Consider the following 55900-nt stretch of genomic DNA (forward strand, 5'->3'; position numbering starts at 1 on the left):
TCGTGGGCGTATGTCGACGAGCGGATTCTCCGGCCGGACAAATCGAGCCAGGGCACCGCTGCGCCCAAAACAATGTTCCGGAATAGGCAATTGAACACGCGGAAATCCTTGCTGACCATTTTGGAAAGGCATCTCTTTTCACATGAAGAAGACGTGGGTTCGTAAGACGCTGAGCGTCGGAATCATGGCTGCCGGAGCCCTCCTGCTGGCCCCGGCGGCTGCCCAGGCCGGGGTCAACCAGGCCTCGTCCACCAGCCTCGACGCCCTGAACGGCCGCCAGTTCGTCGCGCCGGCCACCATGCCGGTGAACATGAAGGGCGACGCCATCGGGCTGGGCGGGGTCTCCTCCGCGAACGGCGAGGCCGCCCAGGCCGCCGAAGCCGGCCTGTGTGGCATCTACTGCGGCAGCACCACCTGGGGCCTCAACGGGTACAACGCCTTGCACAACTTTGCCCACGGGGGTGGCTTCACCGGCGTCGGGTACCTGAACGGGCTGCAGCAGGTCGCTCCGCTCGTCGCCCCGATCAGCTCCTGCGGTAGCTCGCTCACCGGGCTGCTGGGCGTGTCCTGCGCGGGCCACGGTGACACCCTCACCAACGTCGTCGTGGTCCACCAGGCGTCGGTCGGCGTGGACAGCAGCTGCGCCGACGCCTGCGTGGACACCCCCCTTGTCAACCCCGACTGCGTGGACGTCGACTGCGCTGCCTTCCCGCCCGCGGTTCCGGTCGTTCCGCCGGTCGGTGGCGTTCCGGTCGGCGGCGTTCCGATCGGTGGTGCCCCGATCGGTGGTGCTCCGATCGGCGGCGTTCCGATCGGCGGTGCCCCGATCGGTGGTGCTCCGATCGGTGGCGCTCCGATCGGTGGCGCTCCGATCGGTGGCGCTCCGATCGGCGGTGCCCCGATCGGTGGCGCTCCGATCGGTGGTGCTCCGATCGGTGGCGGTGCTCCGATCGGTGGCGTCCGGGGCGACCACGGCGGGCACAAGGGCCACAAGCCCGTCCGCGGTGCCATCAAGGGCGTCAAGGGCTACGGCGGCGTGAAGAACGCCAACCGGGGCCACGTCAAGGGCGTCAAGGGCGGCTACGGCGCCCCGAGCGGCAACGTCAAGGGCGTCAAGGGCTACGGCGGCGTCAAGAACGCCAACCGGGGCCACGTCAAGGGCGTCAAGGGCGGCTACGGCGCCCCGGGCGGCAACGTCAAGGGTGTGCAGGGCAACCAGGGCTACGGCGCCCCGGGCGGCAACGTCAAGGGCGACCGGTACGGCGACGAGACCGGTGGCCGTAACTCGATCGAGAGCATCTCGACCAGCAGCCTGAGCGGCAGCCTGGGCGGTATGGACCTGCTCGGCAGCCTGGGCTGATCCCACGCCGGTGGCGTCGTCCCGGGCGCCGTCGGCGGACCGGCGTTCCTCCACAGCGCCGGCAACGATGAACGGGAGTGCTCGCACACGCGGGTGCTCCCGTTCGTCGTTGCCGCGGATCTTCGTTTGAGATAACCTAACGCTCGTTAAACCCTAACGAGCGTTAAGCTCGATAGAGGGTTGTGGAACCTGAACTAGGGGGAGCGATGGACGGCGACGCGCTGGCGCAGGTCCGCAAGCGTGTGCTGGCCGGCGGCGCGGAGCGGTATCACGCCGCGAACGCGGCGAAAGGCAAGCTCTTCGCCCGGGAGCGGGTCGCGCTCCTGGTGGACGACGGTTCCTTCGTGGAAGACGGCCTCTACGCCAACAGTCTGGCCGAGGGATTGCCGGCCGATGGCGTGATCACCGGAGCCGCCCGGATCGACGGGCGCGACGTGTGCGTGATGGCCAACGACTCCACGGTCAAGGCCGGTTCATGGGGCGCCCGCACGGTGGAGAAGATCGTCCGGATCATCGAGAAGGCCTACCAACTCGGTGTGCCGATGGTCTACCTGGTCGACTCGGCCGGCGCCCGGATCACCGACCAGGTGGACCTGTTCCCCGGCCGGCGCGGAGCCGGAAAGATCTTCCACACCCAGGTCAAGGCGTCCGGCTCCATTCCCCAGGTCTGCGCCCTGTTCGGGCCCTCCGCCGCCGGCGGTGCCTACATTCCGGCCTTCTGCGACGTCGTCGCCATGGTCGAGGGCAACGCCAGCATGTACCTCGGCTCCGACCGCATGGTCGAGATGGTCACCGGCGAGAAGACCACGCTCGAGGCGATGGGCGGCGCCCGGGTGCACTGCGCCGAGTCCGGCGTCGGGCACTTCCTCTGCAAGTCCGAGCGCGAGGCGCTCGACGTCGTCCGCACCTACCTGTCCTATCTGCCCACCAACTGGACAGAGCGTCCGCCTTCGGCGTCCGCGTCCGGTCCGGCCGGCGTCGATCTCGCCGCGCTGGTCCCGGCGAGCGAGCGGCAGGCGTTCGACATGCGGAGGTACGTCAAGGGCCTGGTCGACGAGAACTCCTACTTCGAGATCCAGGCGCTGTGGGCGCGGGAGCTGACGGTCGGCTTCGCCCGCCTGAACGGCGAGGTGGTCGGTGTCCTCGGGAACAACTCGATGTTCAAGGGCGGCGTCCTCTTCGTCGACTCGGCCGACAAGGCGAGCCGGTTCGTGCAGCTCTGCGACGCCTTCAACATCCCGCTGCTGTTCCTGGCCGACGTGCCCGGCTTCATGGTCGGCTCGGCCGTGGAGAAGCAGGGCATCATCCGGCACGGCGCCAAGATGATCACCGCCATCTCCGAGGCCACGGTGCCGAAGATCTGCGTGGTGGTGCGTAAGGCGTACGGTGCCGGCCTCTATGCGATGGCCGGTCCCGGCTTCGAGCCGGACGCCACCATCGCGCTGCCCACCGCGAAGATCGCGGTGATGGGTGCCGAGGCCGCGGTCAACGCGGTCTACGCCAACAAGATCGCGGCGATCGAGGACCCGGACGATCGGGCCGCCTTCATCGCCGAGCGACGCGCCGAGTACGAGCGCGACATCGACATCATGCGCCTGGCCAGCGAGCTCGTCGTGGACGCCGTGGTCGAGCCCGGCGACCTGCGGGCCGAGCTGATCCGGCGCTTCGCCGCGGCGCGCGGCAAGGACCGCACGTTCTCCCGCCGGCGACACGGCGTCAATCCGGTCTGAAGCTTTCGTCCCACGAAAGAAGCGTGTTTCGATCATGGTTGATTTCCGGCTCGGTGACGAGCTCGAGGAGTTGCGCGCGAGCGTCCGGCAGTTTGCCCGCGAGCAGGTGGCGCCGGTGATCGCCGACCACTACGAGAACAAGACCTTCCCGTACGACGTGGTGCGCCAGATGGGGAAGATGGGCCTCTTCGGTCTGCCTTTCCCGGAGGAGAGCGGCGGGATGGGCGGCGACTACTTCGCGCTGTGCATCGCGCTGGAGGAACTGGCCCGGGTGGACAGCTCGGTCGCCGTCACCCTGGAGGCCGCGGTCTCGCTCGGTGCCATGCCGATCTACCGGTACGGCACCCCGGCCCAGCGAGAGCGCTGGCTGCCCGCGTTGCTCAGTGGTGAGGCGCTGGCCGGTTTCGGTCTCACCGAGCCCGGTTCCGGGTCGGACGCGGCCGGGATCACCACCCGCGCGGTGCTCGACGAGGCGACCGGCGAGTGGGTGATCAACGGGAACAAGGCGTTCATCACCAACTCCGGCACCGACATCACCTCCCTGGTCACGGTGATGGCCGCGACCGGTACCAACCCGGACGGCAGCCGCGAGCTCTCCACGATCATCGTTCCGTCGGGCACGCCCGGCTTCACCGTCGCGCCGCAGTACTCCAAGGTCGGCTGGTGTGCGTCGGACACCCACGAGCTCTTCTTCGACGACGTCCGGGTGCCGGCGGAGAACCTGCTCGGTGTGCGGGGCCGCGGTTTCGCCCAGTTCCTGAGGATCCTCGACGAGGGCCGGATCGCGATCGCCGCGCTCTCCGTCGGTCTGGCCCAGGGCTGTGTCGACGAGTCGGTGTCGTACGCGAAGCAGCGCGTCGCGTTCGGCCGCCCGATCGGCGACAACCAGGCCGTGCAGTTCCTGATCGCGGACATGGAGCTGCGTGCCCACCTGGCGCGACTCGGCTACTACGACGCGGCCGCCCGGATGCTCGCCGGCGAGGACTTCAAGCGGTACGCCGCGATCGCCAAGCTGAACGCCAGCAATGCCGCCATGGAGAACAGCCGGTACGCCACCCAGGTGCACGGCGGCTACGGCTTCATGAACGAGTCGGCGGTCGGCCGCTTCTACCGGGACGCCAAGATCCTGGAGGTCGGTGAGGGCACCTCCGAGGTGCAGCGGATGCTGATCGCGCGCGGTCTGGGCCTCTGATACCGGGAGTCCACTTTCCGACAAACCGGGCTTTCGGGTTCACCCCGATCGAATTCGATGCCTAGTTTCGCAGGATGGCGTCCGATCAGGGCTTCGGTGCCCTGCTGCGCAACCATCGGCGGCGCGCCGGCCTGACTCAGGAGGAGTTGGCCGACCGCGCCGCCATCGGCGTTCGTACGGTCCGTGACCTCGAGCGCGGCCGCGCCAACCGCCCACAGCGGATGACCGCCGAGCTGCTGGTCCGCGCCCTCGGCCTGACCGGTTCCGATCGGGACGTGTTCCTGGCCGCCGCCCGGGGCCGGCTCACCCGCGAGACCCCCTTCCAGCGGGCCGCGCCGAACGACGAGCTGATCGGTCGGGACGCCGACGTCGCCGAGCTGGTCGGCCGCCTCTCCACCGCCGGGTCGCGGGGGACGACCCTGGTCGGAGTCCCGGGGTGGGCAAGACGAGCCTCGCCACGGTGGTCGCGCACCGGCTGGCCGGCGCCTATCCGGGCGGGGTGGCCGGCGTCGCGGTGGCCGACGACTCCACCGCGGATGAGCTGCTCGGCAGCGTGGCGGCCGGGTTCGGGGTGACCCGGCCGCAGGACCTGACCGGCCGGCCGGCCCTGCTCTTCGTGGACGGGGTGGACCGGGCACCGGCGGCGGTCGGTGCGGCGATGGCTGAGCTGCTGAAACAGGTGCCGCGGTTGCGCTTCCTGGCCACCGGACGGCAGCCGACCGGGCTGGCCGAGGAGCGGGTCTGGCCGGTCATCCCGCTCGCGACCCCGCCGGTGACGTTGTCGGCCGGCACGGTCGCGGAGCTGGTGCCGTACCCCGCGATCGGTCTGCTGCTGGAACGGCTGGGCCGGGTGCGCCGCACTCGCCTGGCGCCGCAGGAGATCGCGCCGCTCGCGGCGCTGGTCCGGCATCTCGGCGGCCTGCCGCTCGCGATCGAGCTGGCCGCGGCGCGCGGCCGGGTTCTCACCATCCCGGAGATCCTCGGCAGCTATGCCGACCGGTCGCCGCGGGCCGTCGTTCCGTTGCAGGTCGTGGTGGCCGAGAGCTATCGGTTGCTCGCGCCCGCGGAGCAGCGGGCGCTGCGGTTGCTGGCGATGTTCCGGCATCGCTGGTCGCGAGCGTCGGCGGAGGCGCTGCTGGACACGTTGGACGGTGAGCTTGCCGACGTGGTGCACCTGCTGGATCGGCTGGTCGCCCTGGGCCTGCTCAGTGTGAGCGGTGATCATGCCGTCCGGTTCCGGCTGCCGGCCGCCGTGCGGGATTTCGCCGCCGATCAGGCGGCGGCCGAGGGTGAGCTGGAGGACGCCCGGAAGAGGCATGCCCGGCTGGGGCCGGACACCGGTTCCGGCTATGGCGTCGTGCCTTAGCGGCAGGTCCGGGGCCCGGGCGCGGCGTGCGCAACCGGCGTGATTCGTGCCCCCCACGCGCGCCGGTCGCCGCTACGCCGCGCCCTTACACGGCGAGAACGAAGACTCCCCCGTAAGCCCCGTACATCGCCTCGATCGCGCCGCATCCCCCAGGGCCGCAACAGTAGCCCGGCCGCACGTGACGCCCAGGGAATTCGCCCCTTCTGCCGGTGGTTCTGCCGGTCGGTCAGGCCGGCGTGTCCGTTTCTGAGCTTCCGGCGGTGGCGCACGGGTTGACCGCGTCCCGGATCGTCCGGAGCGAGTCGAGCAGATCGTCGAACCGGTCCTGCGGGAGAAGTCCGACATACCACCGCTGGACCAGCTCGAGGTGCCCGGGCAGGACCTGGGCGAGCCGCTCCTGCCCGACCTCGGTGATCACCGCGTAGGAGCTGCGGCGGTCGCTCGCGCACGCCTCGCGGCGGACCAGGCCGTTGCGCTCCATCCGGTCCACGACCCGGGTGACACCGCTGGTGGAGAGCGTGGTCTGCCCGGCCAGGTCGGTCATCCGCAGGCGGTCGCCGGGCGAGCGGGCCAGGCGCATCAGGACTTCGAATTCGACCGGAGAGAGCCGGTGCTCCTCGAACTGTGCGGCGAGGCGGTTCATCAGACCCGTGTAGGCCTCGGCCAGCAGGCCGACCGCGGTGAGGCGAGGGTCGTCCAGATCGGTGTTCACGGAGTCGACTCTAGCAGGCACTTGACAAGAGGAATATTGCGGAGCATATAGTTGCTCCGTCAGACAAGCATCCCGCTAGAGACTTCGAGAGAGGAACCGTCATGACCGTCAGCACTCGTGAGTTCGAAGGTCTGCAGATCCCGGCCGCCGGCACCTACGAGCTGGACGCGGCGCACAAGCGGGTCGGCTTTGTCGTGAAGCACCTCATGGTCAGCAAGGTCCGTGGGCAGTTCGCCGAAGCGTCCGCCACGATCGTCGTCGGGGAGAACCCGCTGGAGTCCTCGGTGACCGCGTCGATCAAGACCGCGAGCGTCGAGACCGGCCAGGTCGACCGCGACAACCACCTGCGCACCGGCGACTTCTTCGAGGCCGAGAAGTACCCGACCATGGAGTTCCGCAGCACCGGCATCAAGTCGCACGCCGGCGCCGAGTTCGTCCTCGACGGTGAGCTCACCATCAAGGGCGTGACCAAGGCGGTCGAGCTCGTCGTCGAGTTCGAGGGTGCCACCACCAGCCCGTATGGTCAGCACCTCTTCGGGTTCAGCGCGCACACCGAGATCGACCGGGAGGACTGGGGCCTGACCTACAACATGGCCCTGGAGACCGGCGGCGTGATGATCGGCAAGAAGGTCAAGATCGAGATCGAGGGCGAAGCGATCCTCCAGGCCTGATCACGGCACCGTCCACAGTCGAGGCGCCATCCGGTTCTCCGGGTGGCGCCTTGATTCGTCTAGCGGTAGCCGCCCGGGGATGGGAAGGTGGACCGACAGTATCCGCTTGTTCACAGCGTGGTGATCGGCGTCCGTTTCGTCTCCGACCGGAACGAGAGGGCACCATGGGCAAAGATCTGGCACACGCGATCGTTCCGCCCGAGGATCGCATCCGTTTTCGGTACAAGGTGCGCCGCTGCCTGGACGTGCTGGGTGAGTTGCTGGACGCCGAGGTCTTCGACACCGGGACCGGCATGACCGGCTTGGAGATCGAGATCAACCTCGTCGACGCGGAGGCCGGCCCGGTGATGCGCAACGCCGAGTTGCTGGCCGACCTCGCCGATCCGCGCTTCCAGGCCGAGTTGGGCCGGTTCAACATCGAATTGAACGTTCCGCCCAGGCCGATCGCCGCGGAGGGCTTCGGCGCGTTCGAAAAAGACATTCTGGATGCTTTGCGTACGGCCGAGGAGCGCGCCGGCAAGGCGGACGGCCGCCTCGCCCTGATCGGGATGCTGCCCACGCTCACGCCGGAACACCTGATCCTGGCGAACCTGTCGGAGAACGAACGGTTCCGGGCGTTGAACGACGAGATCGTCGCCGCCCGGGGCGAGCAGTTCCCGCTGGACATCCGGGGCGTGGAGCGGCTCCGCAGTGCGAGCGGGACGATCGTGCCGGAGTCCGCGTGTACCAGCGCGCAGTTCCATCTGCAGGTGCCGTCGGACGATTTCGCGCGCTACTGGAACGCCTCGCAGGCGATGGCGGCGGCGCAGGTGGCGCTCGGGGCGAACTCGACGTTCCTGCACGGGCGCAGACTCTGGGCGGAGACCCGGATCGCGCTCTTCGAGCAGGCCACGGATACCCGGCCGGACGAGCTCAAGGCGCAGGGGGTGCGGCCGCGGGTCTGGTTCGGCGAGCGCTGGATCACGTCGGTCTTCGACCTCTACGAGGAGAACGTCAAGTTCTTTCCCCCGCTGCTGCCGTTCCTCGGCGAGGAGGATCCGGCCCAGGTGCGGTCGGCCGGCGGGATACCGCGGCTGGCTGAGCTCTGCATGCACAACGGGACGGTCTATCGCTGGAATCGTCCTGTATACGACATCATGGATGGTAAGCCGCATTTGCGGGTGGAGAACCGTGTGCTGCCGTCCGGCCCCACCGTTGTGGACCTGATGGCGAACGCGGCCTTCTACTTCGGGGTGGTGCGCCGGCTCGCCGAGGCGGAGCGGCCGGTCTGGTCCCGCTTCGACTTCGGCACGGCGGAGGCGAACTTCCGCGCCGGTGCACGAGACGGACTGGACGCGACGGTCTACTGGCCGGGGCTCGGCGAGGTGGAGGTCGTGGATCTCGTCCTGAATACGCTGCTACCGATGGCGTACGACGGACTCGATCGGTTCGGGGTGCATCCGGCGGAGCGGGACAGGTTGCTCGGCATCATCGAAGGACGGTGCCTGACCAGGCGGAACGGGGCTTCCTGGCAGACCTCGGCGGTGCGCGCCGCGGAGCGTGGCGGGCTCAGCCGCAAGGACGCCCTGCGCGCGATGACCCGGCGCTATCTCGACCTGCAGCATTCGAACGAGCCCGTGCACACCTGGCCGTCCGACGACTGACCGGGTCAGTCCTTGGGATTGATCCGGGCGACAGGCGGGTTGACCGGCGGCGGGGTGATGGTGGGGCGGGTCGCGGCGTCCTTGCGGGCGGCGGCCCGCTTCGTGGCGTTCTTGCTGGGACGGGCGGCCGCGGCGAGCTCCGGGTCGGCGAGCCCGTCGTCCTCGGCCGGTTTTGCGGGAGCGGGGGTACGCGGCGCCGGCGATTCCGCCGGCTTGGACGCGCGCGGCTTGCGGGTGCGACCTTTCGGCTCCGGGGTGGCCTGTTCGCCCGGGTTCTCCTGACCCGTTCCCGCGGGGCGACGTTCGCCGAAGAGAAGCCAACGGCGCCGACCCGGCTTCTCGGCGGGTGACGCCGGTGCGGGCTCGCCCTTCGCGGCCGGCTCCGCCTTGGTCGCGACCTTCGGGGCCGGCGGCGGCGTCGGTTTGGGGGCGACCCGGGTAGTCGGCTTGGTGCTGCCGGCGGCGACGTCCGGAACCTCCGCGCGGGTGGGGCCCGCCGGGAGCGACAACGGCGGATCGGTGGGACTCGGGCTGGGCCGGCCGGGTCCCCGGGTCAGAGAGACGGTCAGGGCGGAGCCGGCCAGTCCGGCGAGGACGGCGTAGGGAGCGATCAGGTAGGCGGACTGGAGCGGCCCGGCCGGCTCGGTGAACAGTGGCGCCAAGGCGATGAAGGAGATCGCGACCAGGAGCGGGCCCACCGCGCCGGAGGTGGCCGTGCCGAGACCGCGGTCGCCCCGGCGGGCCGCCGGCCAGGCCAGGACCAGGCCGATCACGAACGCCGCGGCCAGCGTCAGGATGGCGCTGGGCCAGTAGATCCCGCCGTGCCGGATCGGGCTCTGGGTCTCGGCGAACTGCCAGCTGGTCAGGTAGGTCTCGAGTTCGCGGCCGCTGGCCAGTTCGGCGGCGACCCCGGCGATGGCGAGAGCCCACAGCCAGGCCGCGGTGCCCAGCAGGTTCGCGGCGACCGGGGCGGAGGAGACCGCCCAGAACGCCACCGCCAGGCCGGTTACCAGGCCGATCAGGGCGTAACCGACGGCGACCAGTTGGGGCGAGTGGCCGGTGACACCGACCGGTAACACCACGGAGCGCGCCGGCAGCGCGACCAGCGCCACGGAGACCAGGGCCCCGAGTGCCGACGCGGCGGAGAGCGCGATGCGCCAGAGGGTTCGCCAGGGGCCGGGCTGGTCGGTACGCATCCGGCCGGCGATCACCGCGCCCAGGACCGTCGCGCTGGCGGTGACCCAGGTGGCCCAGCCCAGGCTGTTCAGCCAGGTGCTGTCCGACGCGGTCGCGACGGCCGGCCACTCGATGACTCCGAGGCCGTAGCCGAGACCCAGTTGTGCGGCGCCCGCGCCGGCGGCGATTCCGGCTGCCGCACCGGCCTGTGTTGTCCAGCCCTTCTCCGCCATGCCGGGCACTGTACTGGCCGTTGCCGATGTCCGCGAAAATACCCAGCCTGGTCACGCCACGGATCGCGTTGCTCACGGATCCCCGGGTACTCCATGATTCGATACCTTGACGCTGCTACGAGATCGAGTGCGCGGAGCGGAGGAGGGGCGATGCCGGACGAGCGCCAGCCGAGCCGGGACGGCGATGCCTCACGCCCGGACGAGACCGTCGCCGACGACGCGACCCAGATACAGCCGAATCAACCGTCCGGCCGTCCCCGATCGGAGGACACCCCGACCGCGGAGACCCGGCCGACGTCTCCGCTCGGTGGGTGGGATCCGGATCCGCGCGGCACGGACGACAACCCGTGGAAGGGCCGGGCCATGGTTCGCCCCCCGTCCACCGACGACGACTGGACGTCGGCCGGGCCCTTGGAGGAGCCGTCCGGTCACTGGTGGATGCCGATCGTGGTCGGCATCGTGAGCCTGCTGTTGCTCGGCCTGCTCGGGTACGGCATCTACCTGATCGTGGGGGGCTCCGGGACCGACCTGAAAACGCCACCGCAGGTCCCGACACAGACCCGCGCCACCGCGACGCCGACGGCCACCACGCCCACCACCGAGCCCACGACCCCGACGTTCAGCACGGTGCCGACGACCGAGCCGACCGTCACCGAGGTGACCGTGCCGGCGCTGCGTGGGCTGCCACTGGCGGATGCGAAAGCGGTGCTCGACAGTGTCGGCCTGGGATACCGGGTCCTCCAACTGCCCAGCGACGCGGAGCCGGGCACGGTCATCGACTGTGACCCGGCCGAGGGCCAGGCTGTCCCGCCGGACAGCAAGATCGCCCTCGTCGTCGCGGCCGCGCGGACGGGCAGCCCGGCCTCGACGACGACGGCACCGACCGGCGGCGCCACCACCGAGCCCGACGAGGACTGACGCGTCCTCGGCGTCGGGTCGGCTCAGCGGGGCGTACGAATCGGCCGGGCCGGGATCACGTTCGGGCGGGTGGCCGGCTGACGGCCGTTCCGGGCCCGCGGGTCCGGGGCCTTACCGACCGGCCGTAAACCGTTGACCTGCACAAAGATGGAGCGCCGTTCCACTGCGTCGCCAGCGGAGTTGAGTTCGTAGCCATCGAGCCAGACCCAACCCTCGTAGGTCGGCCAGTCATGAACCCGGATGACCCGGAAGAGCATCGGTGATGCGAATTGGACGCTGGCCGCCTTCGTCACGTGGATGACATCACCGGACCGAGGAAGAAGCACGTCATCTCCTGCCCTGAGACTCTTTGCCTGATGAGTTTTGCTGGATTGACTTGTGACACAGATGCACCAGTCTGCCCGGCTCATGCACCTTTGCAAGCCTTCGACGATGCCAACCATCGAAGGAGGTTGCAGAACGTCACCATCGCCGATCCTGCCACCCAGGTCTCAGGCGGAAGTCCATGTGGGACCCCCGGTGGCTCGGCACCCCGTGTCGGACGTCATTTTGGTGTGTTTGCGTCGGACTTGGCCGCATCACTCAAGAACGTTACGTGATGCAAGCCATACGGAAAGATTGCACCACCAGTGTCGTCGATGCAAGTTGCATGTCCTTCTTCCGTGATCCTCAGTGATCATGGAACAGCGCTCGGTGATCTTTGAGATTTCGCAGGTGGAGTCGATGTGGGCGGATATTGCCACGTGATCCACAGTGTATGGATCATTTCGGACATAAATTAGTAAAGGCTGACAATCGCGGCTCAAACGCGGCTGAACTGGCTGGATTCAAGTTGTCCGATGGGATTAACCCGAACGGAGAAGCTCGTTCAGGATCGCGCGTCTCGCCGTGCCCGTGGTCGTTACTGGATTCAGAACGGTCCCATCGATCATTCGGCGGCACTCGATGAAGCCGGCCCGCTGAGATCGGTACACCTCTGGACGGAGGAGCCATCGTGGAAATCAAGGTCAAAGGTCTCCGGGTCGACCTGAACCAGGCGCAGTGGTTCAAGAGCACCCGAAGCGGCGCGGACAGCGACAACTGTGTCGAGGTGGCGTTCATTGACGACGCCATCGCGGTCCGGGATTCCAAGAACCCGTCAGGGCCGGCGCTGATCTTCACTGCGGCCGAATGGGACGCCTTCGTGCACGGTGCCAAGGACGGCGAATTCGATCTCTGAGCCGTTCGAATGGTTCTCGCGGCCGGCTCGGTGACCTGCGCCAACGAGTCGGCTGCGGCTATTTGTCCGCTTTTACCGTCGCTGAGTGCGGCACGCCTCGTTGAATGTTCCAAGCGCGGACCGGACCGCGCTGACCGCCGGGACGAACTTTCAACGAGGCAAGGCAGTGAGATGACGATTGGTTCGGACAACCTCAACAACGGCTCGTCGACGGCGCAGGACCGGTTCAGCGGGGGCGTGAGCGCCTACCGGCAGGGGCGGCGCGAGGCGCTGACCGGCGACTACACCGACGGCGAACTGCTGGCGCGGCACAGCTCGGGGCTGCCGACCCGGTCGCCCGGACGGTCCCACAGCCTGGAGCCGACCAGCGCCCTGGACCGGGCGGCGAAGCTGCCCTCACTCGATCTGCAGGGCCTGACCGAACCGGTCTTCGCCGTTTCGGACTGGAGCGACGGCACGCCGGCGAACACGTCGATGGCCGACCACCCGCTGCTGCGGGGCCTGCTCCTCGAGCTGCCCGCCCGCGGCACCCTGCCGAAGTCCGACTGGCTCGACCGCTGGTTCGAGGCGGCCCGCTCCATTCTGGAGCTGCTTTACGTGCAGGAAGCGAAGCTGAAGCAGCACTGACCCGACGTACCCGACCGCGGCCATGGGCCGCATCGCGCGATCGACCCAGCGGGGCCCGGAACCGACCATGCTTCGACAGCCGGTTCCGGGCCCCGCTACATCGACTTCCAGGGGCGTAGCGGTCGTGAGCCGAGGGCGACACCGGTAAGTACAGTGAGGCGACTGTGGCGGAGAGCGGCACGGATGCCGATCGCCGACACCGCGATCGCGACCACGGTGATCGCGATGCCGGCCATGCCGGTGAAGCCGTCGGTGGCCGGGACACCGTGGCCGGGCAGGTGGACCAGGCCGGCCGCGAGCGGCAGGCCGACGATCGCGGCCAGGCCGGTGACCTGTAGCGACGCGGTGATCAAAGGGTGCGCCGCGGCGGCTCGCAGGGCGGGTGGCACGGGAGCCAGCGGGGCGGTCGCGAAGGCGCCCGCACCCCGGCGCACCCGGCTCAGTCTGCGAACGCCCATGGTCAGCACGACCATCGCCGGCGCGGCCGGGAGCAGGGCCGCGGCGGGTGCCGCCGAAGTGCCCGGCAGCAGCCCGGTGACGACCGGCACCGCGACGAACAGCGCCGCCCCCGCACTGATCAGGGCGGTGAGCAGGACGGCCCGGCGACGCATCAGTCGCGCGCTGCCGACCGTCGGCAGCCCCTCGGCCAGCAGCCCGGCGGCGAGCCAGACCCCGGCGAGAGCGCCGATCAGAATCACGTCCACAGCGGTGTTCACATCGACAGCGTTCACCCGTCGAGGGCCCGCCGAAACCGGGATATGCCCCCAAGACGTACCCGTAAGGGTGTGGACGAAGGGCTCGCCGGAGATGTGACCTGTGCCCCATTGTCGCCTGCCGGACGAAAAAGATCATCCGCGTCCGAAGACGCGGATGATCGAAATTCCCGGGGTGTACGACCTCAGACCGCGAAGCCGTGCACCGGCTCACCGGTCGGAGCCGCCGGCGTCGCCTTCCACAGCCCGGTCTTCTGCGCGGCGAGCCGGCTCAGGTAGGCCGGGTTCAGCAGTACATACCGCTTCCACAGCCGCTTCGGCTCCAGCCCGAGCCGCCACAGCCACTCCAGCGCGTACTTCTGCATCCAGGCGGGCGGGTTCTTCAGCAGCCCGGCGTGGTAGTCGAACGCCGCCCCGACGGCCAGCAGCGGCATGTCCAGCAGCGGCCGCATCGCGTACGTGAAGACCTCCTGCCGCGGGCAGCCCAGCCCGACCAGGACGATCCGGGCTCCGGAAGCCTTGATCCGCTCCGCGATCTCGGCCTCCTCGCCCGGCTGGGCGCCACGGAACTTGGACGCCTCCACCCCGGCGATCTTCAGCCCCGGGAACATCCCCAGCAGCGCCGGCACCAGCCGGTCCAGCGTCGGCTGGGTCGACCCGTACAGATAGATCGGAAGACCTTCGGCCGCGGCGCGCTCCACGACCTTGAGGGTCAGCGTGGGCCCGTAGACCCGGTCGGTCAGCCCGGCGCCGTGCAGCAGGTTCAGTGCCCACCGCACCGGCTGCCCGTCCGGCGTGACCAGGTCGAACGAGTTGAGCCGGGCGCCGTGCGCCGGATCCTCGACGCCCGTCATGACACCGTGCACGGCGAGCGCGGTGACCGCGTACGGCCGGCCCTCCCGTGCCGCCGAGATGATCCGCTCGGTGGCCGACGCGTAGTCGGTCGCATCCACGAGCACCCCAAGCACGTTGCGCTTCCCCTGGTCCACCCCAGACGGCACAGCGGTCACGACTACACCCCAACGCTCAGAAGGAACTTCCACCCCAACAGGCGGGCGAGCTTACGCCAGCCCGAACTTCACCCGATCGTTGACACGTGGCGTGCGCCGCCGGGCGTCGTACCGGAGAAGGGTCTTGATCAATCGCGAGGCCCGAAGGGCGAGCCACCCACCGTGAGTAGTGACATGTGGCGTTCACCTCAGCCACCGGGAGGCGGGGAGCAGATATGACGAGGGCGACCCCGGTCCGCGTTTCCGCGGACTTGGATCGCCCATTCGTGCTCGTGGGGATGGGGGGAGTTGAACCCCCACGTCCTTTCGGACACACGGACCTGAACCGTGCGCGTCTGCCATTCCGCCACATCCCCATGTGACTTGGTCGGTGAGGATCGTATAACCAACCTCGGTGACCTTCGAAACCGCCCCCTGCGGGGCTGCTTCGGGTTACTGCGTGCAACAGACTACGCTGTCGCGAGTAGTCATCGAGGTAGTACCAACCTGGCCCAGTATTAGCCGGGCCCAGTGCCAACCGAAACTCGATTACCACCAGAGTTGATATCGCCCCGCGACGGAGGAAACACTAGCACGGCGTCGTGGGGCGTCATACGAGGGTCAGAAGTGCCGGCTGCTCTTGGGCTGCAGATGCGCAAGCGGCGGCCGGATACCATCATGTCCTCGGAACCCGAGGAGGAGCCGGTGAGCGTGCTGCAGCGCTTTGAGAAGCGATTGGAAGGCCTTGTCGAGGGGGCCTTCGCGAAGGTCTTCAAGGGTGTCGTGCACCCTGTGGAGATCCTGAATGCCATGCAGCGGGAGGCCGAGGCGCACAAGGCCATTCTCGCCGGTGGCCGCACCCTCGTGCCCAACCGCTATGTAATCGATCTTTCGCCGTACGACCACTCCCGCCTGGCGCCGTACGCGGCCGCCCTGGCGCAGGAGCTGGCGCAGTCCCAGGCCGAGTTCATCGGTGAGCAGGCCTGGACGGTCTACGGCGACGTGATCGTCGAGATCGAACGTGGCGAGGGCCTGGACACCGGCATGTTCCGGGTGACCGCGGAGGTCTACACCGGTGGCGAGGTCGCCCCGGTGCAGCAGCCGGCCTACGACGCCGGCCCGCAGTACTCGCCGTACGACCAGCACGGTGGCGGCTACCCGCCGCACGGTGGTGGTCACGGCGCCCCGCGCAGTGTCGGTCTGGTCTCCGGTGACGGCCGGACCTACCCGCTCCAGATGGGCTCGACCGTGATCGGCCGGGGCGACCAGGCGAACCTGCGTCTGCCGGACGTCGGCATCTCGCGCCGGCACGCCCGGCTGGACTACGACGGCAACCAGGTCGTGCTGACCGACCTCGGCTCGACCAACGGGACGATGGTGAACGGCCAGCGGGTCTCCGCGGTGGCGCTGAACCCGGGCGACATGATTCAGCTCGGGACCACCACGCTGACCTTCCGAGTGGACGGCTAGCGGCGTTGCCCGAATTCGTCCTCACCGTCGCCCGCTTCGGCTTCCTGATCCTGCTGTGGATCTTCGTGTTCACAGTGGTCGGGGTGATCCGGCGGGACCTCTTCGCGGGGGTCCGGTCGAAGAGCATCGTCGCCAGCCCTCGGGGGGTGGGTGGCGCGATCCTTCAAGGCCGGCCTGCGAAGGCGAAGCGCGGTAAGGCGGCACGGCAGTTGGTGGTGACCGCCGGCCAGTTGGCCGGTACCCGGATCACCCTTGGCGAGGCCCCGATCACGATCGGTCGCGCCGAGGATTCGACCCTGGTCATCACCGACGACTTCGCGTCGGCCCGGCACGCCCGGATCGTGCCCCGGGACGGGCAGTGGTTCGTAGAGGACCTCGGCTCGACCAACGGCACCTACCTCGATCGCGGTAAGGTCTCCGGACCCACCCCTGTCCCCCTTGGCGTCCCGATCCGGATCGGACGCACTTCACTCGAGTTACGGCCATGACCCTGACCCTGCGCTATGCCGCTCAGTGCGACCGCGGTCTGATCCGAGACCTGAACCAGGACTCCGTCTACGCCGGGCCGCGGCTGCTTGCCGTCGCGGACGGCATGGGCGGCATGGCCGCCGGTGATGTCGCCTCCAATATCGTCATCGCCGCGATGGCGCCCCTCGACGACGACGTTCCAGGGGACGCGCTGGTCGACGCCCTGCGGCATGCCGTCGGCACCGCGAACCAGCAGTTGCGGGACACCGTCGACGCCAACCCGCAGATGGAGGGCATGGGCACCACGCTGACCGCGGTGCTCTTCACCGGCAGCAAGTTCGGCATGGTGCACATCGGTGACTCACGTGCGTACCTGCTGCGCAACGGCGAGTTCGCACAGATCACCAAGGACGACACGTACGTCCAGATGCTGGTCGACGAGGGCCGGGTCAGCCCGGAGGAGGCGAGCAGCCACCCGCAGCGGTCGCTGCTCACCCGGGCGCTGGACGGCCGGGACATCGACCCGGAGTACTCGGTTCGCCAGGTTCTCAAGGGTGACCGGTACCTGATCTGCAGCGACGGCCTGTCCGGGGTGGTCAGCGGCGAGACGATCGGCCAGACCATGCGGGAGATCGCCGACCCGAAGGCCTGCGCCGAGCGGCTGGTGCAGCTCGCACTCCGCGGCGGCGGCCCGGACAACATCTCCGTGGTGATCGCCGACCTGACCGACGCGGACATCGTCGAGCAGGCGCCGATCGTCGGGGGTGCGGCCGCGTCCGACCGGGGCAACACCACCATGGCCGACGCCTCGACCCCGGCGTCCCGGGCCGCGGCGCTCAAGCAGCAGCCACCGCGCCCGGCCCAGCCGGAGACCGAGGGGTACGACCGCGACCCCGAGCCGACCGGTCACCCGGTCCGGACCAGCCTGCTGGTCCTGCTGGTGCTCGGCCTGCTGGGCGGCGGTCTCTGGGCCGGCTGGAAGTACACCCAGGACCAGTACTACGTCGGCGCGACCGAGGCCGGCCAGCTCGCCATCTTCCGCGGTGTGCCGGGGCAGATCGCCGGACTCGACCTGTCCGCGGTGAGCGAGACCAGCACGGTTCGCCTCGACGACCTGACCACCGTCGCCCAGGAGCGGGTCAAGCAGGGCATCCACGCCGCCAGCGAGAACGACGCCCGGGGCATGCTCACCGACCTGACCAGCGACCAGCCGTCCAACCCGAACCTGAAGCCGCTCTGTTCCGCGGTCAGCGCCGCGCCGACCGCCTCGAGCTCGCCTCGCCCGGCCGGCACCACCGCTACTTCGGCACCGGTGAAGGCGACTTCGGCGCCGGCCAAGGCGACATCGGCGCCGGCCAAAGCGGCGTCAGCGCCGGCGAAGGCGACTTCGGCGCCGGCCAAAGCGGCGTCAGCGCCGGCGAAGGCGACTTCGGCGCCGGCCGTCGAGCCGAGCGTCCAACCGTCCGCGAGCGCGTCCACTGCCGTCGACACGACCGACTGCCGGACCGCCGACTGAGCACGGCCTTACAACGTCTGGGGATTTTTTTGACCGCGCCCGCTGTACCGGCTTCCTCGCCCGCTTCCACGGGCGAGCTGTCGCGTATCCCGGGATTGAAGACCCGGCGCAACGCCGAACTGGGCCTGCTGGCCTTCGCCATGGCCCTGGTGGCGATGTTCGCCTGGACCGTCGAGGCGAACCAGTTCGGCACCGTCTCGGGCACGTTCTGGGTGCCGCCGGTGCTGCTGAGCATCCTCTTCCTGGGCCTGCACGCGGTGGTGCGGATGACCGCGCCGTACGCGGATCCGGTGCTGATCCCGGCGGTCGCGCTGATCAACGGGATCGGGGTGGCGTTCCTGCGCCGCCTGGACATCGCCCGCGCGATCGCGAACAAGGAGCCGGCTCCAGGCGTCTTCGCCGGCACCGGCGGGCGGCAACTGGCCTGGACGCTGGGCGCGCTGATCCTGGCCGCGGTGCTGCTGCTGGTGGTCCGCGATCACAAGGCGGTCTCCCGGTACGCGTACACGCTGGGCCTGGTCGGCATCGTGCTGGTGATGATCCCGGCGGTGCTGCCCGGCAGCCTCTCCGAGGTGAACGGCGCCAAGCTGTGGATCAAGTTCGGCTCGTTCTCGATCCAGCCCGGTGAGTTCGCCAAGCTGGCGCTGGTCTCGTTCTTCGCGTATTACCTGGTCCGCAAGCGCGAGGTGCTCTCGCTGGCCAGCCACCGCTTCCTCGGGCTGGACTTCCCGCGCGGCCGGGACCTGGGCCCGGTGGTCACTGTCTGGCTGCTCAGCCTCCTGGTCCTGGTCTTCGAGAAGGACCTGGGTACCGCGCTGATGTACTTCGGCCTGTTCGTGGTCACCCTCTACGTGGCCACGGAGCGGTCCAGCTGGCTGATCATCGGCCTGCTGCTCTTCTTCGGCGGCGTCTACGTGGCGTACCTGCTGGGCGAGGCGGTCGGCGGTCCGTTCGCGAACTTCTACGACCGGGCGCAGGTCTGGCTGGACCCGTTCGCCACCGCCAACTACGAGCGGGTCGGCGGCAGCTACCAGCTGGTCCAGGGCCTGTTCGGGCTCGGCACCGGCGGTCTGTTCGGCTCCGGCCCCGGCGGTGGCTCGCCCGGCTTCATCCCCGAGGTGCGTACCGACTTCATCTTCGCCGGGCTGGGTGAGGAGATCGGCCTCTTCGGCCTCTCCGCGCTGCTGGTGATGTATCTGCTGATCGTCGAGCGCGGTCTGCGGGCGGCGCTGGCGGTCCGGGACTCGTTCGGCAAGCTGGTCGCCGGTGGTCTGGCCTTCACGCTCGGCCTCCAGGTCTTCGTGATCCTCGGCGGTATCACCGGCCTGATCCCGCTGACCGGTCAGACCACCCCGTTCCTCTCCGCCGGTGGTTCCTCGCTGATGGCGAACTGGCTGTTGGTGGCGATGCTTTTGCGGATCTCCAACGCGGCGCGCGGACCGGCCGCGAGCGGAGCCGGGCCGGATCGGCCCGGACCCAAGAAAGCCCCCACCCAACTGCACGGCGCCATGACGGAGGTGATCAAGCCGTGAACGCCCCTCTCCGCCGCGCCGGCGTGGTCGTCCTGGTGCTGTTCGGTCTGATCTTCGCGAACCTGAACTGGGTTCAGGCGTACAAGGCCGACGACTACCGCACGGCCTCCCGGAACCCGCGAGTGACCGTGGCCGAGTACAAGCGTCCCCGTGGCGTGATCGAGGCCGACAACGGCGTCGCGCTCGCCAAGAACGCCGAGACCGACGACACCCTTAAGTACCTGCGTCAGTACCCGAAGAGGGAGATCTACGCGCCGGTCCTCGGTTACAAGCCGGTCAGCCTCGGCGCCACCGGTATCGAGGAGACCGAGAACGACTTCCTCTCGGGCGAGAGCGACAAGCTCTTCGCGGATCGGCTCGCCGACATGTTCACCGGTGAGGAGACCGGTGGCGGCAACGTGATCCTGTCGCTGAAGTCCAAGGCGCAAGAGGTCGCCTGGAAGCAGATGACCGACAACGAGCGCGGTGCGACCAAGGGCGCGGCGGTGGCGATCGACCCGCGTACCGGAGCGATCCAGGCGCTGGTGTCGATGCCCAGCTACGACCCGAACAAGCTGGTCACGCACGACAAGGCCGCGGCCGCCAAGGCATATCAGGAGCTGAACGCCGACCCGAGTCAGCCGATGCTGAACCGGGCGCTGGCGCAGACCCTGCCGCCCGGCTCGACCTTCAAGGTGGTCGTCTCGGCGGCGGCCCTGCAGAACGGTTACGACGTCGACACCGAGATCCCGGCCGGCAGCGTCTACCAGGAGGGTGGCGCGACCATCCGCAACGCCGAGGACGAGGTCTGTCCGGGCAGCGAGATCTCCCTCAAGGAGGCGCTGACCGAGAGCTGCAACACCGGCTTCGCCAAGCTCGGCGTGAAGCTCGGCGCGGACAAGGTGAAGGGCGCCGCCAAGGCGTTCGGCTTCGAGGACGACACCCTCAAGGTCGGCGACCTGGAGAGCGGCGACGGCCTGAAGGTGGCGGCGAGCCGCACCGGCGACATCGCCAACCCGGACGGCAGCACCGACAAGGCGGCGCTGGCCCAGTCCTCGATCGGCCAGCGGGACGTGCGGATGACGCCGTTGCAGGGCGCGCTGATCGCGGCCACGGTGGCCAACGGCGGCGAGCAGATGCGGCCCTACCTGGTGCAGAAGCTGCTGAGCCCGGACCGCCGGACGATCTACACCGCCTCGCCGAAGAAGCGGAGCGACCCGGTCAACGGCGAGGTCGCCTCGAAGCTCAAGGAAATGATGGTCAGTGTCGTCGAGAACGGCACCGGCAAGAAGGCGAGAATCGACGGCTACACCGTCGGTGGCAAGACCGGCACCGCGCAGAACGCCGAGGGCAAGGACCCGCACGGCTGGTTCATCGGGTTCGCCTTCAACGACAAGGGCGAACCGGTCTCCGCGGTCTGCGTCATGCTGGAGAACGTCCGCGGTGGTCACGCGAGCGCCGAAGCAGCCCGGATCGCCGGGTTGATCATGAAGGCCGCGGCCGGCGGGGGAGGGAACTGACATGATCCGCCCGGGGGTCACGCTCGGTGGGCGCTACCGCTTGGAGGAGCGGATCGCCGGCGGCGGTATGGGTGACGTGTGGCGCGGCACGGACGACGTGCTGGGCCGGACGGTCGCCGTCAAGATTTTGCTGCCGGCGCTGCTGGACGAGCCCGGCTTCGCCGAGCGGTTCCGCGGTGAGGCGCGCACCATGGCGACCCTCAACCACCCGGGCGTGGTCGACGTCTACGACTACGGCAGCGACCAGCAACTCGCCTTCCTGGTGATGGAGTACGTCGAGGGCGACGCGCTGTCCCGCACGCTGAGCCGGGTCGGCCGGCTCACCCCGGCCCGGACCATGGCGCTGGTCGCCCAGGCCGCCGACGCGCTGCAGGCCGCTCACGGCAACGGCATCGTGCACCGCGACGTGAAGCCCGGCAACCTGCTGGTCCGGCCGAACGGCACGCTGGTCCTGACCGATTTCGGCATCGCCCGGTCCGCCCTGGTCGGGCAGTTGACCGTGGCCGGCGCGGTGCTCGGCACGGCCTCGTACATCTCGCCCGAGCAGGCGGCCGGGGACGTGGCCACTCCGGCTTCCGACGTGTACGCCCTCGGCGTCGTCGCCTACCAGTGCCTCTCCGGGCACCGGCCGTTCGACGGCGCGACCCCGATCGAGATCGCCATGAAGCACGTACGGGAGACTCCCCGCCCGCTGCCCGGCGACATCCCACCCGCGGTCCGCGCCATCGTCGAGCGTGCGCTCGCCAAGGACCCGGCCGCGCGCTGGCCGAGCGCCGCGGCGATGGCGGCGGTGGCCCGGCAGGCTGCGGCCTCGCTGACCACCACGGTGCACCCGCAGACGACCCCACCGGTCCGGGCCACGCCGATCAGCCCAGCCCCGTCGCAGCAGGCCCGGGCCGCGGTGCCCCGGCCGACCTCGGGTGCCCGGGGCGCGGCCTCGGTGCCGTCCGCGCCGCCGGCGCCCTCGTCACCGGTGCCGCCGCCGGCGCCGCCGCACTACCGCCCGCAATCAGGGCCGCCGATGAGTGGGTATCCGCAGCAGGTGCCGATGACCAAACCGGAGGGTGCCTTCGGCCGGCAGGTGCTGATCGTGCTCGCCGTGGTCCTGGCACTTCTGGTTCTGCTCTGTGCCGGGGTTATCTCGTTCCTGTATCGACATGGCAACAGCGCCGCCGCCGCCGAAAACGCGCTGGGTTATCGCAGCAGCTCGACGGCTATTCTCCGCATGGACGTGGCCACCGACCCGGTGTCGGCGGCGTCGTACCGTCTTACGAAGGCCGATGCCCAGCTCGGCTCGATCCGACCGAACGAAGGACGACAGACGCTATGACGGCGCAGGCCCGACTGCTCGGTGGCAGATACCAGGTCGGCGAGCTGCTCGGCTACGGCGGCATGGCAGAGGTGCACCGGGGACGCGACCTCCGCCTCGGCCGTGACGTGGCGATCAAGATGTTGCGTACTGACCTGGCCCGTGACGCCACCTTCCAGGAGCGGTTCCGGCGCGAGGCGCAGAATTCGGCCGCACTGAATCACCCGGCCATCGTGGCGGTGTATGACACCGGCGAGGAGATCTCGGCCACCGGTGAGAAGCTTCCGTTCATCGTCATGGAGTTCGTCAACGGGCAGACCCTCAAAGAGGTCCTGGCCCAGGAGCAGCGGCTGCAGCCGCGCCGCGCTCTGGAGATCATCGCCGACATCTGCGCCGCGCTGGAGTTCAGCCACCGGCACGGGATCATCCACCGGGACATCAAGCCCGGCAACGTGATGATCACGCAGAACGGCCAGGTCAAGGTCATGGACTTCGGTATCGCGCGGGCCCTGGCCAGCGGTGCCACCACGATGACCCAGACCAGCGCGGTGATCGGCACGGCTCAGTACCTCTCCCCCGAGCAGGCGCGCGGCGAGGCCGTGGACGCCCGCTCCGATGTGTACGCGGCCGGCTGCGTCCTCTTCGAGCTGCTGATCGGGCATCCGCCGTTCGTCGGCGACAGCCCGGTGAGCGTGGCCTACCAGCACGTCCGGGAGGACCCGCGGGCGCCGAGCTCGATCAGCCGCGAGATCCCGCCGGACCTCGACGCGATCGTCCTGAAGGCGCTCGCGAAGAACCCGCTGAACCGGTACCAGAGCGCTCAGGAGATGCGTGCCGACGCGCTGCGCGCGGTCTCCGGCCGTCCGGTGATGGCCACCCCGGTGATGAACCAGGCCGAGACCGTCGCGATGAACAACGGCCCGCGTCAGTGGCAGCCGCAGTCGGCCACCACGATGCAGCGGCCGATCCCGGCCGGCTACGCGGGCGGTCGGCCGCCGGACAACCGGCAGTCCTGGGTGTGGGCCACGGTGGCCGGCCTGGGCGTGCTGGTCGTGATCGTGCTCGGGGTCGCGCTGGCGATGAACAAGAACAACCCCGGGAATCAGCAGCAGCCACCCGCCAAGGTGGCGATGCCCGACCTGACGGGCCTCACCGAGCCGAAGGCGCAGGATAAGCTGACCCAGCTCGGGTTCACCAACATCGCGCCGAACCAGCCGGTGGAGGAGAACGACTGCAAGGGCGAGGTGAAGAACCAGACCCCGACCCCGGGTACCACGGTTCCGGTCGACACCCAGGTCACCTACACGATCTGCAACGCGCCGGACAAGGTGACCGTGCCGACCAACCTCGTCGGTGGCACCCGGGCGGCCGCCGAGGCGGCGCTGAAGGACAAGAAGCTGCTTCCGGTCTTCAAGTCGGTCAACAGCACGTTGCCCAAGGGCCAGGTCATCAGCGTGGACAAGGAGGGCGAGCAGGTCGAGCCGGGCACCGAGATCACTGTTCAGATCTCCAACAACAACCTCGTGCTCGTGCCGAACGTGGTGGGCAGGTCCGAGGAGGCCGCCACCGTGTTGCTCCAGAACGCCGGCCTGAACGTCGACGTGATCAACGTGGACAGCGGTGGCGAACCGGGCAAGGTCATCGCGCAGAGCAAGAAGGCGAACTCGAAGGTCGAGTCCGGCACCCAGGTGCAGATCACCGTGGTCAGCGAGGAAGCGACGCCCAACCCGAGTGACTCCACCTCGCCCGGCCCGACGGATACCTCCGGCACCGGTGGCGGCACCGGGTTCGACGAGTAGGTAGCAGCGAAGCGAGAGCCGGCAGCCCGGGTGGGCTGCCGGCTCTCGGCGTATTCGCGGTAGTGCGGGCGAAGCGGTGGTCAGACGGTGGCGAAGGCAGAGCGGCGGCGGGCCTCCACCTCGGCGGCCAGCGGCGGGGCCTTCTCCAGCGCCGACTCCAGGCCGCAGGTGGCCAGCCAGTTCGCCAGCATGGTGTGACCGCCCTCGGTGAGTACCGACTCGGGGTGGAACTGCACACCCTCGATCGGCAGCGTGCGGTGCCGCATCGCCATCACCACCCCGGACTCGGTCCAGCCGGTCACCTCGATCTCGTCCGGCAGCGTCTCGGGCAGCACGGCGAGTGAGTGGTAACGGGTTGCGGTGAACGGGTCCGGCAGGCCGGCCAGGACACCCTCACCCCTGTGGTGCACCGCCGACGTCTTGCCGTGCAGCAACTCCGGCGCCCGGGTCACCGTCGCGCCGAAGGCGGCACCGATCGCCTGATGACCCAGGCAGACACCGAAGAGCGGGAGCTTTCCGCCGTACGCCCGGATCACGTCCAGCATGATCCCGGCGCGGGTCGGCTCACCCGGACCGGGCGACAGCAGGATGCCGTCCGCACCGAGGTCGCCCACCTCGGCGACGCTGATCTCGTCGTTGCGCCGCACCTCGCACTCGGCGCCGAGCTGGCCCAGGTACTGAACCAGGTTGAAGACGAACGAGTCGTAGTTGTCGATGACGAGAATGCGCACGTCAGTCGCCATCGGCGAGGTCTCCTGGGTGGGGTTGGTTGGAGGTCGTGCTGTAGGGGATCGCGTCGGGCGCCGAGGCGTCCGGGTCGGGCGACGCGCCCGCGCCGTCCGGGGTCACCGAGTTCGGGTCGATCTGCGAAGTGTCGCCGACCTGCACGTCGTCGAAGGGCAGCAGCGGCGTCGCCCACGGGAACACCACGTACCACAGCAGCGAGCCGACCGCGGCGAGCAGCACGACCGACATAGTCAGCCTGCTCCAGAGAGGTCCCGGGAGCTTGCGCCAGATCCAGGCGTACATCCGTTAAGCCTTCGTCTTCATCTCGGCCGGCTTGCCGGCGTCCGGCTTGGTCTGATCCCGCGGCACCGTCTTGACCAGTTCCGCGTGCACGATCAGCCGCTGGTAGTTGTTGAACTTCGGGTTGCAGGTGGTCAGCGTGAGCAGCTTCTTCGTCGGGGTGGCGTCCGGCTCGTTCGGCACGGCGGCGACCACCTCGACCTGGTTCGGCCGTACGACCTGCTGACCGTAGACGTGGTAGATGTACCAGTTGTCCCGGGTCTCGACGCCGATCACGTCACCGGGCTTCAACTCGTCGATCCGCCAGAAGATCTTCTTGATCCGGTGGCCGGCCACCGAGAAGTTGCCGACCTGGCCGGGCAGGGCGGTCTCCGGATAGTGGCCCGGTGCGAACTCGATGTCCTGCTTGCGGACACCGTTGACGACCACCCACTCCTTGTCCAGCTTCGGGATGTAGAGGCGGCCCACCAGGTTCTCGCCGGGGGCGGCCGGGCCCTTGACCGTGGTCGCGCTGGGTGAGACGGCCGGATCGGCCCAGGACTGGGCCAGCTGGTCGTCCAGGCTGTCCTGCTTGTTCTGGACCGCGGCCGAGTTGCCGAAGACCTCGTAACCGGCGAAGAGCAGCACGATCAGACCGAAGGTGATCAGCAGCTCGCCGGCGCCGCGGACACCGCTGCGGATCCGGGAAGCGGTGGTCGGGCGGGTCAGCTCCGAGTAGACGCTCTTGTAGCCCTCGTCGGTCTGTTCCGGGCGGAGCTTGACCACCTTCTCGCCGCGCTTGGGCGGCTCGGCGGGCTGCTCCGGCTCGTCGGCGGGCTCACCGGGTGTGGCCGGGTTGGCCTCGACCGAGGCGGCGCCGAGCGCGGCCTCCGGTCCGGCGGCGTCGCGTGCCGCCTGGGCCGCCCCGCCGGGCGGCAGGGCGGTCAGCTTGCCGGGCAGCGGTGCGCCCTGCGTGAGAGCGGGGAGGACGCCGGTGGGGGCGTCGATCGTACGAATGATCCGGGTGACGGACGAGTCCGAGTTGAGGCTGGACGGGCTCAGGCCGGTCTCCGCGGGCTCGTTGCTCATCCAGCGGGTGTTCGCCGTTCCCATGGTCGGCACGCGCGGTGCCACCGGGCTGCTCGGGGCCGCCACCGGGCTGCTCGGGACCGTCGGCGGGCCGCCGGCTCTCGCCAGACCGGTTGAGGCGGCCTCCGGGCCCGGTGTGCCACCGGAGGGTGCCCAGGTGGCCGGGGCGGCCGGTTGCGTCGCCTGCGCGGCGTTCCAGGGGCTTTCCGGGGCGGTCACAGCACCGTTGATGTTGCCGTTCGGCGCCCAGGCGCCGGGTGTCTCGCTGCGGCCGGTCGTCTCCGGGCCCCAGGGGGTGCCACCGCTCGGCGCGGAGGGCTCCACGTCGTGGCGGCCGGAGACCGGAGCGGTCTGGCGCGTCGGTTCCGCGTTCCAACCGGCGGTCGTCGCGGCGCCGGCCGCGTTCCACGCGCCCGTCGCCGGTCCGGTGGGCCAGCCGGTCGTGGCCGGGCTGGCGGGCTGGGCGGACTCCGCCGTCCAGGTGGCCGGCGCCGGTGAGCCGGGCCCGGAGGACTCCGGGGTCCAGGCGGCCGGGGCCGGTGTGGCGGGCCGGGCGGATTCCGGGGTCCAGGCGGCCGGGGCCGGGGCCGGGGCCGGGCTCTGCGGGCGGGTGGGTTCGTTGTTCCAGCTCGGGCCGCCGGACGGAGTGGCTTGGGCGGCCGGGGAGACGGGCGGAGCGGCGGTCGGCGGGGCGGCGGGCACCGTGGCCGGGAACGCCGTACCGACGCTGGGAATCTGCTGGGTGTCGGCGACCCCCGGGCCGGCTTCCGGTCGTACCGGAATCGGATTCGCGGCTCGCGGCTCGCTGTTCGCGGCGGCGACGAAGCTCGGTGAGGCGGGCGGGGTGTCCGGTGGCATCGCCGCCCGGCGGCGCGCGGCGGCAGCGGCCGCGGTCACCTCGTCGAGACCCACTTCGGCCTGCGCGGTCTGGATCCGCCGCTGGGCGGCCTCGTCGACCTGGAGGATGGCCGTGTCCGCGTTCGGCGAGCCCGTGGTCGCCCCCGTGCCGGTGTCCGGCCGGGCGGCCACGGCGCCGGGCTGAGCCACGCCGGTGTCCGGGCCGGCGGCCGAGGTGGGCTGGGCCGCGCCGGGCACCGGTGAGTTCGGGGTGTCGGATTCACCGGGGCGGTTCGTGCCGATGCCGGGTATCCGCGCGGCACGTGGCGAACCGGCCGGGCTCGGGCTCACGTTCGTCCCCAGGCCCACCGGCGGCGTCAGTGGCCCACCGGGCACGCCGTCCGGTGACGCGTCGCTCATCCTCGGGATGTAGGCGGTCTGGGCCTCGGCGTCTGGCGCTCGGTGCCGTCCCCGGCCTGCTGTGGTTCCCGGAAACTCCGCCGGCGTGCTGGTCACTGGGCCGCCTGCGCGGATCGGAGGTCGGTCGACCCGTCGTACGCCCGCACTGTCACGTCCTTTTCCATTTTCTCCGCGTAACCGAGACCGAAGTCGGTGACGGCCTCTCGGAACTGCTTGACTCCTTCTGCGGACTCCAACGCACGATGCATCGCTATGGGTTCGCCGATTGCTGTGATCTTGAATGGTGGAGAGAAAACTTGGCCATGAAGGAGCAGCGTGTTGCCGACACAGCGTACCGCGCTGGTGCTGATCACGCGGACGCCCATGATCGTCATTGCCTCGGCCCCACCAGCCCACATGGCGTTCACGACGGCCTGGACATCGCCTTGATGAACGACGAGATCGTCGTTGTCGGGGGCGTTGTCGCCGAAGTCGGAACCGCGCCGGGGTGAGTCGTTCAGGGTGACCGTGAGGCCGGGCCCGTGCAGGGCGGTGAACCCGGCCGGCGCACGGACCGCGTCGGCGCGCTCACGCGCGGTCTTGACCGGGGCGTCCACCTCGGCCAGGCGGGCCGCCTCCTGATCGACCTCGGCCCGGAGCGCCGCCTCACGTTTTTCGCCGGCGGCCAGACGCCGCTGCTTGTCCGAGATCAACTGAGCCAGCTGTGGCCGTCGGTCATCGCGCAGTGACGTTCCGTCGGCGGTTGTCGCGGATGTGGTGAAGAGCAGGCCCGCGGCCAGCGCGATCAGCGGGACCCCGACGGACCAGATGGTCTGCTTGCCGTCACGGCGCGGCCGGAGGCCACGGGTCGCACGCCGCGCCCCGAGCCGCAGGAAGGCCGCGCCGCGTCCACCTCGAAGAGCCACCCAGCCTCCTCCTTCAACCGCGCCAGGTATTTTTCTCGCCCCGGCGGGTGCCTGTGTGCGCGTCGTCTTGATTACGCTAGCTGGCGAACAGTATTCGCCACGGGCAGCATTCGGAGTCCCCGGAGCCGCTCACCGGTGGTTGTTCACCACTTGTTGCCCACAGGAGAGCACCGTGCCCAAGTCGCAGGTTCGCAAGAAGAAGGTCTACACTCCGCCGTCCGACATCCGCCCGGCGGCTGCTGCGGACTCGAAGAAGCCGAGTCCGGTCTGGCTGCCCGCCACCGCGGTGATCCTGATCGTGGTGGGGATCGCCTGGCTGGTCGTCTACTACCTGTCCTCGCAACAGTGGCCGGTGGAGAGCTGGCAGTACTGGAACCTGGCGGTCGGATTCGGCTGCATGGTGGCCTCGCTGGGTATTCTCTCGCGCTGGCGCTGATGCAACCGGTGTCCATCTGAGGTGGACACGCATGAAATTCATCTAAACCAGGCGCACCCCCGCTCGGCGTGGGGTGCGCTTTCGGCTGAGGGACCGCAAGTCCTTGACCTGCGGCCCGCACCGGCCTATTACTCATGGGTAACATAGGCTGGCCCCAGCCGACCGAGGAGGCACAACGCAGATGGGCATCGCGCAGATCATCGCCACCGTCTTAGCGGGGGCGGTCACGGTGGTGGCCGTCGCTCTTGCGGTGCGCGCCGTACTCACGATCACCAAGGTGATCCGATCGGGCCAGCCGGCCCCGGAACGGTTCGCCGACAAGGGCACCCGGACCAAGACCCTGCTCAAGGAGTCGGTCGGGCACACCCGGATGCTCAAATGGTCCGCCATCGGCGCGGCCCACTGGTTCGTGATGTTCTCCTTCATCATCCTGTCGTCGCTCGTGCTCGAGGCGTACTTCGAGACGGTCGACGCGGAGGGTGAGCTGCCGATCATCGGCCACTGGGCGATCTTCGGGTTCGTCACCGAGTGGTTCGGGATCCTCGGCACGATCGGCATCCTCTACCTGATCTTCGTGCGCCAGCGGCAGAAGCCGGGCGCTGTGAAGCGCAGCCGGTTCCTGGGCTCCACGATGTGGCAGGCGTACTTCGTCGAGGCGATCATCGTCGGCGTGCTGGTCTGCGGGTTCCTGATCCGCGGCCTCAAGGTCGCCAACGACGCCTTCCCGTACCCGGTCTGGGCCGCCCCGCTGTCGCACGCCATCGGCAACGCGCTGCCGGCCTGGGAGGACGGCCCCACCTGGGTCGCGCTGGTCAAGCTGCTCATCTCGATGGGCTGGCTGATCACCATCTCGCTGAACCCGACGATGGGTGTGGCCTGGCACCGCTTCCTGGCGTTCTTCAACATCTACTTCAAGCGCAGCCCGGAGAAGCCGGCCGGTTCCGGCCTCGGCGCGCTGAAGCCGATGATGAGCGAGGGCAAGCCGCTCGACTTCGAAGAGGCCGACCCGGAGAAGGACCTGTTCGGCGTCGCCCAGGTCGAGCAGTTCACCTGGAAGGGCCTGCTCGACTTCTCCACCTGCACCGAGTGTGGCCGCTGCCAGTCGCAGTGCCCGGCGTGGAACACCGCCAAGCCGCTCTCGCCGAAGCTGCTGGTCCTCTCGCTGCGTGACCACGCGTACGCCAAGGCGCCGTACCTGCTGGCCGGTGGTGGCAAGGACCTGACCGGTGAGGAGAAGGCCACCGAGGCCCAGCTCGCGCACATGGACGTCCTCGCGCTCGCCGAGGGCAACCGGCCGCTGATCGGCGGCGTCGACGAGAACGGCGTCATCGACCCGGACGTGCTCTGGTCCTGCACCACCTGTGGCGCCTGCGTCGAGCAGTGCCCGGTCGACATCGAGCACATCGACCACATCGTCGACATGCGGCGTTACCAGGTGCTGATCGAGTCGTCGTTCCCGTCCGAGGCCGGCGTCATGCTCCGCAACCTGGAGAACAAGGGCAACCCGTGGGGCGCCCCGCAGAACACCCGTGAGGACTGGACCAAGGGTCTGGACTTCGAGGTGCCGCGGGTCGGCGAGACCGAGGACTTCGAGTACCTGTTCTGGGTCGGCTGTGCCGGCGCGTTCGAGGACCGGGCCAAGAAGACCACCCGCGCGGTGGCCACGCTGCTGCACGAGGCCGGCGTCAACTACGCGATCCTGGGCGAGGGCGAGACCTGCACCGGTGACCCCGCGCGGCGGATCGGCAACGAGTTCATCTTCCAGATGCTGGCCCAGCAGAACGTGGAGACGCTGCAGGAAGCCAACGTGAAGAAGATCGTGGCGACCTGCCCGCACTGCTTCAACACGCTGGGCAACGAGTACGAGCAGCTCGGCCTCAAGGTCGAGGTCGTGCACCACACCCAGCTGCTCGCCCACCTGGTCAAGGAGGGCAAGCTCACCCCGGTCCAGCCGATCGAGGGCGACGTGACCTACCACGACCCCTGCTACCTGGGCCGGCACAACCGGGTCTTCGACGCGCCTCGCGAGGTCCTGGGTGAGGCCGCCAACGTCGTGGAGATGCCGCGTAACCAGGAACGTTCCTTCTGCTGCGGTGCCGGTGGCGCCCGGATGTGGATGGAGGAGCGGATCGGCAAGCGGATCAACGTGGAGCGCACCGAGGAGGCCCTGGCCACCGGTGCGAAGACGATCGCGGTGGGCTGCCCGTTCTGCTACACGATGATCGGCGACGGGGTGACCGGCAAGGGCAAGCAGGAGGAGGTCGAGGTCGTCGACGTCGCCACGGTGCTGCTGCGCTCGCTCAAGCAGGACGTCTGACGGCTCGACGCGGACGACTCGCGTTCGAGATTCGCGTTCACGATTCACGTGAAACGGCCGGCCCCCTCCGGGGCCGGCCGTTTCCGTTCAGGAGCTGATCACAGCCGCCGTGCTCGCGGCGACGGCGCCCGCCATGATCGCCGCTTGGACGTCCTGGATCGCCTTCCGGACGGCGGCCGCGGCCCAGTCGCCCTGGTCGATCTCCTTGAGCCGCCTCCGGACCAGCTTCCGGTCGATGTCGCCGAAGATCTTCTTGTCCAGCTCGGTAGCGGAGACCAGGGCACAGAGCGCGGCGGTACGCGGCATGACCGGCCCGGCTCCCAGAATCGCCGCGCGAAGCCGCTCCTGCGCCTCGGTCCGGGCCATCGGCTCGGTTCCGAAGGCCGCGGGATACCTCGTACGCGGGAAGATGCCGAGAACCGTGCTCCGCTCGATCCGCAGCACGCCGTCGGCGGCCAGCCGCTCGACGACTCGGCGCTGGGTGCCCTTGGTGAATCTCTTCACCCAGTCCACCGGCTTGCGGGCCCGCCGGTCGGCGGCGATCCGGTTCAGCGCCTCGTCCAGCAGAGGATCGCCGATCGGGCCGGTGCCACGGGCCACCACTCGCCGGTCCAGCACGTCGATCCGCTCCGACAGCACCAGCTCCAGCAGCAGCGCGCCGCCCAGCCCATGATCCACACGCGTGTTGTCGATGACGCGCCGACCGAGTCGGTCGTGGGCGAGAAGCGTGAACTCTTCGAGGAGGTTCATATCGCGACGGTAATGGTGCTTGTCACCACCACGGTTGGTACCGGACGCCGTCGGTCCGGCAGAATGAGGGCCGAGGTGAAGCGATCATGGACGGCCTGCTCCTGACCGCGCTGCTCCCGCTGGTGGCTTTCGCGCTGCTGACGGTGGGCAACGCGTTTTTCGTGGCCGCCGAATTCGGGCTGGTCACCGTCGACCGGGCGGAGATCGATCAGCGTGCCGCCGCGGGTGATCGCAAGGCCCGCACGGTCCACAGCGCGTTGCTCGAGCTCTCCTTTCAGCTCTCCGGCGCCCAGCTCGGCATCACCCTGACCGCGCTGCTCACCGGTTATCTGGCCGAGCCGGCCCTGTCCCGGCTGATCATGCCGCTGGTCGAGCCGATCGCCGGGTCCGCCGCCGGGACCATCACGCACGTGCTCGCGCTGGTCGTGGCGACCCTGGTGTCGATGCTCTTCGGCGAGCTGGTGCCGAAGAACGCGGCGCTCGCCCGGCCGATGGGGATCGCGCTGGCCACCGCCGCGCCCCTACGAGGCTTCTCCACCCTCTTCAAGTGGATGATCGCGGCGCTGAACGGAACGGCCAACTGGCTGGTCCGCCGACTCGGCATCGAGCCGCAGGAGGAGCTGGCCAGCGCCCGCTCGCCGGAGGAGCTGGGCCTGCTCGCCGCGATCAGCGCCCGGGCCGGTGCGCTGCCGGCCGAGACGGCGACGCTGATGCGCCGCACCATCCGATTCGGTGAGAAGCGTGCGGCCAAGGCGATGACACCGCGGGTCGACGTGGTCGGCCTGAAGACCACGGCCAGCGTCGCCGATCTGATCACGGTGGCCCGCCGGACCGGGCACACCCGCTTTCCGGTGTACGAGAACACTCTGGACGCGGTGACCGGCGTGGCCGGGGTGAACGACGCGCTCGGGGTGCCGCCCGAGCGCCGGGCCGCGACCAAGGTCTCCGCGGTGGCGCGCGAGCCGGTGTACGTACCGGAGAGCCTTGGGCTGGACAAGGTGCTGGCCGCACTCCGGGCCGCCGACGCCGACCTGGCAATCGTGGTGGACGAGTACGGCGGCACCGACGGCGTGGTCACCGTCGAGGACCTGATCGAGGAACTGGTCGGGGAGATCGCCGACGAGTACGACACCGAGCTCGGCGAGACCGGCACGGCCGAGTTGACCGCCCCGGGAGGGGAGAAGACGTTTCTGGTCGACGGCCTCCTGCGGGAGGACGAGATGCTGGAGCAGACCGGGTTCAGGCTGCCCGAGGGGCCGTACGAGACGCTCGCGGGATTCCTGCTCGCCCGGCTCGGCCACATCCCGGTGGTCGGCGAGTCCCTGGAGGAGAGCGGGTGGGAGTTCACCGTGATGGAGGTGGACCGGCACCGGATCGAGCAGGTCAGGGTCGTCGTCCCGCTCGTGGAGCCGGCCGATGACTAACGTGATCATCACGGTGCTGCTGCTGCTCGGCAACGGCATCTTCGTCGGCGGTGAGTTCGCGCTGATCGCATCCCGGCGGACCGCGCTGGAGCCGCTCGCCGCCACCTCCAAGGCGGCGCGCTGGGCACTCTCCGCGATGAACCAGATCCCGCTGATGATCGCCGGTGCCCAGCTCGGCATCACGATCTGCTCGCTGGCGCTCGGCGCGATCGCCGAGCCGGCCCTGGCCCATCTGCTGGTGGGCCCGTTCCACGCGGTCGGCCTGCCGGAGCGGGCGGTGCATCCGGTCGCCTTCGTGCTGGCCCTGATGGTCGTGGTCTTCCTGCACACCGTCGTCGGCGAGATGGTGCCGAAGAACATCACCCTGGCCGGGCCGGAACGTTCCGCGCTCATCCTCGGCCCGTTCATGCTGGCCTTCTGCACCGCCACCAAGCCGCTGCTGATCGCGATGCGGTGGGCGTCCCGGATGGTGCTGCGGCTGTGGAACATCGAGGCGACCGACGCGGTGAAGACCGTTTTCACGGCCGAGGAGCTGGCCGGCATGGTCACCCAGGCGCGCAGCGAGGGCCTGCTCGGCTCGGAGCAGTACGCCCGGATCCACGCGGCGCTCGGGCTGAACAGCCGGACCGCGGCGGACACCCTGCTGCCCTGGTCGCGAGTGACCACGGTGGCCGCCGACGTGTCCCCGGCGACCCTGGAGGGGGTGGCCACCCGCACTGGACGGTCCCGTTTTCCGGTGGTGCAGCGGGACACCCGGCGGGTGCTCGGGTTCGTACACGTCAAGGATGTTCTGGGGTATTCCGGCGCGCAGCGCAGGTTGCCGATCCCGGCGGAGGTGATCCGGCCGCTCGCGGTGGTGTCGCCGGAACGCAGCCTGGCGGATCTCCTGCTCACGATGCGCCGGGACCGGCTGCACATCGTGCTGGTCAGCGACGGTCGGCGGCCGCTCGGGGTGATCACGCTGGATGATGTGCTGCACGCGGTGATCGGTGAGCCGGCGGGTGCGGCGTAGGCCGCTTCCGGGGGCTTTGAGCACTGCCGGTCGGCTGTTACCGGGATCATTCGTGAGTGGATACGGCCTGACCCTTCAGATTCGGTGTTTTGGGTGAACACGTACGAGTGATACCCGGTATGTCCGGAGTTTTGCTTCGGGGCGTGAAGCGACAATGCGGACAATAGCCCCATGTTTGACACCCGGCGGCGCGCCCTCCCGATCGGTGCCCTGTCAGTGACCCTCATTCTGGTCAGCTCACTTCTTCTGACTTCCCGGTCCGTCGGCACACCCCCGGACGGCCGGCTCGCCTATCAACTCCTCCCACCACCCACCGCGGGAGTGCTGCCCAACGCCGACCGCTTTCCTCTCCCGGCCGACCTGAACCGGGTGCAGACCGCCACCGCTCCGGTGGAACTGCACTACGACTTCGACGGCGGCATCGGCGAGCCGATCCAGGACGCGAGCGGCGGGCACGAGCTGCGGCCGCTCGGAATCAACGGTGGGGAGCTTCGCCTCGTACCGGAAGGAACCGGTCTTGCCGTCGCCTACCCGGACCGGTGCACCCTCGTCTCGGACCGGGACTGCCCCCGGGCGATCCTCGAAGGCGAACGTGACGACAGCCTCAACCCGGGTCGCTTGCCGCTGCGCTATGGCGCGTCGGTGTTGATGACCCACGGGGATCTGGCAGATGGCGCGAATGTGGTCCAGAAGGGCTATTCGGTCGGCGGGGTCAGTCAGTTCAAACTGCAGGTCGATCATCGGCAGGGGCACCCGAGTTGCGTGATCGCGGGTAGCCGGGACCGCATCTACCGTGCGGAGCCGCGGATCGATGTGGCTGACGGGCGGTGGCACACCCTTGAGTGCAACCGCGCCGCGAACAGTTTGACCATGCTGGTCGATGGGACGCCGTACGCGTCGGTGGTGGTGCCGCCGAGCCTGTCCATCGCCAACGCGGAGCCGTTGCGGGTGGGCGGCAAGGGCCCGGGACGCCGTAACGACCAGTTCGCCGGCGAGATCGACAACGTGTTCCTGACAATCGGCTCATAGGCGCTGGGGTTGCCGGTCCGCGCCAGGACGACTGGGCCGGCGCCCACAGTGGTCAAAATGGCCGCGACATCACTGCCGGACCCAGCCCAGCCTCGACGACCGCTCTGTAGTGGCGTCCCCGGCCCGGACACGCCATGCGAACCAGCCCGCCGTGATTCGAGTCGCGCCCTGACACCAAGGCGTCGGAACGGCCTAAACCACGGAAGCCCTGGCGGACCATCGGTCCTGACCAGGGCTTCCGTACGTGGAGCGGGTGACGGGAATCGAACCCGCGCTGTCAGCTTGGGAAGCTGATGTTCTGCCATTGAACTACACCCGCAAGCGGCCTCACTGTACCTGATTATCCGGCTCTGTGGCGGAGGCACCCCGCATTGTGGTCATCCGACGCCCCTCCGGGTGGAAGCGAAACCCGAAAGGCCGCCAGGCGGCTCTGGCCTTACGAACAGCCGGCCGAAACCGGATGAGCCCTGGTAGCCGCGGTGGCGATCAGCTGGCCATGGCGAGTTTGCGAGGCGACTTACGCGGGGCGCGCCAGCTCTGCGAGATCGGGATCGGAAGTGGGGCCGCGGCCAGGGGCAGGGCGCCGGACGGGCCGTGGTGGCGCAGGGTCGCCGAATCGATGCTGAGTTCGAACAGGCGCCAGTCGACCTCTGGCGAGGCGCGCAGGGCGTCGGCGATGTCGGAGACGGCGCGCGGATCGCGGACCTGGAAGGCCTGGCCCGTCAGGTAGGCCTCGTCGTCGCTCTCCTCGGGCGGGTAGGAGTGCAGGGCGTAGCGCGGATCGCGCTCAAGGTCGCGACGTTTCGGGGAGTCGACGAGGAAGCAGTAGAGGCCGCTGCCGGCGAAGACCGGGGACACCGGGTGGACCCGCGGGCCGCCGTCGGGACGGACGGTGGCGAGGTAACCCATACCGGGACCGTATTGCTGGAGGAGCGCGCGGATGCCGACGGCGAGCGACGGCTCGGCGGCGGCGAATTCGGACCAGGAGACCATGCGAGCATTCTATCGAACATGCGTTCGAAGAGGCCACTGAACACCCTCTTTCGGGCAGCTCGGTATGGTGTTGCGATGCTGCTCTCCGACCGGGACCTGGTCTCTGAGATCAAATCCGGGGACCTCTCGCTGGAGCCCTTCGAACCGTCGCTCATGCAGCCGTCCAGCATCGACGTTCGGCTGGACCGGTTCTTTCGGGTGTTCAACAACCACCTGTACACCCACATCGACCCGGCGGAGCGCCAGGACGACCTGACCGCCGAGGTCGAGGTCGAGGACGGCCAGGCGTTCGTCCTGCACCCTGGTGAGTTCGTCCTGGCCTCCACGCTCGAGGTGATCACCCTCGGGCAGCAGTTGGCCGCGCGCTTGGAGGGCAAGAGCAGCCTGGGCCGCCTCGGCCTGCTCACGCACTCCACGGCCGGCTTCATCGACCCGGGCTTCTCCGGTCACGTCACGCTGGAGCTCTCCAACGTGGCGAACCTGCCGATCAAGCTCTGGCCGGGCATGAAGATCGGGCAATTGTGCATCTTCCGGCTGTCCAGCCCGGCTGAGCACCCGTACGGCTCGGCCGTCTACGGGTCGCGCTACCAGGGCCAGCGCGGTCCCACGGCGAGCCGCTCCGCGGAGAACTTCCGGACGTGGCCGACCCGCTAGGGTCGCCGGATGTCTCATCTGGACCGCACCCGGACGGCCTACGACACGGTTGCGGGGCACTACGCCGTACTCCTGAAGGATGAACTTCGGAAGAGCCCCTGGGATCGCGCGGTGCTCGCCGCCTTCGCCGAGGCGATCACGGGGCCGGTGCTGGACGCGCGGGATGCGGGCCGGGCCGGCTCACCGGGCACCTCGCCGGCCTGGGTCTGAACGTCAGCGGGCTCGACCGGTCGCCGGAGATGATCGCGGTGGCCCGACAGACCCATCCGCCGCTCGAGTCTTCGCCGAGCTTGCCGCAGCCGCCGGATTTACCGAGGTGGCGCGGCTGGAGCGAGCCGCCACGGAGACCGAGCGGCAGCCACAGGGCTATCTGACGGTCCGCAAACCCGAGGCCGGCGGAGATCTACGATGACGCGGTGTATCTGATGATTTCGACTTACCAGAAGCCGCTCGCCGAGGTCGACCAGGCCCGGGAACAGCACCTCGCCTTCGTCGCCGACCTGGAGCAGCGGGGGCTGTCGGTCACCGCGGGGCGGCAGGAGCCGCCGGTGGGCGGCATCATCCTGCTGGATGTTGACACCGAGGCCGAGGCCCAGGAGCTGATCGCCCAGGATCCGTACGTGCTCCAGGGCCTGGCCACCTACGCCGCGGTCGGCTGGCAGATCAGCCGCGGGGCGCTCGCCGGCTACCAGCGAAAGTACTGAAAGCCGGCATTCCACCGTGGAGGCCCGGCGGTGTTCAGGGCTCCAAGTCGTCGGCGGCGAGCAGGCTGCGGATGTTCAGTTCGGTGGCGACCGCGGGCGGGCACTCGGCGAGGATCACCGCGGTCCCCACATAGCGGTCGCCGACCAGGTTGCGCAGCCCTCGGGCCTGTGCACCGGTCGAGGCCCAGTCGTCGACGACGAGGACCCGGTCGTCGTCGGCGAGTAGCGCGCGTCGTACCCCCAGGTGTTGGACGTCGCCCCGATGGTCAGCCGGAACCGCGGCCCAGATCATCGGTTCGGCGATGGCGCGGCGCGCTCCGGCCCGGTATGCCTCCACGAACCCCACCCCGAGCGCCCGGGCCACGAGTGGGCCGAGCAGGAACCCGGTCACCTCCGGCGCCACCACGACGGTGGGACGGTCGGCCTGGAAGAGGCCGGCCAGGGCCGGGCCGAGGTCGTTCAGAATCGTCGCATCGCGCCACCAGCCGGATCGGTCGCTGACGAGGTAATCGGCGGGTGGGCCGGGATCCGTCCAGCGGAAGGCGCCCCGCAGCCGGTCACGGAGATCGTCGGTCACGGAGACATCGTGTCATCGTCGCGCCGCCCCTCGTGGACCGACCGAATGACCGTGCAACTGACAGGTGGTCAGAACCTGATCGGACAAGGGGTCAAGTTGATGCCCGATGTAACCCTGATCGGGCATGCTGTTCGGCGGAACCATGCCTACCTTCGTGCCGGGCCGCCGCCCGATGAGTTCAGAGAACCGCGCCGGGCTCGGCGCGGCTGTCGCGCTGCTCGCGATCGTGTCCGCCGTGGAGTCCGTGGAGACGTCCTCGGCCGGCTACATCGGGCTGTTTGCCCTCGTCCCGGTCGTCGCCGCGCTCTTCGCGGCCTGGCAGTACGTGCTGGGCGCCGGGGTGGCGGCGACCGTGGCCGGCATGGTCTTCGTGGGCCAGGGTGGCGCGCTCAGCCTGAGTGGGACGGTCTATCTGTTCGGCATCGCGCTGGCCACCGGCATCGCGGTCGCGTCCGCGACGATGCGGCAGCGGCAGACGGAGCGGATCCGCGAGCTGCTGCGGCTCGCCTCGGTGGCCCAGCAGGCGGTGCTGCGGCCGATCGGGCCGCAGGTCGGCTCGCTGGCGGTGTCCGGGAAGTACATCTCGGCGACCGCGGCCGCGGACATCGGCGGCGACCTGTACGAGGCGCTGAACACGCCGTACGGCGTCCGGATCATCATCGGTGACGTGCGCGGCAAGGGCTTGGACGCGGTCCGCCTGGCCAGCATCGTCCTGGGGTCGTACCGGCACGTCGCCTTCGAGCGTGCCGACCTGAAGTCGATCGTGGCGGACCTGGACCGGGCGGTGGCCCGCAGCGTCGGTGACGAGGACTTCGTGACCGCCGCCCTGGTCGAGGAGCGGGGCGGCACCCTGACCATCGTCAACTGTGGACATCCGGCGCCGCTGCTGCTGCGCCGCGGGCTGGTCATCCCGCTGGAGCCGCCGGCCCCGGCGCCACCGCTCGGGTTCATGCCCGAGGTGAAGGCGCGGGTCGAGCGACTGGAACCGGGCGACCGGCTGCTGCTCTTCACCGACGGCCTGGGTGAGGCGCGCCGGGACGGCGAGTTCTTCCCGACGGCCGATCGCGCGTGGCGCCTGCTGGGCCACGGCACGGTCGGCGACGGGTTGGCGTCCCTGGAGGCCGCGCTGGTCGACTGGGTGCGCGGCCGCTTGGAGGATGACATCGCCCTGGTGCTGCTGGAGTACGCCGGCCCGGACGCGGGTGCGTCCGTCTCGGTGCCCAGTTGGGAAGTCGGCGCCGCCGGAAGCTAGGCGGCGGTGTTCTCCTCCGGCTCCGACGGGGCCGGGGAGGTCGGGGCCGGCGCCGGCGGGAGCTGGTCGGGCTGCCGGTGGCGGCCGACATAGTTGCGCGGCTGGTGCGCCTGGCGCGGCTCAGGAATCAGGCTCTTGATCGTGGCGAACATGGCGACGCCCCCCTCGATACTTGCGGCGAGATGTTCTTCGCGGTCTATTCGGAGCAACGAGCCTCATCGGTACGCGATACGTGGTTTCCGCTTCGAAGTAGGCAAATGGCCGAACGGCTGTGCAGGTGACCACCCGATCGGAGACGTTTGGCCCTCGATCCGACGGACAGGGCCGGCGATGAGCGGCTTGGTCACAGATCCGTGCCCGGGTTGTCGGTGGCTACCGATCAGTAATACAGTGCTAGTTACTGACGGGTAACTCGCGTTCGGAGAGCGGGCCAGACACCATGACTCACTACCAGAGCAACCTTCGGGACCTCCAGTTCAACCTGTTCGAGGTCTTCGGAGCGGACAAGGCGTTCGGCCAAGCGCCGTTCGACGAGATCGACGCGGAGACCGCCCGCGACGTGCTTGCGGAGGTCAACCGGCTGGCTCGCGAGGATCTTGCGGCCAGCTACACGGACGCCGACCGGAACCCGCCGGTGTTCGACCCGGCGACGCACACCGCGCCGCTGCCGGAGTCCTTCAAGAAGTCGTACGAGACCTTCATGGCCTCCGAGTTCTGGCGCCTGGACCTGCCGGGCTCGCTGGGCGGCACGTTCGCCCCGCGGACCCTGTGGTGGGCGCTCGCGGAGCAGATCCTCGGCTCGAACGCCCCGATCTGGATGTACGCGTCGGGTCCGTCCTTCGCCCACGTCGCCCACACCGAGGGCACGCCGGAGCAGAAGGAGTGGGCCAAGCTCTTCGTCGAGAAGCAGTGGGGCTCGACCATGGTGCTCACCGAGCCGGACGCCGGTTCGGACGTCGGCGCCGGTCGCACCAAGGCGATCCAGCAGCCCGACGGCTCGTGGCACATCGAGGGCGTCAAGCGCTTCATCACCTCGGGTGAGCACGACCTGAGCGACAACATCATCCACTACGTCCTCGCCCGCCCGGTGGGCATCGAGGGCGTCGGCGGCCCGGGCACCAAGGGCCTGTCGCTGTTCATCGTGCCGAAGTACCACTTCGACGGGCAGACCGGCGAGCTGGGCGAGCGTAACGGCGTCTACGCCACCAACGTCGAGCACAAGATGGGCCTCAAGGTCTCCAACACCTGCGAGATGACCTTCGGCGAGCACGGCACTCCGGCCAAGGGCTGGCTGCTGGGCGACAAGCACGACGGCATCCGCCAGATGTTCATGATCATCGAGTACGCCCGGATGATGGTCGGCACCAAGGCGATCGCCACCCTCTCCACCGGTTACCTGAACGCGCTGGAGTACGCGAAGAACCGCGTCCAGGGTTCCGACATGGTGAGCACCGACAAGGCCGCCCCGCGGGTGACCATCACCCACCACCCGGACGTACGCCGCTCGCTGATGCTGCAGAAGTCGTACTCCGAGGCCCTGCGCGCCCTGGTGATCTACACCGCGTCGTGGCAGGACAAGGTCGCGATCGCGGAGGCCGCAGGCGACGAGAAGGCCGCCAAGATCGCGGCGAAGATCAACGACTTCCTGCTGCCGCTGGTCAAGGGCGTCGGTTCCGAGCGGGCGTACGAGCTGCTCGGCCACGAGTCGCTGCAGACCTTCGGTGGTTCCGGCTTCCTCCAGGACTACCCGCTGGAGCAGTACGTCCGGGACGCGAAGATCGACACCCTGTACGAGGGCACCACCGCGATCCAGAGCCTCGACCTGATCTTCCGCAAGATCGTCAAGGACAACGGCCGGGCGCTCGGCACGGTGGCCACCGAGATCCAGGGCTTCATCGAGAGCGAGGCCGGCAACGGTCAGCTCAAGGACGAGCGGCTGGCCCTGGGCAAGGCCCTCGGCGAGATGCAGCAGATCCTCGGTGTGGCGATGGGCTGGCTGGCCGCGGTTCAGGGCGGCGAGGCCCGCGAGCTGTACAAGATCGGCCTGACCTCGCGCCGGATCCTGCTCGCCCTCGGCGACGTGATCCTCGCGTGGCTGCTGCTGCGCCAGGCCGAGGTCGCGCTGAACGCGCTGAACGGCGAGGTCTCCGAGGCCGACAAGAACTTCTACACCGGCAAGGTGGCGGCGGCCCGCTTCTTCGTCCGCGAGATCCTGCCGCGGATCGGCTCCGACCGCCGCATCATCGAGAACACGACCCTGGACCTGATGGACCTCTCCGAGGACGTGTTCTGAGCTAAGGCTTTTCCCCTCTCCTGAAAACGACGAAGGCCGGCGGACAAAGGTGTCCGCCGGCCTAAGTCGTGTTCCGGTCCGGTTCAAACGGGGAACGCCTCCGTAGCGACGTTGCCGTACGATCCTGCTCGATACTGAAGATCATCAAATGCGGAGCACTCTGGTGCGCATAGTCGCCTCCTGTCTCTCTTCCCTTCTGCTCGTCGGGCTGGCGGCCGTGCCGGCTGCGGCCGCGGACGCTTCATCCGTACGAATCGACGTCGGCCTCACCGACCCGGCCGGCGCCGCGACGGTGCTGGCGAACCTGGGCGAACAGGTCCTCAGCAGCAAACCGGTGACCGGGCTCGCCGCGATCACCGTCGACGTCCCCGCGGACGCGGTGGACGCCGCGCTCGCCACCCTCGCGGGGGACGCCGCACACGTCCGGTTCGCCGAGGTTGACGGCGTCGTGCACGCCAACAGCGACCCGTATGACGGCACCACCCGAGCGGCGTACAACTACGACCGGATCTTCGAAGCGCAGACCTGGGGGACCGGCAGTCCCTCGGTGACCGTCGCGGTCGTCGACACCGGCGTCACCTCGACCGTTGAGCTGCCGGCGGCCCGCCTGGCGCCTGGTTTCGACTTCGTGGACGGTGACACCGACCCGGCCGATGACGACGAGCACGGCACCATGGTCGCGGCCCTGATCGCCGCCGAGGCCGACAACGGGGTGGGCTTCAACGGGATCTGCTCGCAGTGCCGGGTCATGCCGATCCGGGTGCTCGGGCACCGGGAAGGCACTGCGGCCATGGGCTCCGCCGCGGACGTCGCGGCCGGCATCGTCTTCGCGGCTGATCACGGTGCACAGGTGATCAACCTGTCGCTGGGCACGGAGACGTCGAGCCGCCTTCTCGAGGAGGCGGTGCGGCACGCGAGTGAGAAGGGCTCCCTGGTCGTGGCCGCGGCGGGGAACACCGGCACGAGCATCCGGGAGTACCCCGCCGCGATCGAGCCCGCCCTCGCTGTCGGCTCGATGGTGGACGGCGGGTCCGGAGGCAAGCGGAACTCACGTGCCGACAAGTGGATCGACATCGGCGCCGAGACGAACCTCGCCACGACCGGTCCGCAGGCCAACCGTCGGCACATCACCAAGACCTCGGCCTCGTCGGCCCTGGTGGCGGGTGTCGCCGCGCTCGGTTTCGCCGCGAAACCCGGCACCACGGCGGCTACCGTCCGGGCGGCGATCCTGGGTGGCGCGGTGCGTAATCCGGTCAACAACAACGTCGACGACCCCGGCTCCATCGACGCCGCCTACGCCGTGCACCACTCCGGCGGCGCTGACACCGTCGCGCCGGTTCTCACCGACAACGGCCTGACCGCCGGGCAGACGCTCACCTTGCGGGCGACTGTGCTCACGCCCGTTGTGACCGACGATCACGCGATCCAGCGACTCGAGGAGATCGCCGGCGGCAAGGTGATCGCCACCTCGCTCTCCACCTCCCGGACCAAGCTGTACGCGATAGCGCCGCACGGCGCCCGGGGCCCGCTGCCGGTCACCATCCGGGCGTACGACTACGCCGGCAACTACGACGAGATGACGACCGTCGTGAACGCCGAGGCCACGTCCCCGGTGGCGTCGATCGTCTCGCCGGTCGAAGGTGCGCACGTCCGGAGCGGTCCGGTCCCGGTGATCGTCCGGCTGGCGGAGGGGAGCAGCCCGGTCAACCGCGTCGTCAGCTACTCCGCGAACGGCACCGTCGAATTCACCCGGGTCGCGGGTACCGATGATTGGGCCGGCGCGGTAGTTCCGTCTTCCGAAGGTTTGATCCAGGTCAACCTGCAGGGTGTGAGCGGTCTCTCCATCGTGCGCAGCCTGAAGCTGGTCATCGACGACAGCGGGCCGACCGCAACCGGGATCGCGCCGCGAAATCAGGTCCGGGTGCGGGGTACCTTCACCAGCTCGATCGAGGACGTGGCGGACGCCAGCGGGATTGCTCAGGCGCAGTTGTGGGCGAACGGGAAGTATGTCGGCGCGGACACCATGGCGCCATATTCGCTGGCGGTGCAGACCGGGACGCTCAACGGCACCGTCGATCTGACCTGGAAGCTGACCGACACCCTCGGTAACACGCGCGACTACACCGGCCAGGTGATCGCGGACAATGCCGGGCCGACGGTCGCCATCACCAGTGCGCCGGGCCACAAGGCGAAAGTCAAGGGCACCGTCACGATCGCGGTGAAGGCGACCGACCCGAGCGGCGTTTCGCACGTGGAGCTGCTGGTCAACGGCAAGGTCGTCGCGCGTGACAGCACGTCGGCCTACCTGCTCGCGGTGAACACCGCGAGGCAGGCGAAGACCATGAAGATCCAGATTCGGGCGTACGACAAACTCGGCAACGTGTCGTACTCCAGCGCCCGGACCTGGTACCGGAAGTAGCTCTCAGCCGCGGGCGACGTGCCGGTGCGACAGGCTCATCGATCCCGGCTCGACGGAGGACCACGGGGCCTCGCTGGTGTGCACGGCGAGGCCCGAGGTCTTCAGCTCGACGGTCGCGCCGTCCCACTGGGCGTCCGGGACGAGCAGGGCGGACACCTCGGACACGGTCGGGTTGTGGCCGACCACCAGGATCGTGCGCACGGTGTCCGGGACCGCCCGGAGCAGGTCGAAGACCTCGGTCCGCCCGCCGTAGTAGAGCTGATCCTGGTAATGCACCTCGGGCGCGCCGTGTGCCTGGTCGCCCTGGGCCAGCGCCAGCGACGCGGCCTGCCAGGTCTGCCGGGTGCGTTTGGCCGGCGAGCAGATCACCAGGTCGGGGTGCAGTCGCTCGTCCACCAGCCAGGCACCGGCCGCGTCAGCATCCGACATTCCGCGCTCGGTCAGGCTTCGGTCGAAATCCAGTAGTTCGCCGGGAGTCTCCGCTTTGGCGTGGCGTAGCAGGATCAGCGTCCGCAAGGTCATTGGAACAGCTTGCCTGATTGGAACTCCTCACGTCCGGGTAAGCCCTCGACCGATGTATTCATGATGGTCGAGCGAGCCCGCCCGGCCGCTTCGAAGGAGGGCCTCGATGGGCATCGGCGCAAGTATCTTCCTGCTCGCTCTGGGGGCGATCCTGGCGTTCGCCGTCAACGCGGACATCAGCGGCCTCGACATCAGCGTGATCGGCTGGATCCTGATGGCGGCCGGCCTGGTCGGACTGATCATCACGCTCTGGTTCTGGAACAGCCGGCGCCGCACGGTCGTCACCCGCTCGACCGGCGTCCCGGTCGCCGGAGCCGGCTACTCGAGCGAGTACCGCGAGGTACGTCAGGACGACGTCCCGCCGCCCCCGCCGCCCGCGTACCGCTGACCCCGTACCTCAGATGATGAAAAACGGCCCGGCGATCCGCCGGGCCGTTTCCGTCTGTGCCGCCGTCAGGCGTAGAGAGCGAAGTAGATCGCGACCTGATGGCAGATCGCCGCGACCAGCGTGCAGGCGTGGAAGAACTCGTGGTGACCGAAGACGGTCGGCCACGGGTTCGGCCGCCGCAGCGCGTAGAACACCGCGCCGACCGTGTAGATCAGCCCGCCGACGAGCATCAGGACGAAGCAGGTGACCCCGCCTTCGTGCAACACGTTCGGAATGATGCCGACGGCGACCCAGCCGAGCGCTACGTAGAGCGGCGCTCCGGCCCACCGTGGCAGATGCGGCCAGACCACCTTGAGCGCCACTCCGCCCAGGGCGCCGCCCCAGACCAGGCTCAGCATCAGCGTTGCTGTGCCCTTGTCCAGCAGGGACACGCAGAACGGCGTGTAGGTGCCGGCGATGAAGATGAAGATCATCGAGTGATCCATCCGGCGCATGATCTGGAAGCCGCGTTCGCTCCAGACCCGCCGGTGGTAGAGCGCGCTGATGCCGAAGAGGCCGCAGACCGTGATGCTGTAGATCAGGCAGCTGACGAACGGGGCGACACCCGGTCGGCTCCAGGCGATCGAGCAGAGCACGATGCCGCAGACGGCGGCGACGAAGAATGCGTACTGGTGCAACCGGCCGCGTAGTCGCGGCTTGCCGAGGTCGGTCGGCTTCATCCGGAACGGGGCTGAGGTCGTCACGCGCTCTAGGTTACGGCACCGTAGGTTACTAGCGGGTAGTGACGCCGTATACGGTTTCCGACACACGAGGATTTCCCCATGAAACTACGACCTGCAGCGGTTGATCTGAACGCGGATCTCGGTGAGGGGTTCGGCGCCTGGCGACTCGGTGACGACGAGGCCCTGCTCGACGTCATCACCTCGGCGAACGTGGCCTGTGGCTTTCACGCCGGCGATCCGTCGACGATGCACCGGGTGTGCCGGGCGGCCGCCTCGCGGGGCGTCGCGATCGGCGCCCAGGTCGGCTATCGGGACCTGGCCGGCTTCGGTCGCCGCCGGATCGACTACGAGTTCGGCGAGCTCCGCGACGACGTGCTCTACCAGATCGGGGCGCTCGAAGCGTTCTGCAGGGCGGCCGGCGAGCGGGTGCGATACGTCAAGCCGCACGGAGCGCTCTACAACACGGCCGCCGTCGACCAGGGACAGGCCGAGGCGGTGGTGGCCGCGGTGCTCGCCTACGACCCGGGGCTGCCGGTGCTCTGCCAGCCCGGATCGGTGCTGTACGAGCGGGCCGTCGCCGCCGGGCTGACCGCGACCGGTGAAGGGTTCGCGGACCGCGGGTACCTGCCGGACGGGCGGCTGGTGCCGCGGTCACGGCCGGACGCGCTGGTGCACGATCCGGCCGCGGTGGTGCGGCGGGCGACCCGGATGGCCGTCGACGGCGAGGTGGTCGCCGTCGACGGCTCAGTCGTCGAGGTGCCGATCCGGTCGATCTGTGTGCACGGGGACACCCCGGGTGCGGTGGAGCTGGCCCGAGCGGTCCGGGAGGGCCTCGCGGAACAACTCACCGTCAGTCCGTTCGCCTGACCCCGGGTCAGGAGGTGGTCTCGTCCAGGCCCCGGAGGATGAGCGGGAGGCGGGACGGGCCGTCGCTGTCGATGACGATCGGGACACCCCAGTCCTGCCTGGTCAGGTGGCACGCGCCGAACTCGGCGTCGACATCGCAGGTCGCCGCCTGGGCGACCACCTGCAGCACACCCTTCGGCACGTCCGGGTTCAGGACCAGCTTGCGGGACAGCTCGGTGGTGACGCCCTCGCCGTCGAGCAGCAGCTCGGCCGGGGAGGCGGAGACGGTCAGCCGCACCGGGGAGCCGAACTGGTTGTCCAGCTTCTGGCCGGGTGCCGGCGTGAAGATCACGTCGAGGGTGACCTCGCCCGGGGCCAGGTGCGACGGCGGGCGCTCGGTCTTGTGCCGCTCGCCGTCGACCGTCTTCACCACGCCGGGTGCGAGCCGGGTCAACCGGTGCGCGGCGGACTCCACCACCAGCACGTCGCCGCTGCTCGTGACGAGGACATCGCTCGGCTCGGCAAGACCGGAATCGACGGTGGACACCGTGTTCGCCGCCGGGTCGAAGCGCCGGACAGCACCGTTGTACGTGTCCGCGACCAGCACCGAGCCATCGCCCAGCGCGGTAACGCCGAGCGGGTGCTGAAACAGCGCGGTGTCGGCCGGCCCGTCCACATGTCCGAAATCGAACAGGCCTTGCCCGGCCGCGGTGTGCAGGACGCCGTCTTCGACGTAGCGCAGCGCGGAGGTCTCGCTGTCGGCGATCCAGAGCCGCTTTCCGTCCGCGCTCACCGACAACCCGGACGGCTGGGCCATCCAGACGTCCGGGAGCGGGCCGTCGCGCAGCGCCTCCACCGTGGTGCCGGCGTAGACGCCGACGGTGCGCTTGATCGGATCGAACCACCACAGCTGGTGGATGCCGGCCATGGCGATGATGACCTTCTCGTCGAACCAGGCCACATCCCACGGAGAGGAGAGGTCGGCGGCGAGCGCGTCGTGCGCGTGATCGTCCACAGCGGAGCGCCACGGCCGACCGGAGCCGGCGATGTGACTGATCTCACCGGACGTCAGATTCAGCCCGCGCAGCTGGTGATTGACCGTGTCGGCGACGACCACGTCGTAGCCGGTCAGCTCGCTCACCCGCGGCGGCAGCAGGACCAGGCCCTGCGGCTCGCTGAACGGCTCACCCCGGGTCTCGCTCCCGAACCGCCGGACCAGGGTCTCACCGTCGGGGGCGAGCTCGACCACCGAGTGCCGGGCCGAGTCGGAGACGAGCAGGTTGCCGCTGGGCAGCTCGATCGCCTTGCCGGGGAAGTGCAGCAGGCCCTCCGGGGCGGGCGGCGGAACGTACGGACCGTCGCCGCGGTGCAGGGTGCCGTCCGCCTCGTGCTTCGCGACCAGCTCGTCGATCAGCCGTGACAGGCCCTCGGCGTGGCCCTCGCCGGCCATCGAGGCGACCAGGTAACCCGTCGGGTCGACCACGGCCAGGGTCGGCCAGGCCTTGGCGGCGTACTGCTGCCAGAGGTGCATGTCGCCGTCGTCGATGACCGGGTGGTGGACGCCGTAACGCTCGACCGCGGCGGCCAGTGCCTTCGGATCACGCTCGTGCTCGAACTTCGGGGAGTGCACGCCGATCACGACCAGGGCGTCGCCGTACTTCTCCTCCAACGGCCGCAGCTCGTCCAGGACATGCAGACAGTTGATGCAGCAGAAGGTCCAGAAGTCCAGAACGAGGATCTTGCCCCGCAGGTCGGCCAGGGTCAGGGCCTTCCCACCGGTGTTGAGCCAGCCGCGGCCCTTGAGTTCGGGCGCACGTACGCGAGAAGTCATTCGCCCATGGTGCCTCAGTGTCAGTCCTGACCGGCCTCCGGGCCGGTCAGGACCGCCGAAGGCTCAGCCGGCCGGCTTGACCAGGCAGTACACCTTCTTGCCCGCCACGATGTAGGGCTGGGTGGTGTCCGTGCACTGGTCCTTCGAGTCGACGACCTGCTTGACCTGGTACGCGTCCGTCTCCGAACACGCCACCTTGGTCACCTTGTCGCCGTTCTTCACACAGTCGCCGGCGCTGAAGCTGTCCCCACTGCCACCGCCGGAGATCAGCCAGACCAGGCCGAACACGATGACGAGCAGCAGGGCGGCGCCGAACACCACGGCGAGGGTCACCGGGCCGGTCTTCACGACCGGCTTCGGCGGCGCGGGCGGCTCCTCGCCCTTGAACTGGTCGAACTTGTCCTGTTCGGCCGGGCCGGGCCAGCTCGTGGTGTCCTCCGGGCCGGGCGGGGTGACCGTGGCCCGGGTCGTCCGGTCAGCGCCGAACGGGTCGGAACCCGGCATGTTCGGCATCTGCGGCAGGGCGGGCGCCGGGACGTACGGCGAGTTGCCGCGGCCGGAGACGTCCGTGGTGTGCTCGCTGAACTGGTCCGAGCCGGGTGCGGCCGGCGCACCGGCGGTGAAGTCGCCCCAGGCCGGGGCACCCTGCGGCGCGGCGCCGAACGGGTTCGGCTGGGCCGGGGAGCCGGGCGGACCGAACGGGTTCGGCTGCGTCGGGGGCGGCCCGAACGGGTTCGGCTGAGCCGGAGAACCGGGCGGACCGAACGGCGTGGCGGCCGGAGCGCCCGCGAACGACGACGAGGGCGGCGGGAACGACGCTTCCTCCCCGCTTCCGTACGACGGGAACGACGGCGCGGCGCCGGGAGCCGGGAACGGCGGGGCGCCCTGGGCACCGTCGTCGTACGGCCCGACCCGGGCGCTGCCGGAGGACGGGCTGATCGGCGCGCTGGGGGCGCCCGGCTCCGGCGGCGAGACGCGAGCACTCGCCGAGGCGCGGGCGGTGGCCCGAGCGGGCGACTGCGGGGTCGGCCCGGCGGCCTCTCCCGGTGCCGGCGGGAAGCCGCCGAAGCCGCCCGGGTTCTCCTCGCCTCGCTGGGGCGGCGGGAACGAGCCGAAGCCGCCGGAGTTCTCCTCGCCACGCTGCGGTGGCGGGAACGAGCCGAAGCTGTCGGGGCGGGCGCCGAACGGACCGTCGGCGCTCTCCGGCTGCTGCTCGAACGGCGAACGCTCGTGCGTGGACGGTGCGGCTTCCGACGCGAACGGCGAGCGTTCCTGCGCGAACGGGTTCGCCTGTCCGCCGGCGGGGCCCTGGCCGAACGGGTTCGCGGCGCCCGGGTCGGAGCCGTCGCTCGGTGCGAACGGCGACTCGGGGGCACGCTGCGCGAACGGGTTCGTCGACGGAGCGGGCTCCGGTGCCGACGAGAACGTCTCCGGCATGCGCGCACCCGGGAACGGCGAGCCACCGAACGGCGGCTCCTCGGCGACCGGCGTCGCCACCGGCTCCTCGGCAGCCGGGGCGGGCCGGCCGTACACCCGGGCCTGCGGCGCGGCGGTGGCCGGCGGAATCTCGGCCCCCTCGGCCGGCGGGGCGACCCGGCCGGGGACCGAGACGCTGGCGGTCACCGGGCGGGCCGAGCCGGTCGCGGGCCAGGCCGCGGCGGCCTCCCGTGGCTGCGGAACGGCGCCGGAAGTGGGTGCGGGAACCGCGGCCGATCCGGACGACACGGGCACCGAGGCGGAGCCGGCCCGCGGAGCGACGGGCGGGACCGAGGCGGCCCCGGCCGGCGGCACGGAAGCGGAGCCGACCGGCGACGGGACAGCGCCCGAGCCGGACGCGGGCAGCGAACCACCACTGCCGAGCGCGGCGCCGGGCACCCGCTGCGGGAAGCCGGTCGACGGCTGCTCACCGGAGGCCTCCGAGAGCGGGTCGTTGCCGAACGGCGCCGGGATTGACCCACCGAAGGCGTTCGGCGGCGCCGTGTACCCCATCGAGTTGCGGACCGGCAGGTCGAGACCGGGAGTCGGGCCGATGGGCTCACCCTCCGGGTTCGGCCCAGAGGGCGCGCGCAGCGGGAACCCGCCGCTGTCGCCCTGCCGGGTCGGGAACGTGGTGGAGGCGGCCTGCGACGGGGTCTCTCCGGCGGGGCGGGCGGCGCTGCCGAGCCAGCTGTTCTCTGCCGGGCCGGTCAGCCCGGAGCGCCCCGGCGCGTCCGGAACATCGGTCAGGGTGGCGCCGGGCACGCGGGCCTTCTGCTCTCCGAACGCGGAGAAGGTCGACTGGTCGGCCACGGCCGCCGAGGCGCCGGGCGTGCGCGTGGGCAGCCCGCTGCTGGTGGTCGGCGGCGGGAAGGCCGACGCCTCTCCATCCGGCGGCGGAAAACCGGCCGCACTGCCGGAAGGCGGCGGGAAGCCGGGTGCATTACCGGCGGGCGGCGGGAAGTTCGCAGCACCGCCGGTCGGCGGCGGGAAGTTCGCGGCGCCACCGGTGGGGGGCGGGAAGTTCGCGGCGCCACCGGTGGGGGGCGGGAAGTTCGCGGCACCGCCGGTGGGGGGCGGGAAGTTCGCGGCGCCACCGGTGGGGGGCGGGAAGTTCGCGGCACCGCCGGTGGGGGGCGGGAAGTTCGCGGCGTTGCCGGTGGGCGGCGGGAAGCCAGGAGCGCTACCGGCGGGCGGCGGGAAGTTCGCGGGTGCACCGGCGGGCGGCGGGAACGGGTTGGTTCCCGGCACGGAGGCGGAGGCGCGCCCGGGCGGCGTGAACCCAGCGGGCCCGAACGGCGACTCCGACGGCTGCGGCTCCGCGGCGGGAGCCGGCGGCGCCCAGGCGGACGGCGACGGCTGCTGCTCGAACGGGGCCGAAGGTGCGGAGGGCGAAGACCCGTACGGCGAGACGGATCCGTACGGCGAAGCCGCCTCGGGTGACACCGACCCGTACGGCGAGGCCCCTTCCGGCTGCGGCGCGCGCGCCGAGCCATACGGGGTACCTGTCGGGTTGGAACCGGAGCCGAAGGTGGAGACCGCTGGAACCACGAACGGCGATCCGCCGCCGGGCGCCGACTGCGGCGGTGGACCGTACGACGTGGGGGTGCCCTCGGCCGGCGACGGTGCCGATGCCCGGCCCGAAATCCGCTGACCGTCGGGTTCTGTCCCGCCCGACGCGGCCTCTACCGGCTGCCCGGCGTGCTGCCCCTCGGACGTCATACGCGCCTCCTCATCGATGCGGCCGTGCCAGCTTTGCACGGACGCGCCCCCTCCGGCGACCATCCGCCAAGGGTCGTGCCAGCTTTCAGGCCAGGCCCTGCTGGGGCGTTGTGGAGAGCCCCGATCACCCGCTCCGACCGGCCGCGCCGGGTTGGGGACCAGTGCCCAACCGTACCGGGCGTTCGCGGCGGAGAGAATCCCGGTGTACGCCACTGAGCGATTGCCACGCGGGGTGTCGACATGGTCGACGGTACGAAACAGCCCGCCCGGGTGAACACGGGCGGGCCGGTAGGTGAGGCGCTCTGGCCCGATGGGCCGGGCGGCCTAGAAGGGCTGGCGCTGGGCGAAAAAGGCGATCTCGTCACGCATGGCCTGGGTGGGCGCGCTCTGCATCGCGCGGTCGATGGCGCGGTGCTGGCGGTTGATCAGGCGGCGGCGCCGGATGCGGTCCATCACGTTCATGACACTGGCTCGTTTCCCCGGCTGTTGCCGGTTTGGGCGACGTGCCGCTGCCGGTTCCGCTTGTGGCGGACACCGTCGGCGCACGTCTCGGGTGTGCCTCCAGTGTCCGCCTCAGCGGTAGGTCTTGCCAACTATTCAGATGGTGATCCGGGTCATCTGCCTAACGATCGAAAGTGCACCCGGTTTCTAGCCGTAGAACCCTCAGGTCCAGGCCAGGATTGCCGCCTCCGGGTCGCCGAGGAAGTCGCCGATGTCCCGGAGGAACTTCGAACCGAGCTCGCCGTCGATGATCCGGTGGTCGAACGAGAGGCCGAGCGTGGTGACCTGGCGCACCTTGATCTTGCCCTTGTGCACCCACGGCGTCGGCCGGATCGCGCCGAACGCCAGGATCGCCGACTCGCCCGGAGGCAGGATCGGGGTCCCGGTGTCGATGCCGAACACTCCCACGTTGGTGATCGAGAGTGTGCCGTGCGCCATGTCGGCGGGCGAGGTCTTGCCGGCCTTCGCCGTCCGGACGAGACCGTTGAGCGCCTCGGCGAGTTCCCGCAGGCTGAGACGGCCGGCGTCCTTGACGTTCGGCACGATCAGTCCGCGCTCGGTCGCCGCCGCGATCCCGAGGTTCACGTACTCCTTGACGACGATCTCGTTGGTCGCCGCGGACCACGCCGAGTTGACCATGGGGTGCCGTTCGACCGCGAGCAGCACCGCCTTCGCCACCAGCAGCAGCGGGGAGATCCGCAGCTCGGCGAACTCCCGCCGGGCCTTCAGCTTCTCCAGCGCCTTCATGCTCCGGGTGACGTCGACGGTGAGGAACTCGGTGACGTGCGGCGCGGTGAACGCGGAGGCCACCATGTTCTCCGCGGTCAGCTTCCGTACCCCCTTGATCGGGATGCGCTGCTCGCGGGAGGCGTCGAAGACCGCGGCCGGTGCGGTGGGCGCGGTCGCCGGCTGCGTGGCGCCTCCGGCGGCGGCCTGGTGTACGTCCTCACGTGTCACCGACCCGAGCGGTCCGGTCCCGTTGATCACGGCGAGGTCGACGCCCAGGTCCCGGGCCAGTTTCCGGACCGGCGGCTTGGCCAGCACCGGTCCACTCCGGACCGGCGCCGGCGGCGGGACGGCCGGGGCGCTCGGCGCGGCCACCACAGCCGGAGCGGCCGGCGCGGTCACCGCGACCGGAGCCGCCGACGGCGTGCTGATCCGGGGCCGCCGCTTGGCGCTGGCCTCCCGCGGCCCGTAACCGACGAGCACCGCTGTGCGCCCACCCGGCGCCGGCCCACCGATCATTCCCGGCTCGACCGCACCCTCGGCGGGTGCGACCTCGACCGCGGCCAGCGATTCGGCGGAGGGCGCGGGCACGTCGGGCGAGACCGGCCCGGCGCCCGGGTCGGTGTCGATCGAGATGATCGGGCGGCCCACCTCGACGGTGATGCCGGCCTCGTGGTGGATCTTCGTGACCACACCGGCCCACTTCGCCGGGATCTCGACGGCCGCCTTCGCCGTCTCCACCTCGACGATCGGCTGGTTCAGCTCGATCGTGTCGCCCACCTTGACCAGCCAGGCGAGGATCTCGCCCTCGGTCAGGCCCTCGCCCAGGTCGGGCAGGTTGAACTCCTTGATCCGCGACATCTGCGTCACCAGCCGAAGGAGCGGTCGACGGCGTCCAGCACCCGGTCCAGGTCGGGGAGGAAGTCCTCCTCCACCCGGGCCGCCGGATACGGAATGTCGTAGCCGGTCACCCGCAGCACCGGGGCCTCGAGGGAGTAGAAGCACTCCTCGGTGATCCGGGCGGCGAGCTCGGCGCCGATACCCAGGTTGCCCGGCGCCTCGTGGACCACGACCGCGCGGCCGGTCCGGCGGACCGACTCGAAGATCGCCGGGTAGTCCACAGGGGAGAGCGTGCGCAGGTCGATGACCTCGAGGTTGCGGCCGTCCTCGGCGGCGGCCGCGGCGGCGTCCAGCGCCACCCGCACCATCGGACCGTACGCGAGCAGCGTCGCGTCCGTCCCGGGCCGCAGCACCCGCGCCGCGTGCAGCGGGTAAGCACCGCTCAGCGGCGCCTCCAGCTCGACCTCGCCCTTCTCCCAGTAGCGGCGCTTCGGTTCGAAGAACACGACCGGGTCGTCCGAGTTGATCGCCTGCTGGATCATCGTGTACGCGTCCGCCGGGTTCGCGCAGCTCACGACCTTGAGACCGGGGGTGTGCGAGAAGTACGCCTCGGGGGACTCGGAGTGGTGCTCGACCGCGCCGATGCCGCCGCCGAACGGGATCCGGATGACCATCGGCACCCGGACCTTCCCCTTGGAGCGGTAGAACATCTTCGCCACCTGGGCGACGATCTGGTTGTACGCCGGGAAGACGAACCCGTCGAACTGGATCTCGCAGACCGGCCGGTATCCACGGATGGCCAGGCCGACCGCGGTGCCGATGATGCCGGCCTCGGCCAGCGGCGTGTCGATGACCCGGTCCTCGCCGAAGTCCTTCTGCAGACCGTCGGTGATGCGGAAGACGCCGCCGAGCTTGCCGACGTCCTCGCCCATGATCACGACCTTCGGGTCGTTCTCCAGGGCGCGGCGCAGGCCGTGGTTGAGGGCCTTGCCCAGGGTGATCGTCTCGGCCATCAGTGCCCACTCCCCTCGAACGACGCGTGGTACTCGTCGAACGCCTTGCGCTGCGCGTCCACCTCGGGCGAACTGTTCGGATAGACGTGGTCGAACATCGTGACGGGTTGGGGATCAGGCATCGCCAGCACCCGCTCACGCAGGTCCAGGGCGAGCTTGCGGGCGGTCTCGTCGACCTCGGCGAAGAAGTCCGCGTCGGCCACCTGCTGCTTGGCGAGGAACGCCTTGACCCGGGCGATCGGGTCCTTCGCCTTCCACGACTCGACCTCGGAGGCGATCCGGTACCGCGTCGGGTCGTCGGAGCTGGTGTGCGCGCCCATCCGGTAGGTGTACGCCTCGATCAGCGTGGGGCCCTGGCCGTTGCGGGCGTTGTCCAGCGCGGCGCGGGTCACGGCGTAGCTGGCGAGCACGTCGTTGCCGTCGATCCGGATGCCGGGGAAGCCGTAGCCGGCGGCACGCCGGTACAGCGGGATGCGGGTCTGCCGCTCCAGCGGCTCGGAGATCGCGTACTGGTTGTTCTGGCAGAAGAAGACCATCGGGGCGTTGAACACCCCGGCCCAGACGAACGACTCGTTGACCTCGCCCTGGCTGGTCGCGCCGTCGCCGAAGTAGGCGATCACGGCCTCGCCGTCCGGGCTGCCGGTCTTACCGTCCATGGTGACGCCCATGGCGTATCCGGTCGCGTGCAGCGTCTGCGAGCCGATCACGATGGTGTAGCCGTTGAACTTGTGCTCGTTGGCATCCCAGCCACCCTGGTCGACGCCGCGGAACAGGCCGAACGGCATGATCGGGTCGATCCCGCGGCAGTACAGCACGCCGTGCTCGCGGTAGGTGGGGAAAGCCATGTCCTGCTGGCGCAGCGCCCGGCCGGAGCCGACCTGCGCCGCCTCCTGACCCAGCAGACTGGCCCAGATTCCCAGCTCGCCCTGCCGCTGCAGAGCGGTCGCCTCGGCGTCCAGCCGGCGTACCGTCACCAGGTCGCGGTAGAACCCGCGGTACTCCTCGTCGGTGAAGTCGACCGAGTACGTGGTGCCGTCCGCCGTGGTGACGCTGCC

53 protein-coding genes and 2 tRNA genes (1 of these 55 cut by a window edge) are annotated in these 55900 nt (G+C 69.8%); 32 read left to right on the forward strand and 23 right to left on the reverse strand.

Features of this window, described 5'->3' with window-relative positions:
- Positions 1-184: 184 nt before the first annotated feature.
- From CHC09_RS36935 to CHC09_RS36950, 5 genes are all read left to right on the forward strand, one after another.
- The gene (locus CHC09_RS36935; protein WP_143232798.1) at positions 185-1360 is read left to right on the forward strand and encodes a hypothetical protein; all 1176 of its coding nucleotides are present in this window, start codon (positions 185-187) and stop codon (positions 1358-1360) included.
- 206 nt (positions 1361-1566) lie between these two features.
- Positions 1567-3090 carry an acyl-CoA carboxylase subunit beta gene (locus CHC09_RS36940; RefSeq protein WP_089297929.1) on the forward strand — a complete coding sequence of 508 codons (1524 nt, stop codon included), beginning with the start codon at positions 1567-1569 and terminating at the stop codon, positions 3088-3090.
- A 34-nt stretch (positions 3091-3124) separates the two neighbouring features.
- Positions 3125-4282: an acyl-CoA dehydrogenase family protein gene (locus CHC09_RS36945; protein WP_089297930.1), complete on the forward strand. Its 1158-nt coding sequence runs from the start codon at positions 3125-3127 to the stop codon at positions 4280-4282.
- Between the two features lie 74 nt (positions 4283-4356).
- Positions 4357-4857 (forward strand): helix-turn-helix domain-containing protein, encoded by a 501-nt coding sequence (locus tag CHC09_RS48110; RefSeq protein ID WP_239138874.1) that lies wholly within the window; start codon positions 4357-4359, stop codon positions 4855-4857.
- A complete protein-coding gene (locus tag CHC09_RS36950; protein WP_239138878.1) occupies positions 4743-5648 on the forward strand; it encodes a hypothetical protein in 906 nt (301 codons plus the stop codon). The genes CHC09_RS48110 and CHC09_RS36950 overlap by 115 nt, the downstream gene beginning before the upstream one ends.
- A gap of 226 nt (positions 5649-5874) precedes the next feature.
- On the opposite strand, the gene CHC09_RS36955 is transcribed toward CHC09_RS36950, so the two are convergent.
- Positions 5875-6360: a MarR family winged helix-turn-helix transcriptional regulator gene (locus CHC09_RS36955; protein ID WP_179277435.1), complete on the reverse strand. Its 486-nt coding sequence runs from the start codon at positions 6358-6360 to the stop codon at positions 5875-5877.
- A gap of 101 nt (positions 6361-6461) precedes the next feature.
- Between CHC09_RS36955 and CHC09_RS36960 the strand changes: the two genes are divergently transcribed.
- Positions 6462-7031, forward strand: coding sequence for a YceI family protein (locus CHC09_RS36960; protein WP_089297931.1), 570 nt, complete (start codon positions 6462-6464; stop codon positions 7029-7031).
- Positions 7032-7195: 164 nt separating this feature from the next.
- Entirely contained in the window at positions 7196-8674 is a 1479-nt protein-coding gene (locus CHC09_RS36965) for a glutamate-cysteine ligase family protein (RefSeq protein ID WP_089297932.1), read from the forward strand.
- 5 nt (positions 8675-8679) lie between these two features.
- On the opposite strand, the gene CHC09_RS36970 is transcribed toward CHC09_RS36965, so the two are convergent.
- On the reverse strand, positions 8680-10083 hold the full coding sequence (locus CHC09_RS36970) for a Hansenula MRAKII killer toxin-resistant protein 1 (protein WP_179277436.1): 1404 nt from the start codon (positions 10081-10083) through the stop codon (positions 8680-8682).
- A gap of 150 nt (positions 10084-10233) precedes the next feature.
- Between CHC09_RS36970 and CHC09_RS36975 the strand changes: the two genes are divergently transcribed.
- Complete coding sequence (locus CHC09_RS36975; protein ID WP_179277437.1) at positions 10234-11001, forward strand: PASTA domain-containing protein; 768 nt, start codon at positions 10234-10236, stop codon at positions 10999-11001.
- A gap of 23 nt (positions 11002-11024) precedes the next feature.
- On the opposite strand, the gene CHC09_RS36980 is transcribed toward CHC09_RS36975, so the two are convergent.
- Positions 11025-11327, reverse strand: a complete 303-nt coding sequence (locus tag CHC09_RS36980; protein WP_089297935.1) for a hypothetical protein — start codon at positions 11325-11327, stop codon at positions 11025-11027.
- A 674-nt stretch (positions 11328-12001) separates the two neighbouring features.
- Between CHC09_RS36980 and CHC09_RS36985 the strand changes: the two genes are divergently transcribed.
- Both CHC09_RS36985 and CHC09_RS36990 read left to right on the forward strand, forming a co-directional pair.
- Positions 12002-12220 carry a DUF397 domain-containing protein gene (locus tag CHC09_RS36985; RefSeq protein ID WP_373872022.1) on the forward strand — a complete coding sequence of 73 codons (219 nt, stop codon included), beginning with the start codon at positions 12002-12004 and terminating at the stop codon, positions 12218-12220.
- A gap of 171 nt (positions 12221-12391) precedes the next feature.
- Positions 12392-12847: a hypothetical protein gene (locus CHC09_RS36990; protein WP_089297937.1), complete on the forward strand. Its 456-nt coding sequence runs from the start codon at positions 12392-12394 to the stop codon at positions 12845-12847.
- 95 nt (positions 12848-12942) lie between these two features.
- Here the strand turns inward: CHC09_RS36990 and CHC09_RS36995 are convergent, their stop codons facing one another.
- From CHC09_RS36995 to CHC09_RS37005, 3 genes are all read right to left on the reverse strand, one after another.
- A complete protein-coding gene (locus CHC09_RS36995) occupies positions 12943-13563 on the reverse strand; it encodes a hypothetical protein (RefSeq protein ID WP_239138873.1) in 621 nt (206 codons plus the stop codon).
- Between the two features lie 182 nt (positions 13564-13745).
- Positions 13746-14549, reverse strand: coding sequence for a WecB/TagA/CpsF family glycosyltransferase (locus CHC09_RS37000; protein WP_089297939.1), 804 nt, complete (start codon positions 14547-14549; stop codon positions 13746-13748).
- Between the two features lie 294 nt (positions 14550-14843).
- Positions 14844-14926 (reverse strand) — tRNA-Leu (locus CHC09_RS37005).
- A 301-nt stretch (positions 14927-15227) separates the two neighbouring features.
- Here CHC09_RS37005 and CHC09_RS37010 point away from each other — a divergent pair.
- From CHC09_RS37010 to pknB, 7 genes are all read left to right on the forward strand, one after another.
- Positions 15228-16019 (forward strand): FHA domain-containing protein, encoded by a 792-nt coding sequence (locus CHC09_RS37010; protein ID WP_089298027.1) that lies wholly within the window; start codon positions 15228-15230, stop codon positions 16017-16019.
- A 5-nt stretch (positions 16020-16024) separates the two neighbouring features.
- Positions 16025-16507: an FHA domain-containing protein FhaB/FipA gene (locus tag CHC09_RS37015; protein ID WP_089297940.1), complete on the forward strand. Its 483-nt coding sequence runs from the start codon at positions 16025-16027 to the stop codon at positions 16505-16507.
- Positions 16504-18003 (forward strand): PP2C family protein-serine/threonine phosphatase, encoded by a 1500-nt coding sequence (locus CHC09_RS37020; protein ID WP_089297941.1) that lies wholly within the window; start codon positions 16504-16506, stop codon positions 18001-18003. The genes CHC09_RS37015 and CHC09_RS37020 overlap by 4 nt, the downstream gene beginning before the upstream one ends.
- 140 nt (positions 18004-18143) lie before the next feature.
- Positions 18144-19535 (forward strand): FtsW/RodA/SpoVE family cell cycle protein, encoded by a 1392-nt coding sequence (locus tag CHC09_RS37025; RefSeq protein ID WP_239138877.1) that lies wholly within the window; start codon positions 18144-18146, stop codon positions 19533-19535.
- Positions 19532-21034, forward strand: a complete 1503-nt coding sequence (locus CHC09_RS37030) for a peptidoglycan D,D-transpeptidase FtsI family protein (protein ID WP_089297943.1) — start codon at positions 19532-19534, stop codon at positions 21032-21034. Before CHC09_RS37025 ends, CHC09_RS37030 begins: the two co-directional genes overlap by 4 nt.
- Before the next feature lies 1 nt (position 21035).
- Positions 21036-22364 (forward strand): serine/threonine-protein kinase, encoded by a 1329-nt coding sequence (locus tag CHC09_RS37035; protein ID WP_089297944.1) that lies wholly within the window; start codon positions 21036-21038, stop codon positions 22362-22364.
- Positions 22361-24142 carry a Stk1 family PASTA domain-containing Ser/Thr kinase gene (pknB, locus tag CHC09_RS37040; protein WP_089297945.1) on the forward strand — a complete coding sequence of 594 codons (1782 nt, stop codon included), beginning with the start codon at positions 22361-22363 and terminating at the stop codon, positions 24140-24142. The genes CHC09_RS37035 and pknB overlap by 4 nt, the downstream gene beginning before the upstream one ends.
- A gap of 80 nt (positions 24143-24222) precedes the next feature.
- Here the strand turns inward: pknB and CHC09_RS37045 are convergent, their stop codons facing one another.
- The 4 genes from CHC09_RS37045 to CHC09_RS37075 form a co-directional block, all read right to left on the reverse strand.
- Positions 24223-24873, reverse strand: coding sequence for an aminodeoxychorismate/anthranilate synthase component II (locus tag CHC09_RS37045; RefSeq protein WP_089297946.1), 651 nt, complete (start codon positions 24871-24873; stop codon positions 24223-24225).
- Between the two features lies 1 nt (position 24874).
- On the reverse strand, positions 24875-25171 hold the full coding sequence (locus CHC09_RS37050; protein ID WP_089297947.1) for a hypothetical protein: 297 nt from the start codon (positions 25169-25171) through the stop codon (positions 24875-24877).
- Between the two features lie 3 nt (positions 25172-25174).
- Positions 25175-27493 carry a class E sortase gene (locus tag CHC09_RS48605; protein WP_275407972.1) on the reverse strand — a complete coding sequence of 773 codons (2319 nt, stop codon included), beginning with the start codon at positions 27491-27493 and terminating at the stop codon, positions 25175-25177.
- A 92-nt stretch (positions 27494-27585) separates the two neighbouring features.
- Positions 27586-28365, reverse strand: coding sequence for a DUF881 domain-containing protein (locus CHC09_RS37075; RefSeq protein ID WP_089298029.1), 780 nt, complete (start codon positions 28363-28365; stop codon positions 27586-27588).
- 205 nt (positions 28366-28570) lie between these two features.
- Here CHC09_RS37075 and CHC09_RS37080 point away from each other — a divergent pair, with 205 nt between their 5' ends.
- Positions 28571-28834: a cell division protein CrgA gene (locus tag CHC09_RS37080; RefSeq protein WP_089297950.1), complete on the forward strand. Its 264-nt coding sequence runs from the start codon at positions 28571-28573 to the stop codon at positions 28832-28834.
- A gap of 181 nt (positions 28835-29015) precedes the next feature.
- Positions 29016-31151: a (Fe-S)-binding protein gene (locus CHC09_RS37085; RefSeq protein ID WP_089297951.1), complete on the forward strand. Its 2136-nt coding sequence runs from the start codon at positions 29016-29018 to the stop codon at positions 31149-31151.
- A gap of 87 nt (positions 31152-31238) precedes the next feature.
- On the opposite strand, the gene CHC09_RS37090 is transcribed toward CHC09_RS37085, so the two are convergent.
- The gene (locus CHC09_RS37090; protein ID WP_089297952.1) at positions 31239-31901 is read right to left on the reverse strand and encodes a GOLPH3/VPS74 family protein; all 663 of its coding nucleotides are present in this window, start codon (positions 31899-31901) and stop codon (positions 31239-31241) included.
- Positions 31902-31987: 86 nt separating this feature from the next.
- Between CHC09_RS37090 and CHC09_RS37095 the strand changes: the two genes are divergently transcribed.
- From CHC09_RS37095 to CHC09_RS37105, 3 genes are all read left to right on the forward strand, one after another.
- Positions 31988-33325: a hemolysin family protein gene (locus tag CHC09_RS37095; RefSeq protein ID WP_089297953.1), complete on the forward strand. Its 1338-nt coding sequence runs from the start codon at positions 31988-31990 to the stop codon at positions 33323-33325.
- Entirely contained in the window at positions 33318-34337 is a 1020-nt protein-coding gene (locus CHC09_RS37100) for a hemolysin family protein (RefSeq protein WP_089297954.1), read from the forward strand. Before CHC09_RS37095 ends, CHC09_RS37100 begins: the two co-directional genes overlap by 8 nt.
- Before the next feature lie 171 nt (positions 34338-34508).
- The gene (locus CHC09_RS37105; RefSeq protein WP_089297955.1) at positions 34509-35366 is read left to right on the forward strand and encodes a LamG domain-containing protein; all 858 of its coding nucleotides are present in this window, start codon (positions 34509-34511) and stop codon (positions 35364-35366) included.
- 245 nt (positions 35367-35611) lie between these two features.
- Here the strand turns inward: CHC09_RS37105 and CHC09_RS37110 are convergent.
- Together CHC09_RS37110 and CHC09_RS37115 are read right to left on the reverse strand one after the other, a co-directional pair.
- A tRNA-Gly gene (locus tag CHC09_RS37110) sits at positions 35612-35685 on the reverse strand.
- Between the two features lie 167 nt (positions 35686-35852).
- Positions 35853-36359, reverse strand: a complete 507-nt coding sequence (locus CHC09_RS37115; RefSeq protein WP_089297956.1) for a pyridoxamine 5'-phosphate oxidase family protein — start codon at positions 36357-36359, stop codon at positions 35853-35855.
- Positions 36360-36434: 75 nt separating this feature from the next.
- Between CHC09_RS37115 and dcd the strand changes: the two genes are divergently transcribed.
- From dcd to CHC09_RS37130, 4 genes are read left to right on the forward strand one after another with little or no spacing between them, the layout of a single operon-like run.
- Positions 36435-37013 carry a dCTP deaminase gene (gene dcd / locus CHC09_RS37120; protein WP_089297957.1) on the forward strand — a complete coding sequence of 193 codons (579 nt, stop codon included), beginning with the start codon at positions 36435-36437 and terminating at the stop codon, positions 37011-37013.
- Positions 37014-37022: 9 nt separating this feature from the next.
- Positions 37023-37223 carry a hypothetical protein gene (locus tag CHC09_RS48115; protein WP_239138872.1) on the forward strand — a complete coding sequence of 67 codons (201 nt, stop codon included), beginning with the start codon at positions 37023-37025 and terminating at the stop codon, positions 37221-37223.
- Complete coding sequence (locus CHC09_RS48120) at positions 37220-37387, forward strand: class I SAM-dependent methyltransferase (RefSeq protein WP_239138875.1); 168 nt, start codon at positions 37220-37222, stop codon at positions 37385-37387. The genes CHC09_RS48115 and CHC09_RS48120 overlap by 4 nt, the downstream gene beginning before the upstream one ends.
- 51 nt (positions 37388-37438) lie before the next feature.
- The gene (locus tag CHC09_RS37130; RefSeq protein WP_089298030.1) at positions 37439-37717 is read left to right on the forward strand and encodes a YciI family protein; all 279 of its coding nucleotides are present in this window, start codon (positions 37439-37441) and stop codon (positions 37715-37717) included.
- 34 nt (positions 37718-37751) lie between these two features.
- On the opposite strand, the gene CHC09_RS37135 is transcribed toward CHC09_RS37130, so the two are convergent.
- Positions 37752-38294: a type I phosphoribosyltransferase gene (locus CHC09_RS37135; protein ID WP_089297958.1), complete on the reverse strand. Its 543-nt coding sequence runs from the start codon at positions 38292-38294 to the stop codon at positions 37752-37754.
- Positions 38295-38418: 124 nt separating this feature from the next.
- On the opposite strand from CHC09_RS37135, the gene CHC09_RS37140 reads away from it, so the two are divergent.
- Positions 38419-39546, forward strand: a complete 1128-nt coding sequence (locus CHC09_RS37140; RefSeq protein WP_089297959.1) for a PP2C family protein-serine/threonine phosphatase — start codon at positions 38419-38421, stop codon at positions 39544-39546.
- Here CHC09_RS37140 and CHC09_RS46800 read toward each other — a convergent pair.
- Entirely contained in the window at positions 39543-39698 is a 156-nt protein-coding gene (locus tag CHC09_RS46800; protein WP_179277438.1) for a hypothetical protein, read from the reverse strand. The genes CHC09_RS37140 and CHC09_RS46800 overlap by 4 nt on opposite strands.
- 287 nt (positions 39699-39985) lie before the next feature.
- Between CHC09_RS46800 and CHC09_RS37145 the strand changes: the two genes are divergently transcribed.
- Positions 39986-41839 (forward strand): acyl-CoA dehydrogenase, encoded by a 1854-nt coding sequence (locus tag CHC09_RS37145; protein ID WP_089297960.1) that lies wholly within the window; start codon positions 39986-39988, stop codon positions 41837-41839.
- A 148-nt stretch (positions 41840-41987) separates the two neighbouring features.
- Positions 41988-44258, forward strand: a complete 2271-nt coding sequence (locus tag CHC09_RS37150; RefSeq protein ID WP_089297961.1) for a S8 family serine peptidase — start codon at positions 41988-41990, stop codon at positions 44256-44258.
- 3 nt (positions 44259-44261) lie between these two features.
- Here the strand turns inward: CHC09_RS37150 and CHC09_RS37155 are convergent, their stop codons facing one another.
- A complete protein-coding gene (locus tag CHC09_RS37155) occupies positions 44262-44780 on the reverse strand; it encodes a SixA phosphatase family protein (protein ID WP_089297962.1) in 519 nt (172 codons plus the stop codon).
- A gap of 106 nt (positions 44781-44886) precedes the next feature.
- Between CHC09_RS37155 and CHC09_RS37160 the strand changes: the two genes are divergently transcribed.
- Positions 44887-45168, forward strand: a complete 282-nt coding sequence (locus CHC09_RS37160; protein ID WP_089297963.1) for a DUF6458 family protein — start codon at positions 44887-44889, stop codon at positions 45166-45168.
- A gap of 65 nt (positions 45169-45233) precedes the next feature.
- On the opposite strand, the gene trhA is transcribed toward CHC09_RS37160, so the two are convergent.
- Entirely contained in the window at positions 45234-45911 is a 678-nt protein-coding gene (gene trhA / locus CHC09_RS37165; RefSeq protein ID WP_089297964.1) for a PAQR family membrane homeostasis protein TrhA, read from the reverse strand.
- Positions 45912-45989: 78 nt separating this feature from the next.
- Here trhA and CHC09_RS37170 point away from each other — a divergent pair, with 78 nt between their 5' ends.
- A complete protein-coding gene (locus CHC09_RS37170) occupies positions 45990-46757 on the forward strand; it encodes a LamB/YcsF family protein (RefSeq protein WP_089297965.1) in 768 nt (255 codons plus the stop codon).
- A gap of 7 nt (positions 46758-46764) precedes the next feature.
- Here CHC09_RS37170 and CHC09_RS37175 read toward each other — a convergent pair whose 3' ends face one another.
- Positions 46765-48567 carry an NHL domain-containing thioredoxin family protein gene (locus tag CHC09_RS37175; protein WP_089297966.1) on the reverse strand — a complete coding sequence of 601 codons (1803 nt, stop codon included), beginning with the start codon at positions 48565-48567 and terminating at the stop codon, positions 46765-46767.
- Positions 48568-48630: 63 nt separating this feature from the next.
- Positions 48631-51294, reverse strand: a complete 2664-nt coding sequence (locus tag CHC09_RS37180; protein ID WP_143232799.1) for a hypothetical protein — start codon at positions 51292-51294, stop codon at positions 48631-48633.
- 25 nt (positions 51295-51319) lie between these two features.
- On the opposite strand from CHC09_RS37180, the gene CHC09_RS45755 reads away from it, so the two are divergent.
- Complete coding sequence (locus CHC09_RS45755) at positions 51320-51697, forward strand: hypothetical protein (RefSeq protein WP_143232800.1); 378 nt, start codon at positions 51320-51322, stop codon at positions 51695-51697.
- Positions 51698-52089: 392 nt separating this feature from the next.
- On the opposite strand, the gene CHC09_RS46805 is transcribed toward CHC09_RS45755, so the two are convergent.
- The 4 genes from CHC09_RS46805 to pdhA form a co-directional block, all read right to left on the reverse strand.
- Positions 52090-52227, reverse strand: a complete 138-nt coding sequence (locus CHC09_RS46805) for a hypothetical protein (RefSeq protein WP_179277439.1) — start codon at positions 52225-52227, stop codon at positions 52090-52092.
- A 201-nt stretch (positions 52228-52428) separates the two neighbouring features.
- The gene (locus CHC09_RS37190) at positions 52429-53853 is read right to left on the reverse strand and encodes a dihydrolipoamide acetyltransferase family protein (RefSeq protein WP_089297969.1); all 1425 of its coding nucleotides are present in this window, start codon (positions 53851-53853) and stop codon (positions 52429-52431) included.
- Positions 53854-53858: 5 nt separating this feature from the next.
- Positions 53859-54848, reverse strand: a complete 990-nt coding sequence (locus tag CHC09_RS37195; protein WP_089297970.1) for an alpha-ketoacid dehydrogenase subunit beta — start codon at positions 54846-54848, stop codon at positions 53859-53861.
- On the reverse strand, positions 54845-55900 hold the 3' portion of the coding sequence (pdhA, locus tag CHC09_RS37200) for a pyruvate dehydrogenase (acetyl-transferring) E1 component subunit alpha (RefSeq protein WP_239138870.1). The gene runs 132 nt beyond the window's last position; the window shows 1056 of its 1188 coding nt (coding positions 133-1188); the start codon falls outside the window, past its right edge; its stop codon occupies positions 54845-54847. Before pdhA ends, CHC09_RS37195 begins: the two co-directional genes overlap by 4 nt.

Origin of the sequence: Actinoplanes regularis, assembly GCF_900188005.1 — a bacterium.
GTDB lineage: Bacteria > Actinomycetota > Actinomycetes > Mycobacteriales > Micromonosporaceae > Actinoplanes > Actinoplanes regularis.

Coding starts and splice junctions, on each gene's coding strand:
- CHC09_RS36935 (WP_143232798.1), top strand. CDS start 185: ATGGCTGCCGGAGCCCTCCTGCTGGCCCCGGCGGCTGCCCAGGCCGGG.
- CHC09_RS37190 (WP_089297969.1), bottom strand. CDS start 53,853: ATGTCGCGGATCAAGGAGTTCAACCTGCCCGACCTGGGCGAGGGCCTG.
- CHC09_RS46800 (WP_179277438.1), bottom strand. CDS start 39,698: ATGTTCGCCACGATCAAGAGCCTGATTCCTGAGCCGCGCCAGGCGCAC.
- CHC09_RS37145 (WP_089297960.1), top strand. CDS start 39,986: ATGACTCACTACCAGAGCAACCTTCGGGACCTCCAGTTCAACCTGTTC.
- CHC09_RS37025 (WP_239138877.1), top strand. CDS start 18,144: ATGGCCCTGGTGGCGATGTTCGCCTGGACCGTCGAGGCGAACCAGTTC.
- CHC09_RS36945 (WP_089297930.1), top strand. CDS start 3,125: ATGGTTGATTTCCGGCTCGGTGACGAGCTCGAGGAGTTGCGCGCGAGC.
- CHC09_RS37115 (WP_089297956.1), bottom strand. CDS start 36,359: ATGGTCTCCTGGTCCGAATTCGCCGCCGCCGAGCCGTCGCTCGCCGTC.
- CHC09_RS37090 (WP_089297952.1), bottom strand. CDS start 31,901: ATGAACCTCCTCGAAGAGTTCACGCTTCTCGCCCACGACCGACTCGGT.
- CHC09_RS36970 (WP_179277436.1), bottom strand. CDS start 10,083: ATGGCGGAGAAGGGCTGGACAACACAGGCCGGTGCGGCAGCCGGAATC.
- CHC09_RS37100 (WP_089297954.1), top strand. CDS start 33,318: ATGACTAACGTGATCATCACGGTGCTGCTGCTGCTCGGCAACGGCATC.
- CHC09_RS48110 (WP_239138874.1), top strand. CDS start 4,357: ATGGCGTCCGATCAGGGCTTCGGTGCCCTGCTGCGCAACCATCGGCGG.
- CHC09_RS36965 (WP_089297932.1), top strand. CDS start 7,196: ATGGGCAAAGATCTGGCACACGCGATCGTTCCGCCCGAGGATCGCATC.
- CHC09_RS46805 (WP_179277439.1), bottom strand. CDS start 52,227: ATGAACGTGATGGACCGCATCCGGCGCCGCCGCCTGATCAACCGCCAG.
- CHC09_RS48605 (WP_275407972.1), bottom strand. CDS start 27,493: ATGAGCGACGCGTCACCGGACGGCGTGCCCGGTGGGCCACTGACGCCG.
- CHC09_RS37155 (WP_089297962.1), bottom strand. CDS start 44,780: ATGACCTTGCGGACGCTGATCCTGCTACGCCACGCCAAAGCGGAGACT.
- CHC09_RS36940 (WP_089297929.1), top strand. CDS start 1,567: ATGGACGGCGACGCGCTGGCGCAGGTCCGCAAGCGTGTGCTGGCCGGC.
- CHC09_RS36990 (WP_089297937.1), top strand. CDS start 12,392: ATGACGATTGGTTCGGACAACCTCAACAACGGCTCGTCGACGGCGCAG.
- CHC09_RS37150 (WP_089297961.1), top strand. CDS start 41,988: ATGCGGAGCACTCTGGTGCGCATAGTCGCCTCCTGTCTCTCTTCCCTT.
- CHC09_RS37095 (WP_089297953.1), top strand. CDS start 31,988: ATGGACGGCCTGCTCCTGACCGCGCTGCTCCCGCTGGTGGCTTTCGCG.
- CHC09_RS37105 (WP_089297955.1), top strand. CDS start 34,509: ATGTTTGACACCCGGCGGCGCGCCCTCCCGATCGGTGCCCTGTCAGTG.
- dcd (WP_089297957.1), top strand. CDS start 36,435: ATGCTGCTCTCCGACCGGGACCTGGTCTCTGAGATCAAATCCGGGGAC.
- CHC09_RS37020 (WP_089297941.1), top strand. CDS start 16,504: ATGACCCTGACCCTGCGCTATGCCGCTCAGTGCGACCGCGGTCTGATC.
- CHC09_RS37140 (WP_089297959.1), top strand. CDS start 38,419: ATGCTGTTCGGCGGAACCATGCCTACCTTCGTGCCGGGCCGCCGCCCG.
- CHC09_RS37160 (WP_089297963.1), top strand. CDS start 44,887: ATGGGCATCGGCGCAAGTATCTTCCTGCTCGCTCTGGGGGCGATCCTG.
- CHC09_RS36975 (WP_179277437.1), top strand. CDS start 10,234: ATGCCGGACGAGCGCCAGCCGAGCCGGGACGGCGATGCCTCACGCCCG.
- CHC09_RS37050 (WP_089297947.1), bottom strand. CDS start 25,171: ATGTACGCCTGGATCTGGCGCAAGCTCCCGGGACCTCTCTGGAGCAGG.
- CHC09_RS37130 (WP_089298030.1), top strand. CDS start 37,439: ATGATTTCGACTTACCAGAAGCCGCTCGCCGAGGTCGACCAGGCCCGG.
- CHC09_RS48115 (WP_239138872.1), top strand. CDS start 37,023: ATGTCTCATCTGGACCGCACCCGGACGGCCTACGACACGGTTGCGGGG.
- CHC09_RS37170 (WP_089297965.1), top strand. CDS start 45,990: ATGAAACTACGACCTGCAGCGGTTGATCTGAACGCGGATCTCGGTGAG.
- CHC09_RS37085 (WP_089297951.1), top strand. CDS start 29,016: ATGGGCATCGCGCAGATCATCGCCACCGTCTTAGCGGGGGCGGTCACG.
- CHC09_RS37010 (WP_089298027.1), top strand. CDS start 15,228: ATGTCCTCGGAACCCGAGGAGGAGCCGGTGAGCGTGCTGCAGCGCTTT.
- CHC09_RS37035 (WP_089297944.1), top strand. CDS start 21,036: ATGATCCGCCCGGGGGTCACGCTCGGTGGGCGCTACCGCTTGGAGGAG.
- pknB (WP_089297945.1), top strand. CDS start 22,361: ATGACGGCGCAGGCCCGACTGCTCGGTGGCAGATACCAGGTCGGCGAG.
- CHC09_RS37175 (WP_089297966.1), bottom strand. CDS start 48,567: ATGACTTCTCGCGTACGTGCGCCCGAACTCAAGGGCCGCGGCTGGCTC.
- CHC09_RS36960 (WP_089297931.1), top strand. CDS start 6,462: ATGACCGTCAGCACTCGTGAGTTCGAAGGTCTGCAGATCCCGGCCGCC.